Origin of the sequence: Bacillus cereus group sp. BfR-BA-01350 (genome assembly GCF_022663775.1) — a bacterium.
GTDB classification, from domain to species: domain Bacteria; phylum Bacillota; class Bacilli; order Bacillales; family Bacillaceae_G; genus Bacillus_A; species Bacillus_A paranthracis.
In genome coordinates this window covers 172,780-230,450 of record NZ_JAKUGD010000007.1, presented here as the reverse complement: position 1 = coordinate 230,450, position 57,671 = coordinate 172,780, and the positions used below count along the sequence as shown (strand labels likewise).

Here is a 57,671-nt window from a genome sequence, read left to right as displayed (position 1 = left end):
CCTCTAGTTTCTTTCTTACACGTTTCACATTCACGGTTAATGTATTATCATCAACAAAGGCTACTTCATCCCACAGAGCTTCTAACAGTTCTTCACGCGTTACATATTGATTTGCTTGTTTCATTAAACACTCTAATAAGTAAAATTCATTTTTTGTCAATTCTGTTTGTTGCCCTTGCCACTCAACAACGTGCTGAGATGGGAATAACAACAGTCCATTTACACCTAAACAATCGCTTTCTGCCGCAGAAGCATACTCACCATACCCACGACGAAGTGCACTTTTCACCTTAGCCATTACAATGTCTAAATGGAATGGCTTCGTAATGTAATCATCTCCGCCATTTTCAATTGCCATTACTTGATCCATTTCCCCCGTTCTTGCAGAAACAAAAATAATTGGTGCATTCGAGACAGTGCGGATTTGACGACACCAATAGAAACCATCAAAATACGGTAAATTAATATCAAGTAACACAAGATGTGGATTTACATTTACAAACTCATCTTTTATATGTCGTAAATCACTCGCTCGAAATGACTGATAGCCATATCTTTCTAAATGCTCTTCTAATATTCCCGCGATTTTTTCATCGTCTTCTACAATTAATATTTTATACATGTTCACTTTCTCCCCATAAAAAGTTCTTATAAAACCACTTCTTTTTCTATTATAAATTGAAAATTTAATTAGTGGGGATTTTTTCCTGTATAAATCAGACTTTTGCGATATAAAAAAAGACTGCCATATTTCGGCAGTCTTAGTCGATAAATTCAAATTCATATTCAAGAATTTTTACAATATCTCCGTCTTTTGCACCACGTGCACGAAGCGCTTCATCAATACCCATTCCGCGCATTTGGCGAGCGAAACGACGTACAGATTCATCACGTGAGAAGTCTGTCATCTTGAATGTTTTCTCGATATCGTAACCAGAGATAACAAACGTACCATCACTTTCACGTGTAATATCAAATTTAACACCTTCAGTCTCAAATTTGTACATTACACTTGTGTCAGACTCATCCACAACTTCATGTATTGGGAATTCAGGTGTTGTTTCTATTAAGTTCGCTACTTCAAACAGTAAGTCACGAACACCTTGTTTCGTTACAGCTGAGATTGGGAAGATTTTTACTTCGTCTCCCACTTTTTCTTTAAATGCTTGTAAGTTTTCTTCTGCATCTGGCATATCCATTTTGTTTGCAACAACAACTTGTGGACGCTCCGTTAAGCGAAGATTGTATTCTTTTAATTCATTATTAATCGTTACGTAATCTTCATATGGATCACGGCCTTCTAAACCAGACATATCAATAACATGCACGATTACACGCGTACGCTCAATATGACGCAGGAATTGATGACCAAGTCCGACGCCAGCATGTGCGCCTTCAATTAGTCCAGGAAGGTCAGCCATAACGAAGCTGCGGTTATCACCAGTTTCAACAACACCAAGGTTTGGAACGATTGTTGTGAAGTGATACTCTGCAATTTTCGGACGTGCTGATGATACGACAGATAATAATGTAGATTTACCCACACTTGGGAATCCAACAAGTCCAACGTCTGCCAGTACTTTCAGTTCTAGAATGACATCACGCTCTTGACCTGGTTCCCCGTTCTCAGCGATTTCTGGCGCTGGGTTCGTAGCTGTTGCGAAACGTGAGTTACCACGACCACCGCGGCCACCTTTTGCAATTACAGCCGTTTGTCCATGCGTTACTAAATCCGCAAGAATTTGACCAGTTTTTTCATCTTTTACTACTGTTCCTGGCGGAACCTTTACAAGTAAATCTTCAGATTTACGTCCGTGCTGACCTTTACTCATTCCGTGCTGACCGCGATCAGCTTTGAAATGACGTTGGTAGCGGAAGTCCATTAATGTACGTAAGCCTTCCTCAACAATAAAAACAACATCTGCACCTTTACCACCATCGCCACCTGCTGGGCCACCTTTTGGTACATACTTCTCACGACGATACGCAACCATTCCGTTACCACCGTCGCCGCCTTTTACATATATCTTGACCTGATCTACAAACATTATTTCACCACACTTTTTTCAATTGGTTGTAATATAACTGAGACTTCCTCGTCTCGTACTGTATAAGAAATGGAATACCATTTATTGTTTTGGTTCGCAAGCCAATTCTGTAGTTCTTCTACACTCGTTAGCTTACCACGAAAATCAAAAAAGAAACGAGCATTCTCCGCGTCACATTCAATTGTGATACAAACATAATTTTCAACATATACGTCTAAACTATGCTGAAGCATTGAGAAAAATTGATTCGTCCATGTACATACAGTCTCATCTAAGTGAGATAAGTTATGTAAATTCCCTAATACTTCATACTCCAATAAGCACGGCTGCTGTTTCCAATTATATGTTAAAATCCACTCTGAAAATAAAGGCATGGATAGCCCCATCAGATTGGATTCTTGTCTCGCTTCTTGGACAAAACGATCGATGAGACTATGAATTTCTTCCACTTTTCCAAGGGAAAGGTTTCCTTTCACCATCTGCATACGATTGAGCCAATCATGTCTTGAATGGCGCAATGCATCTATAATTGTCCATTTTTTATTCATTTAGATACTCCTTAATATAGAAAAACTCTAACCTGCACTCAGGTTAGAGTTTTCCGTGAGTTCTTATGCTTCTTGAGCAACAGGATATACGCTCACTTGTTTGCGGTCACGGCCAAGACGCTCAAAGCGTACTACGCCGTCAACTTTCGCGTATAAAGTGTCATCGCCACCACGACCAACGTTAACACCTGGATAAATTTTTGTACCGCGTTGACGGTAAAGAATTGAACCACCTGAAACCGTTTGACCATCTGCGCGTTTAGCACCAAGACGTTTTGACTGAGAGTCACGACCGTTCTTTGTACTACCTACACCTTTCTTAGATGCGAAAAACTGAAGATCTAATCTTAACATACGTTACACCTCCTGCACTTTTTCTATTAAACGGATATACTTTCCGTAATCAAGTTCGATCGTCTTAAGCGAAACAACCAATCCTTCTAAAAGCGTTTGTGCTTTTTCTGCTGCATGAACGTCTAAATCATTAGGCAATTCATACGTTAAGAATCCGCCATCACTTCCGAGTTCAATAGTTGCCTGCACATTACAAAGTTCTTCCACTGCATTTATAGAACCAAACACAACCGCTGTAGTTCCGGCACAGACAAGATCTTGTCCATGCGGCGCATAATCGGCATGTCCAGTCATTTTAAATGATTGGATACTTCCTAATTTCGTGCGACTTATCGTAATTTTAATCATGTTAACCTGGATTAAGCGTTGATAGCTTCAACAACTAGCTTAGTGTAAGGTTGACGATGACCTTGTTTCTTACGATTGTTCTTTTTCGCTTTGTATTTGAAAACGATAATTTTCTTAGCGCGACCTTGTTTTTCAACTTTCGCAGTAACTGTTGCACCTTCTACAACTGGGCTACCAACTTTAACGTTTTCGCCACCAACGAAAAGAACTTTGTCAAAAGTAACAGTTTCACCAGCTTCAACATCTAATTTTTCAATGTAGATTGCTTGACCAGCTTCAACTTTAATTTGTTTTCCACCTGTTTCGATAATTGCGTACATACTTGCACCTCCTCTTAATTACTAAGACTCGCCAAAAACGAGGTAGACATACATGCCTTTAGGGAACCTGTCTTGTGCGGTTGTAGCATATAGCCGTTTAGGTGCTATAAACTATAACATAAAGATGTTATCATGAATCATAGACGGTTGTCAATGAAAGTTCTACTAACTATTTTTTCCGTTCTACAATTTCTTTTTTACTTCCAAAACGGATAATTGCATACTTTTCGATCATATCATCTTTGAAATAAATTTCAAATGGAATATTTTTTTGTAATTCTTTTTGCAAAAATTGTTTTTGCAGTTCTTTAGGTGCAGAGATTAATACTGCCTCATCTTCTATATTGCCATATGTAATTAGCTCTCTCTCTAGCTCATACGCAATTGTTTCATATGACATGACATAACCTGTCGCTTTGCACGGTGCACACTCTTCTAGTAATACGTCGCGTAAAGAATGTTTCTTACGTTTACGTGTCATCTCTAAAATCCCTAACTCTGTAAACCCGAGTACCCTTGTATATGTACGATCATTTTGCATAGCAGCCACGAGACATTCTCTTACCTTTTCTTTATCTTCTCTTCTTTTCATATTAATAAAATCAATTAATATCATACCACCGATATCACGGAGTCTTAATTGACGCGCTATCTCTTCAGCTGCTACTTCATTTGTACGAAGGACTGTATCTTGTAAATTCTGTTTTCCAGTAAACTTACCCGTATTCACATCAATTACAGTCATCGTCTCCATTTGTTCCACAATTAAATAAGCACCATTTGGGAGCCAAACAATTTTTTGAAGTGCTTTCTCAATCTCACGCTCTATGCCAAAATGGTTAAACAGGGAAGATTTTTCGTTATAAAAAGATACTTTCTCTTTACCGACCTTTTCTTCTAATTCTTTTACTATACTCCTTGTATCTACAACTACTTTTTCAATCGTTTCAATTGGATTTTCTTGAAATACACGTTCTAAAAAAGTTGCCGGTCGATGAAGTAGTAACGGTGCCTTTCCTTGGCCCTCTTTTCTTTTTAACTCTTCATATAACTGCTGTAATCTTTGCATTTCAGCTTGTATTTCTTCAATTTCTCCTTTTTCAGAAGCAGAGCGAAAAATATAACCTCCTGTCCCTTCTACTTCAATTTGGAGTAGTTGTTGCCTTCTTTTATTGTTTTTTATTTTCCGAGAAACCGCACGCATTTCATCATAGGGCATATAAACGACATATTTCCCGGTAAATTCTATATTTGCTGTCAATTTCGGCCCTTTCGTATCAATTGCCTCTTTTACAACTTGTACTAGTACCGCTTGTCCTTCATGTATTCGATAAGAAGATGGTACATCATCGTACGAAAGATACGCATGTTTTTCTAAACCGATATTTACAAAAGCTGCGTTCATTCCAGCAATCGTTCTTACGATACGTCCAACATAAATATGCCCAACAATCTCTTGTTCTTCATTTCGTTTCCATAAAAACTCAACAATTTTCTTCTTCTCTTCAATTGCAACGCGTTTTTCCGATCCAGTATAGTTTATATATAACGTTTTCAAAATTCTTTCCTCACTTTATAATCTTCTTTGCTTTTACAATAATAAAAGGTTAGTGCTAACGTCAACACTAACCGATTAATTCTTCAACAGATGAAGTTGTTCGTTTTTCAGTAAAATACGCATAAAGCAATTCATTTTCATCCAATGTGTAATGTTCTTTATATTTCCCATGGACGATAATAGAGTGCTTATATCCTCTACGAAATTTTGTGAAGATTGTATATAAACGATCTTCTGTTTTCACTTCAATTGGTGCAATCTTTTCAATTCCTCTTTTGTTCCCATAATAACGTTCTAATAAAAAACGCATAAAGGCATATCGTCTTTGTTTCCATTCTTGATATAACGACACCGCTAAAAATATAAGCAGTACCCACATCATAATATTATTACTATTCCAAAGTAACTGCCACACTAGTATGACACTAAAAAAAACACATGATAATTTCATCATCTTTTCATGTGCTTGTAAATAAGGAAAACGATATGATAAGACGTTAAACAATACTTTTCCACCATCAAGCGGCCAAATAGGTAGTAAATTAAATGCTAAAATAATTATATTATTCCACATAAAGAAATAATATAATTCCGCATGAAGCCAACCAGCTTCAAACAACATATAGCCTATCGCCATCATCCAAATATGTTGAATAGGTCCTGCAATTACGACAACAAGCTCCTCTTTCAATGACTTATTCCCATGCTCCTCAAGCTCAGCTACACCACCAAACGGTAAAAGTTGAATTTTTTTGATGCGCCAATTATAGTGTGCTGCTGCAAAAGCATGCCCGAGTTCATGGATAAGAACGATACAAAATAACAATAGTAACTCTTTAAAACGTGCCGTAAAAATACCAATGACAATAATAACCCAAAACAACGGATGCACTGAAATTTTCGTTAAAACCTCTCTATATTTAATCAAATGAAATCACCTGAATCGGGTCAATAAATTTTTCATCCTTTTTTATTGCGAAATAAAACTTACCATTTTTGTCGTTTGTATCATTACTCACCGTTCCAATTTTTTGTTTCTTTGAAACGTAATCATATAATTTCACTGACATATCATTTAAATTTGCATACCATGACTCCGTGCCATCTGCATGCTGAATTTGAACTGTATTACCAAGTTCCTCTTTCTTTCCTGCAAAAACAACTAGCCCCTCATTCACTGACTCAACAGTTGCATTTGTAGCTGTTTGAACAAATACACCTTGGCCATTTTTTTGAAACCCTTGCATCACCTTTCCGGAAGCAGGAATTGCATAATCTTTTTGCTGAATGGTCCCTTCTTTTTTCTCATTAGGCGAATAGAACACGAGAGGTTTTCCAAACTGTTTTTCGTACCATTTCGCTACAGTAGCAAATTGAAATTCTTCTTTCATCACTTTTTCTGTAACAGCTTTCGCACCGTCAAAAGAAGAAGGTGCATTCTTATATAAAATAGCGACAGAAAGAACTAATATTGCTGATAACAATACTTTGAAGAAAAATACTTCTTTTCGAAATAAAGGATGAATTTCCTTTTCTCCATCTTCAATAAATACTGTTTCACTATCAAAATTCTCTCCAGCAAAATACTGCTCTTCCTCCATCCTTTCTTGCTCTGCCTTCCTTTTCGCAATCCGTTTTTTAATTTCTTCTACACGTCTATTCTTCATACTGTCTCCCTTCTTTCGTTCAGCTAATTTACATAGAAACAGTTGTATACAGTTTGTACATATGTATGAGCTAGGAAAGAAAGATATTCGTGTGAAGAAAAAGAAAGCACTCCGCAAATATGCGAAGTGCTTTTAACGGATTCCAAAGAAGTTTTTCATCTTTGTAAATACCGATACCTTTTCTTGTTCAAATGCTTGTAATGGGACATTCTCACCCAACAAACGTCTTGCAATATTACGATAAGCTAACGCTGCTTTTCCGCTCGGTTGCAACGCTACAGGCTCACCTGTATTTGTAGCACGAATAACTTCATCATCATCTTCGACAACACCAAGAAGCTCGATTGACAATGTACGTACGATTTCATCAACATCTAACATATCCTGTTCATGAAGCATATGACTACGCACACGATTAATAACAAGTTTCGGTGGTTCAATATCCTCTTTTTCTAAAAGCCCGATAATACGATCCGCATCGCGCATTGAGGATACTTCTGGCGTCGTAACAACAATTGCTTTATCCGCACCAGCTACCGCGTTTTTAAATCCCTGCTCAATCCCCGCAGGACAATCAATTAATATGTAATCATAATCTTGACGTAATACTTGTATTAATTCATCCATTTGTTCAGGTGTTACCGCTGATTTATCACTCGTTTGTGCTGCAGGTAATAAATAAAGATCATCAAAACGTTTATCTTTAATAAGAGCCTGAGGTAAACGGCAACGCCCTTCAACGACATCAACAAGATCAAATACAATACGATTTTCCAGCCCCATTACTACGTCTAAGTTTCGAAGACCGATATCTGTGTCAATTAAGCACACTTTCTTTCCAGATAACGCTAGGGCTGTCCCAATGTTCGCAGACGTTGTAGTTTTACCTACACCGCCTTTTCCAGATGTAATTACTATTGCCTCTCCCACAGCTATACAATTCCCCTTTCTAACTTTGTTAAATTAGGTCTAAGATGAGTGAGAAGTTGCAGTCGATCGACAACAATGTGATTGTTCTCATTAATATATGCACATTCTGCCGCCTCCGCTCCGTCTTCTTTCTCTTCCGGAGCCCGCATTGCCACATCACTAATTCGAAGTTGCATCGGGTTCATAACAGATGCAGCGATTACAGCATCTGAATCCCCATAATACCCCGCATGTGCAATTCCTCTTAATGATCCTACGACAAAAATATTCCCCCCAGCGATAACCGTTCCGCCTGGATTAACATCACCAATTAACAATAAATTTCCTTTTACATGTAAAACTTGTCCAGAGCGAACAATTTTGGAAATAGGGACGATTTCTGTTTCTTCTTTCCAAGCTATTGCTTCCTCTTTCGTTATAACATCACTTTCAATCGAATCCACAACGAGATTCTTTTTATTACGAATTAACGTACGAATCTCTTCTTGTTGGACTTCTGTTAAATAACGGTTTCCTACTTTCACATGCACTTCAATTAAAGAGCGTCCATCACCATCATAGTAATGTGTAGAAAGCTTTTCATCCAATTCCTTCAATAATTCAGAGAATGAACAACAATCATCTAAATGAAGGGTTATTCCGTCTTTTGTCCCTTTTATTGTTACATTTTGTTGCTTTTTTTCTTCCACTAAAGTTCACCCCACCGATTCAATTCGACATAAAATTAGAAAATCCTTTTTTCTTTTTCTTCCATCGCTTTTGAAAGACGCACTAAATATCGTCTCAGTGGGAAACAAACTATCAATAAGAAAATTGCATTTAGCAATAAAGTAGACAGGAGACGATCTGTGAAAAAGACATACGCCGACATATGAGTACGTCCTAACAAAGTTAAAAATCCATACACATAATACTCTAATGCTACTATGCTAGCTAGTACGATAGAAGTAACAATAAATAAATTCAATTGTAGTACCTTCATCACACTATAAACTAAATAAACTAAAATCGGATACGCAAAAATATATATACCAACAAGTTCCGTGTATACGGTATCAAATAAGAAACCAAATAATAGTCCGTAATAAATCCCTTGGACCGGACTATAGTACACAGTAATAAAACATAACACAATGATAAAGAAATGAGGTGATGCTATACTGTCTTTCCAAAAAACCTCTGTTGGAACAATAGTAGCAAACATATTTTCAAATAAAAAAGCAAAAAGGAGCAAAAGAGGAAGAGCTGCTCTTTTTAAAATCTTCATCATCTCTTCTCCCCCTCCTATTCTAATGGCGCTGAAGGCGTTTCACGTTTCGCAACTACAACATGCTCTACGTCATTTAAATCAGCGGCTGGCTTTACATAAGCTGTTTTTGTTAAACCGTATGGATCCTGCTGAACTTCAACGATTTTTCCAATTACAAGACCTTTCGGGAAAATATCACCGAGCCCAGATGTTACAACTAGTTGATCCTTATCTACCGGTGCATCAGAACCAATCTTTGTGAAAAGAAGTAAGTGCTTTTCTTTATCGTAACCTTCAATCAATCCAAAGATTTTCTCATTCCCTTGTACGATAGCAGAAACACGATTTGTTCGGCTCATAGAACTTAACAATTCTACTGATGATGTAAACTGAGATACACTTTTCACTCGTCCCACTAAACCTTGTGGAGTTAATACAGCCATATCTTTTTTTATTCCTTGCTGTGCCCCTTTATCAAGTCCAACTAAATCGTACCATTTATCTGGATTACGAGAAACAACAGTCGCTGGAATTTCAGTATAACCGCTATTTAACTTATCTTTACCCGTTAACTCTTGTAACTTCTTGTTATCATCTTCTAATTGTTTTACTTTCCCTGATAGACCTGCATAATTGTCTAATTTTGCTTTTAATTCTTTATTCTCTTCATACGTGCGCTTTACATCCTCTACATTTTCGAAGAATCCAGCTACGTATTTCGCTGGCTTTTGGAATACACGTTCTACAACACCGACAGTGTCTTTAACAAACTGCTCTGGCCATGTTAAACTGTTCCGTTCTTTCAATGAGATTCCAATCAATGCCACGAGAAGAATAATACTAACTAACAAAACAATTAATCTTTTGTTTAAGAAAAACTGTGGCACGTTCACACCCTCTTAATTTCATTGATTTTTATTTTGCAATATTATCGAGCAGCAGTTTTGAAAAGATCGATATTATCTAATGCTTTACCCGTTCCAATTGCTACGCAATCTAATGGATCTTCTGCAACAAGAACTGGCATATTTGTTTCTTCACTAATTACTTTATCTAAATTACGTAGTAATGCTCCGCCACCTGTTAATACGATACCACGGTCCATAATGTCTGCCGCTAATTCTGGTGGAGTTTTCTCTAACGTATTTTTAACAGATTCTACAATTGCATCTACTGTATCTTTTAATGCATCTGCAATTTCTTCTGGTTGAATTAGCACTGTTTTTGGTAAACCACTTACTAAATCACGACCGCGAATTTCCATAGGCTCGATACCTTCTGGCTCGCCTGCAGAACCGATTTCTAATTTTAATGCTTCAGCTGTTCTTTCACCGATCATTAAGTTGTAGCTTTTCTTAATGTACTGAATGATTGAATCGTCCATATCATCACCAGCAACACGAACTGATTGACTTGTTACAATACCACCTAAAGAAATGATTGCAACTTCTGTTGTACCGCCACCAATATCAACAACCATACTACCAGTTGGCTCCCAAACAGGTAAGTTCGCACCAATTGCTGCTGCAAATGGCTCTTCGATAGGATAAGCATCACGAGCACCAGCTTGACGAGTCGCATCGATTACTGCACGTCTTTCTACAGCTGTAATACCAGATGGTACACATACCATTACGTATGGTTTACGTGAGAAGAATCCATTTGATTTTTGAGCTTGTTGAATGTAATATTTCATCATTGTTGCTGTCGTTTCGTAATCAGCAATTACACCGTCTTTCATCGGGCGAAGTGCCACAACGTTTCCTGGTGTACGACCAATCATTTGTTTTGCATCGCTACCTACAGCAACGATTTGTTTCGTATCAGTTTGTAACGCTACTACTGAAGGTTCACGTAACACTACACCTTTTCCTTTTACATATACAAGCGTGTTCGCAGTTCCTAAGTCTATTCCAAGATCGCGAGTAAAGCCACCAAATCCAAACATATTATTTATCTTCCTTTCTTGTTTTCACGGACTCATTTTTTCTTACTTTATATTATAAAAACAGTACGTTTTTTATATCTTTATCCTTTTTGTAGATAATTTTCTACAAAAAACTCATAAATCACATTATAAAACAAAATAAGTAAAAAGCATAGTCTTAAATATGACCTTTTTCCTTTAAACTCACGAATTTATGGTCACCTATTATAATATGGTCAAGCACTTCAATTCCGATAATTCGGCCGCATTCTACTAAGCGTTTTGTTACTTCAATATCTTCTCGGCTCGGCGCTGGGTCTCCTGAGGGATGGTTATGAAGACATATGATAGAGGCTGCTGCACGGCGAAACGCTTCTTTAAAAACTTCTCTTGGATGTACAATTGAAGTATTTAAACTTCCGATAAAAATCGTTTGCCTATGTATGACTTGATTCTTTGTGTTCAAATATAAACATACAAAATGCTCCTGCTGCAAGAAGCGCATTTCTTCCATCATGTATGTGGCGCAATCTTCCGGGCTTCGAATGCTGTATCTATTTTGATATTCTAAACGTACCATTCTTCTACCGAGTTCAAAAGCAGCGATGAGCTGTGATGCCTTCGCAACTCCAACACCATGTATACTCACTAACTCTTCTAGCGTTGCGTCTTTCAACATACGTAAACCATCAAAATGATGCAAAATTTTATCCGATAACTTTAAAACGGTTTCTTCTTTAGAACCTGTTCTCAGTAACACTGCAAGAAGCTCCCGATTAGATAAACTTCCAGCTCCCTCTAACAATAAACGCTCCCGTGGCTGTTCTTCTTTGACAACATCACGAATACCGTTCATTTCTCCACCCCTTTATTTGTTCTCTCAAAGAAAATCCCATGCAATTTTACGCATGGGTTACATCAATATTAAATTGTTTTAATTCCCGAACAAGACGTGAAATTGGTAATCCAACTACACTATAGTAGTCCCCTTGAATATGTTGAACAAAAATAGATCCTTTACCTTGAATCCCATAACTTCCTGCTTTATCCAAAGGCTCTTTTGATGCAATGTATGTGTCAATTTCCTCTTCTGTTAATTCCCAAAACGTAACTTCTGTACGCTCGTAAAAAGTGACTGTTTTGTCCTTTGCTATAATTGCAACACCTGTATACACTTCATGTGTTTTTCCTGATAATAATTGCAACATTTCTTTCGCCTCAGCCTCATTAGATGGCTTTCCAAGAATACGCGATTCATATGTAACAATTGTGTCTGCACCTAACACAATATGATCACTGTTATTTTCTGCTACCGCAGATGCTTTTTGCAGGGCAAGGGACATAACAATATCAGAAGGCGATGAATACGCACCAATCGTTTCTTCTACTTCACTTACAATAATTTCAAATGGTACACCCGCTAACTCAAGCAATTCCTTCCTGCGAGGTGATCCTGAAGCTAAAATAATTTTTTTCATATTTTCTCCTTCCTTTCTCACATGAAGCAGAATCATTTATATCAATCGTATCAAAGGAATAGTTTGTCCACAAATAAAAGAAATATTATTTTCTCTAAACAAAATAATACTTCCTTACTAAAACACGATTATATTCCTGTCATAGAGAAAGCACTTTACTCTAAATTCAAAAGAAAAGAAAGAAGCCTCTACACTTCTTCCTTCGTCATTTCATTATCCTATTATTTCACCTTTTGTGAAACAATTTTTTCGTATGAAAGTATACCATCAATGATAACTTGATTTAATTTCGCTAAAGATTCCTTATCATCTTTTCCGTCCTTCACTGTTTGCACAGCTACCGACGTATACATATACAATTTCTTCGCTTCTTCCTGCTTCATACTTTTCCCTTCTTTTTCAATCGCTTTCCACTCTTTTTCGATCGCACCTATATCTTTTGTATTACTTTTTTCACTAGCTTGTACGCTAGAAGCATATTTTGCTAAATGAGTATATAATGGCTGTACTTTTGTTAAAAACGCCCCGACTTCTTTATCATCTTTAAGTAACGCTTTATCTGTTATATCCCAGTCCTTTTTCAATACGGAGACATTATCTTTTTTATACTGCGTCATTAATTGGTTTATGCCTTGTTCATCGCTAGCAATACCAACAACTAATGCATACTTATCACCGCTCGGTTTTAAGGCTGCTACACCTCCATTACCTTTCCACTCTTCAAGAGCGGCCTGTCCCTTTTCTTCAGAAGAATAGATTCCTCCTTGAACAAAAAATAATTTCATTGGATCTAATGACGTTCCTGTCTGTGCTTTTGTTTTTTCCTCTTTTGGTGCTTGTGTTTGTTCTGCCGTTCCACCCACCTTTGATTCTTCCTTTCGCATCTGCTTCGAAGCTGTTACTTCGCTTCCTCCTGTCGCACCTTGTCCTTTCAGTAACTGTAGCATCCCCATCCCAAACGCCGTACCAATAATAATTGCAGTTGCAACGATTGCAATTAACGTATTGCTCCACTTCTTTCGATTTTTTTCCGTAGACGCTACTTTCGATTTTTGAAACGGAACAACATTTTTTGGCCTTTCACTTTCTACTACCATCCAGTCAAATTCATCTTTCTTCTTCTCCTCATACTTCGCTTCTGTTCCATTCACTTTCACTGAGATCGTTCGTGATTGCTTGTCCATACACTCACACCTCACCTCTTATCGTTGTCCGCATCATATCATATTCATTTCACAAAAAAACGAGATATTTGTCAGAGGAATTCGCCAAATAACCCTATATATTTATCTTATATGTATGCATTTGACTTCATTTGTAGAACAAAAAAACTAGATAGCAAAGACTATCTAGTTTTTTTCGCGAATATATTTTCGAACTTCCGAAATGAAATAAAGAGAACCTGTTATGATAAAAACATCATTTTCTCCAAGCATTTCAACCTTCGTATCAATTGCCTCTTTCCAATTTTCAAAAACTAATTTTGACTCTTTCTTTGCATACGATGCAAGCTCGCCTGCTGAAATAGCACGATCAAAGGCGAATGTTGTAAAAATAATTTCATCGGCGATGGTTTCTAATTGATCTACCATATTGTGCAATTGTTTGTCACCAAGGGCAGTAAATAAAACTATTACATTTTTATCTTTGTAATGTGATTCTACCGTTTTCACAAGACTTTCAATACCCTCTGGGTTATGAGCACCATCTATAATAATATCCGGATTACTTTGCAGTTTTTCAAAGCGCCCCACCCAATACGCTTCCTGTAATCCCCTTCTTATTTCTTCTTCCTCAATTAAAAATGATAAGTATGTTTTTACATACATGACTGCCATAAGTGCAAGCGCTGCGTTTCCTACTTGATGGCTGCCTTTCATTGAAATTCGCACATCTTCAAAAGAGGCGAAAGGGCAAGTGAAATCGAAATGTTCTCCATCTTCGCTAGACTGTTTATGTAACGATGTAAAATGGTTGCCCATCTCGTATACATTTGCATGATTTTCCTTTGCAACTTTTTGAATGACTTGCAGTGCTTCCTCATCTTGCACACCAGTAATAACCGGAACACCAGACTTAATAATTCCCGCCTTTTCATATGCAATTTCCCCTAGTGTATTACCTAAAATATGCATATGATCGTGACCGATATTCGTAATAATCGTGAGAACTGGGTGAATCACATTCGTAGAATCAAAGCGCCCTCCAAGCCCTGTTTCAAATAAAACAACATCACAGAAATTAACTTTACCGAAGTAACAAATTGCCATAACAGTAATAATTTCAAACTCAGTCGCTTCCCCTAAATCCGTCTCATCTAGTTTTTCAACGACTGGCTTTACCATCTTTACAAGTTCAGTAATCTCTTCATCTGCAATTGGTGTTCCATTCACACTAATACGCTCGTTAAATGTTTCAATATAAGGGGAGGTAAATGTTCCTACCTTATATTTTGCATTTTCTAACATGTAGCGCATATATGTTAACGTTGAACCTTTTCCATTTGTACCAGCAAGATGAACACATTTTATGTGACGTTCTGGATTTCCGAGTTCTTCTAGCATCCATCTCATTCTTTCTAATCCTGGTTTAATACCAAACTTCAATCGGCTATGAATCCACCCTATCGCTTCTTCGTATGTATGTATCACGTATGCTTTCCCCTTTCAAAAAACAACCTTCATAACCCTATTATACGCAAAGAAAAGAGACTCACCAATATAGTGAGTCTCTAAAAAGCATTTTATTTCTCAAGATCTGCTAGACGTTGGCGAACTGCTTCGCGTTTTTCTAGGTAATCTTGCTCTTTCGCACGCTCTCCTTCAATAACTGCTGCAGGAGCTTTCGCTACGAAACCTTGGTTTGAAAGTTTCTTCTGTACACGTTCTACTTCTTTGTCGAACTTCTCAAGCTCTTTCTCAAGACGTGCTCTCTCTTCATCAAGATTGATAAGATCAGCTAACGGTAAGAATAACTCTGCACCCGTTACGATTGCAGTCATTGCTTTTTCTGGCGCTTGTAAATCCGTTTGAATTGTTAATTCACTTGGGTTACAGAAACGCTCAATGTAAGAACTGTTTTTCGTAAGTTGAGCAAGTACAGCCTCATCTTTTGCTTTAATTTGCATTTGAACTTTTTTGCTCATTGGCGTATTAACTTCTGCACGAATGTTACGAACAGAGCGAATGATATCAACTAGAAGGTGCATTTCTGCTGCAGCTTCTGTATCTTGTAAATCTTCGCGAACTGTTGGCCACGCTGCTACTGTAATAGATTCGCCTTCGTGCGGTAAATGTTGCCAAATCTTCTCTGTTACGAATGGCATGAATGGGTGTAACAGACGCATTGTTTGATCTAATACGTAAGCTAAAATAGAACGAGTTGTTTTCTTAGCTGCTTCATCTTCACCGTATAGAGGAAGTTTCGCCATTTCGATGTACCAGTCACAGAAATCATCCCAGATGAAGTTGTATAATGAGCGACCAGCTTCACCGAACTCATATTTATCCATGTTACGTGTTACGCTTTCGATTGTTTCATTTAAGCGAGTTAAAATCCACTTATCTGCAACTGATTTTTCACCAGTTAAATCGATTTCTTCATACTTCATGTCATCCATATTCATTAATACGAAACGTGATGCATTCCAAATTTTATTAATGAAGTTCCAAGTAGATTCTACTTTTTCCATGCTGAAACGTAAGTCTTGACCTGGTGCACTTCCCGTTGATAAGAAGAAACGCATTGCATCTGCACCGTACTTCTCGATAACTTCCATTGGGTCAATACCGTTACCAAGAGATTTACTCATTTTACGTCCTTGCTCATCACGAACTAAACCGTGAATTAATACATCTTTAAATGGACGCTCGCCTGTAAACTCTAAACCTTGGAAAATCATACGAGATACCCAGAAGAAGATGATGTCATAACCAGTTACTAGTGCATCTGTTGAATAGTAACGCTTGAAGTCTGCTGCATCTTCATTTGGCCAACCAAGTGTTGAGAATGGCCATAGTGCTGAACTGAACCATGTATCAAGTACGTCGTTATCTTGATTCCAGTTTTCAATATCTGCTGGTGCTTCTGTACCTACGTATACTTCACCAGTTTCTTTATGATACCAAGCTGGAATGCGGTGTCCCCACCATAATTGGCGAGAAATACACCAGTCGTGAATGTTTTCCATCCAGCGTAAATATGTGTTTTCGAAACGCTCTGGTACGAACGTTACTTTCTCTTCTTCTTTTTGTTGAAGCTCAATTGCTTTTTCTGCAAGTGGAGCCATTTTTACGAACCATTGTGTTGATAAGTAAGGTTCCACAACTGCACCACTACGTTCACTATGACCTACTGAATGCATATGAGGCTCGATTTCTACTAATACGCCCGCTTCTTGTAAATCTTTTACTAACGCTTTACGGCACTCGAAACGATCCATGCCGTTATACTTACCAGCTTTTTCGTTCATTGATCCATCTTCGTTCATTACTAAGATACGTGGTAAATCATGACGGTTACCTACTTCAAAGTCATTCGGGTCATGAGCTGGTGTAATTTTTACAACGCCTGTTCCGAAATCTTTTTCTACGTACTCATCAGCAATAATCGGAATCTCACGGCCTACGATTGGAAGTGTAACTGTTTTTCCGATTAAATGCTTGTAACGATCGTCTTCTGGATGAACCGCTACCGCTGTATCACCAAGCATCGTTTCTGGACGAGTTGTTGCAAGACGAATGTGACCAGATCCATCTGTTAACGGATAGTTCATATGGTAGAATGCACCTTGAACTTCTTTATGAATTACTTCAATATCAGAAAGAGCTGTGCGTGTTGCCGGGTCCCAGTTGATAATATATTCACCGCGGTAAATTAAGCCTTTTTCGTATAATTGAACGAATACTTTATTAACCGCATCAGATAAACCTTCGTCTAATGTGAAACGTTCGCGAGAATAGTCTAGTCCTAAACCAACTTTCCCCCATTGTTGACGAATGTGAGAAGCGTATTCTTCTTTCCATTCCCAAGCTTTTTCAAGGAATTTCTCACGGCCAAGATCGTAACGTGAAATACCTTCTTCACGAAGTTTTCCTTCTACTTTCGCTTGTGTTGCGATACCCGCATGGTCCATTCCTGGAAGCCACAATACATCGTAACCTTGCATTCGCTTCGTACGAGTTAAAATATCTTGAAGTGTTGTATCCCATGCATGACCTAAGTGTAACTTACCAGTTACGTTCGGAGGTGGAATTACAATTGTATACGGTTGTTTCTTCTCGTCTCCTGTTGCTTCAAAATATTTGCCTTCTAGCCACCACTGATAAAGGCCTTCTTCAACGGACATATGATCATATTTAGTTGGTAAATTCTTTTCCGTGTTTGACATTATTTTCCCTCCTTAAAATAAAAAATGCCCCTCATCCAAAAAAGGACGAGGGACATCGCGGTACCACCTTTATTTACAAACAAATTCAGGAATTTGCTTATACTCTTAACTTGATAACGGACAAATCCGTCTTTTCCTAATGAGAACTATTCCGTTCAGAAAAGATGCTCCAGGGCTACCTTCTAACATAACTATCTAGAGAATCTCCCAGCTAATGATTCTCCTCTCTGAAGACGTTTCTTGTTATACTCTTCCCCTTCAAGGCATTTATATGATTGTTAATTATTATATACAATAGTGTAAAAAACGAAACCTTATTCGTCAAGATAAATTTAATACTACAGCTTTTTGAGTAAAAAAAAGAAGATAAGTAGCACCCTCTACTTATCTTTTTATCCGTTCCCTTGCTGGGCAGCTTGTAATTGCGAAAGGAAATATTCTATATTACTAACGAGCCAATGCGCTTGTTGCAAACTCTTTACTCCGAGAAGTTCATTTTGCTCATTACGACGCTCTCTTCTTTTCTTATAAGACTGGATTTGCCGAATAAATTGCGATGGATACGTCATATACGCAAACATGAGTAGTTGCTCTTCTTTCGTAAAAGGGAAGTTTTTTTGATACATTTGATACCATTCAAACCGATCGCTTCGCGCAATTGGATATGTGTTTAACGACCGAGAATAAAACCCTACAATATCTTGCACAGGTGTTGCAAACTTCGATTTTTCTAAACTAATAAAATAGCCGTTCCGTTCATAATCAAATAAAAAATGATTCAATGATACGTTACCATGTACAAAAGTAATGCGTGTTGTCTCTTTTTCTTTCATCGCATCGTTCCACTCATTTAATTGCTTCGTTGCAAACTCACGCGCCCTCATTACATGATGATAATACGTACAATATTGCAGTTCAAACGGAGACATATACCACTTCGATTCCGATTCTACAAGAAACTCTTCTAGCATCTCGCCATCATTTTCCCAGCGCTCGGATATATTTGTATAATGTTTTTCTAAATCCTCTTCTGTATACGTTTCTTCTTTTACCGTTTTTTGATGCAACATTCCAAGAGTCTGAAACATTTTATGGTATTGATCATTATCCTCACCGTTTCCTTCCGCACGCTCTAACCAAGGCATTAAATAATAATTATACGTACCGTCACTTAAAATATAATTTCCGTCCGTCGCATGGTATATAGGTACATAATTTGAAAAACCTTTCTCCTTCAAATATTGAATATGGTGCAGAAAATTATTCCGCTCTAACTTCCTGCCTTCTATTTTCTTGAGCGCATATGGACCTTGATTCGTATAAATTTTCGTTACGCTTCCGTGCTCTTCCATATGCTGCGTATCCAATCTATATTGCCTTACAATGGGTTCATAGCGATTTCGTAATTCCATATCCATACGAATAACCCTTTCTATTCAAAACATAGCCTTTAGAAAAATAAGTGAGTGAAAACACTCACTTATTTCGCTTTTGCTCTTGAAACAGGAATATAAATAATTTGTCCTGTAGTTAAATGTATATCTTCTGTTTGATTGACGCGGTATAAGTTTTGTACAGATGTTTCATACCGTTCTGCAACCGATTCAATCGTATCTCCTTCTTGCACGAAATACATTCTTAACTTTGTAAATTCTTCTTCCGGTTCTTTCGTAAATAATTTCGTTAAATAAAGTGCATTTTCATCTCGCTGTGAATACGTTTCCTCTTCTTGTTCTTCTTGTTTTTTCGCGTGTTCTTTCTTGAAATCTTTTCGTCCGAACAATTCAAATTGTGGCGTTGTTTCTATATCCTCTTCACGCTCTACAAATTCATGTTCTTCTATTTCCTCTTCCTCTACTTCCTGCTCTTTTCTTTCTTCTAGTTGGAACGGTTCAAATGCGTAATCTTCCCACTCATCTGATTCCTTATAAGCTGGTTCTTCTACGTGCGGCGTTGGTCTATTTTCCTCCTCTTGCGCTGAATCAACTTCCAACTCAGCATACGCCGTTTCTTCCTCTTCCTCCTCGATGCGTTCTTCATCACATAATCCTGTAATAGATATATCCGCTAATAATTGTAAGCAACCATTTTCCTTTAATTCATAATCAAATTCCTCGATGGATACATATAGTTCTTCAATTACTTTCACACGGTTTCTTGGGATTGATATTTCAAGCGGGAAGGAATGAACAAGTTCATTAACCCCATCTTCTCTCGTTTCTACATAATCAATGGACTTCGCTGGCGATAGATCTCTTAATGAATAAGCTGAATCATCTTGCCTTGCAACATACTCTCCCGTTAAATCTAATTGCCCTCTCACAATTACCTCATGATCAAGCTCTTCTATCTCAACGTCTGGATCTAACGAAATTGACAAAAGTTCTTCGACTTCCTGTCCTTTTTGGAACCAAACAGATTCTTTTAATGAAAAACGTAATGAATGATCTGTTGCCACTTCTTTTCCCCCTCCCAAACTATATGTCATTACAGATTTATGTACGGAAAGCTGACTTTATGAATAAAAAAAATCGCTCCCCTTACGGAGAGCGATTTTTTTATTCAATTAAGCTTTTAATTTTGACATTGCAATTTCAGCCGCTGCAATCGTCGCTTCAATATCTGCATCACTATGTGCTGTCGATAAGAATAAACCTTCAAATTGGGATGGCGGTAAAAATACACCTTGTTCTACCATTTCACGATAGTAAGCCGCAAAGAACTCTAAGTTTGAAGATTTTGCTGCATCGTAATTAATAACTGGTTCATCTGTAAAGAAGATACCAATCATAGAACCCGCACGATTGATATGATGTGGAATGCCATGTTTTTCAGCCGCTTTACGTAAGCCAGCTTCTAACATTTCAGCTTTACGCTCAAATTCTACATACGATTCTGGCGTTAACTGTACTAACGTTTCATAACCTGCTGCCATTGCTAGTGGGTTACCTGATAAAGTACCTGCTTGATAAATCGGTCCGCTCGGTGCAACTTGGCGCATAATTTCTGCTTTACCACCGTATGCTCCTACCGGTAATCCACCACCGATTACTTTACCTAAACAAGTTAAATCAGGTGTTACACCGTAATAACCTTGTCCACAATTATAAGCAACACGGAATCCTGTCATTACTTCATCAAAAATAAGCAATGCGCCATTTTGCTCTGTTACTTCACGAAGACCTTCTAAAAATCCTGGTTGCGGAGGAACAACACCCATGTTCCCTGCCACTGGTTCTACAATGACACAAGCAATATCATCACCGAATTGTTCGAAAGCGTATTTCACACTTTCTAAATCGTTATACGCTACTGTAATCGTATTTTTCGCTACACCTTCTGGTACACCAGGGCTATCTGGTAAACCTAGCGTTGCTACACCAGAACCCGCTTTAATTAATAACGAGTCACCATGACCGTGATAACAACCGATAAATTTCAAAATTTTGTTACGCCCTGTATAACCACGAGCTAAACGTAGCGCACTCATTGTTGCTTCTGTTCCAGAGTTAACCATACGCACAATTTCAATTGATGGAACACGCTCAATAACAAGTTTCGCTAATTTATTTTCAATTTCCGTTGGGGCACCGAAGCTTGTACCTCTTTCCGCAACAGCTTTTAAAGCCTCAACAACACGATCATTTGCATGACCATGAATTAAAGGACCCCATGATAATACGTAATCGATGTATTCATTTCCATCGATATCATATACTTTAGAGCCTTTTCCACGCTCCATAAACAACGGATTCATACCGACAGACTTAAAGGCACGAACTGGGCTATTTACGCCTCCAGGCATTAAATCTTGGGCCTCTTCAAACGCTGCAATCGACTTATCAAATTTTTTCATTATTTAGCGCCTCCTTCTTGTAACCATCTTGCTGCATCTTTCGCATGATACGTAATAATTAAATCTGCTCCTGCACGTTTCATACTAATTAATTTTTCAAGTACAACTTCTTTTTCATTAATCCAGCCATTTTGCGCTGCCGCTTTAATCATTGAATATTCACCGCTTACGTTATAAGCAACGACTGGTAAATTAAAGTTATTTTTCACATCACGAACGATATCTAAGTAAGAAAGAGCTGGCTTTACAATTAAGAAATCTGCCCCTTCCATTACATCTGATTCTGCTTCACGGAATGCTTCCATGCGGTTCGCTGGGTCCATTTGATATGTTTTACGATCACCAAATTGCGGTGCACCGTGCGCCGCATCACGGAATGGCCCGTAAAATGCTGATGAATATTTAACAGCGTACGACATAACTGGTACATGTCCAAAACCATTTTCATCTAATGCGTGGCGAATTGCTGTTACGAATCCGTCCATCATGTTTGATGGCGCAATAATGTCCGCTCCTGCTTTCGCTTGGCTTACAGCTGTTTTTGCAAGAACTGCAAGAGACTCATCATTTAAAATAATACCATCTTCAATTACACCGCAATGACCATGGCTTGTGAATTGACATAAACATGTATCCGCAACTACTACTAGATCAGGGAATTCACCTTTAATTTGCTGAATCGCACGTTGCACAATTCCATGATCACAATATGCTGATGATCCAACTTCATCTTTTTCAGCAGGTAAACCAAATACAATAACAGAACGAATACCTAAATCAACAACTTCTTGCATTTCAGCTTGCAATAAATCTAAAGATATTTGATATACGCCTGGCATAGAAGGCACTTCATTACGAACATTCTCTCCTTCTAATACAAAAATAGGGTAAATAAAATCTTCCGTATGTAAAAACGTTTCACGCACAAGCGCACGCATGCCCCCGCTTTGTCTTAAGCGACGATGACGATTAAATTGTAAAGAGTTCATAGATTTCTATCCCCATTCTTTTATTTTATAGATTCACAAACACATTGTAGTAATGCTTCTACAGTGTACTCTTTCGGCATAATAATATGCGGAAAATAAAGGCTCGCCTCTTTTTCCGTAATAGGCCCTATACAAGCAATTGTACATTTTTTTGTCCATTCTCTCCAGTTTGTATCCTCAAGTAAGCGAACAAAACTAGTAACAGTGGAAGGGCTCGTAAATGTAATAATGTCTACTTTCCCTACTTCTAACGCTTTTATAAGCTCTTGCTTTTTCTCTACATTTTCTTTCGTACCATATACGATAAGCTCATCTAGAGAAACACCCATTTCACGAAGCGCAACTGGAATTACGTCTCTTGCTAAATTCCCTTTCGGAAATAAAATACGTTCGTTTCCACTTAATCTTTTTACAAACTCTTCTGCAAATACTTCTGCAACAAATGAAGTTGGAACAAAATCCACTCGATAGCCCCGCTTTTCTAACTCTAACTTTGTTTTCACACCTACTGCAGCAATTTTAGTCGTTACAGGTAGCTTCTGTCTCAAACGATCTAGAAAAAAAGCTACCCCATTTTTACTCGTAAAAATAACCCAGTCATACGAATGTAACTGCCCTGCTATATGTTGAATTTGCCTATGAGACATACCTTCCATACGCAAAAGCGGAATTTCCAATGGAATTCCGCTCTTTTCTTTCACCGCTACACTCATTTGTTTTGCTTGATGCTGGGCACGCGTAACCAATACCGTTTTGCCAGCGAGAGCGTTCATATTTATCGTTGCCCCTTATTTGCAGCAAGAATGAGTTCTTTTGCGCCTTGTTTAATTAAACGGTCCGCAGCCTCTAATCCTACTTTCTCTGGATCAGTTCCTACTACTGTCTCTTTCAATAAAACAGAACCGTCCATAGACCCGACAAGAGCTGTTAATTCGATTGCATCGTTTTCCGTAAGAGTTGCATATCCAGCGATCGGAACTTGGCATCCCCCTTCAAGTTTATGAAGAAATACGCGTTCTGCTGCCACTGTTTTTTCTGTTACTCCATCATTCATATGAGCTAACAACTGCAGTAAATCTTTATCATCCTCACGACACTCAATCGCTAATGCACCTTGTCCTACAGCAGGTACACATAACGTCTCATCTAAATGTTCTGTAATAACTTCATTATCCCAGCCCATTCTTTGTAATCCCGCTGTCGCTAAAATAATTGCATCGTAATCTTCTTCTTTTAATTTGCGTAAACGTGTATCGATATTTCCGCGAATCCACTTCACTTGTAAGTCTGGTCTCGCAGCGAGTAGCTGTGCACTACGTCTTAAACTACTCGTACCTAAAATAGCGCCTTCTGCTAACTCTTTAAACGACGCTCCGTTTTTTGAGATAAAAGCATCACGAGGGTCAACACGCTTTGGTGTACAACCAATCATTAATCCTTCTGGAAGTACGGCCGGCATATCTTTCATACTATGTACAGCCATATCAATTTCTTTCGTAAGTAGCGCATGTTCAATCTCTTTCACAAACAAACCTTTTCCGCCTACTTTTGAAAGAGTAACATCTAAAATAACATCACCTTTTGTGACGATTTCTTTCACTTCAAATTCATATGGTAAACCTAGCGCTTTTAACTGATCAATAAACCAGTTTGTTTGCGTTAATGCTAATTTACTCTTTCGTGACCCTACAATAATTTTGCGCATAATTTTCTCTCCTCATTATAAATACCAAAAGTGGAAGTTGGATAAACTGCTTAATAGAAAAATGTTAATTAGCATTACGAGAAATGCTCCGATGTTCCACTGCACGATTTTCTTCCCTTGCAACACATCTGCCGCTCGTAAATATAGGCCAGCACAATATACAAATAGAACGACAAAAGACCCGATTACTTTCGTATCATACCAATGAAAATTGTCCAATTTTGTATATCCCCATATGCATCCTAATAAAATAGCTAGTAAGAAAAATGGAACAGAAAATAAATTTAATCCGTAAGACATCGATTCTAGCTTCGGTAAATTCCCTAACCTTCTTAATCTCGCATTCCATTTTTTCTTTTTTAATAGGCGATATTGTAATAAATACATAATAGAAAAAATGAACGATACAGTAAAAGTTGCATAAGAAATAATAGCCATACCGACATGTACATATACAAGCTCCGAAACTAATTGCTCTGCAAGTACCGGCGACATCTTTCCAAGCGGTGTAAAAATAGAAAAAGCGCTTACGCCAAATGCAACAACATTTGTAAAAAAGACTAAAAAATCGATTCTCATAAATCGATTAATGACTAACGACATCGTAATCAATAACCAAACATAAAAATAAATGCCTGATAATAAGGTTAAAAGGGGGTTCGTTTCTGAATCTGTAGCTCTAAGCAACATAAAAATAGAATGCAGAACCCATACAATCGAAAGTAACCAAAAAGCAAATCGGTTCGCCTTTCGGTTACTTTGGAAATAATCTATAAAATATAAACTAATGCTACAAGCATATAAAATAATTGCAATATGATAAATAATACTGTTATTTAAAAAACTCATCCGATCATCCTTCCAAATTATAAAGATGGAACGGATGGTGTCCACGCTCTTTTATGTTCTACTTCTTCCGCACGACTCTCTACGTCTTCCATTTCTAAATCAAAAATCTTTGCAAATAACGCTAATTTTTCGTCTGCTCCCTCTTCAGCAGCTATTTCTTTCGCTACTAAAATTGGGTCTTTTAATAATTGATTAATAATACTTTTCGTATGCTTACTAATTACTTTTCTCTCACGATCACTAAGAGTTGGTATTTTTCGTTCCAAACTTTCCATCGTTTCACTTTGAATAGCAAGTGCCTTATCACGAAGAGCTGATATTAACGGAACGACACCAAGTGTACTTAACCACGTTTTAAATACAACAATTTCCTCTTCAATCATAAATTGAATTTTCTCTGCTTCTTTCAAACGCTCAGCACGGTTCGCTTCTACTACTCCTTGCAAATCATCAATGTCATACAAGAAAGAACCTTCTAGCTCATCAATTGCTGGATCAATATCACGCGGCACTGCAATATCAACCATAAATAATGGACGACCAGAGCGCATTTTCTCTACCTTTGTCATCATCTCTTTCGTAATGACATAATCCGATGCACCAGTTGAACTAATTAAAATATCAGCTTCTAATAATGCACATTGTAATTCACTTAAAGGTTTTGCGTGTCCCATATATTTCTCAGCCATTATTTCTGCTTTTGAAAGCGTTCTATTCATGACTGTTACTTTACGAGCACCACTTCCATATAAGTTTTGTAGTGCAAGTTCACCCATTTTACCAGCACCGAGAATAAGCACGTGACAATCTGTTAACTCGCCGAATATTTTCTTTCCTAGCTCAACAGCAGCATAACTAACAGACATCGCACTTTCACCAATTGTCGTTTCTGAGTGAGCACGTTTCGCTAATGTAATGACTTGCTTAAACAATTCATTAAAAATTGTCCCTGTTGCTTTTACTTGCTGCGCTTCTAAAAAGCTATCTTTTATTTGACCTAAAATTTGCGTCTCTCCAACTACCATAGAATCTAAACCGCACGTTACGCGGAATAAATGATCGATTGCACCATCTTGTTCAAATATAGTTAAATATGGTGCGACTTCTTCTATTTCAAGCTGAAACCAATCAGCTAAAAACTTCTTAATATAATACCGTCCCGTGTGTAATTGATCGACAACAGCATAAATCTCAGTGCGATTACAAGTTGATACAATGACATTCTCTAACACGCTCTTTTGATTTTGTAATGTCGTCATTGCTTGCTCTAGCTCTGCTGCCTGAAATGTGAGTTTCTCACGAAATTCTACAGGGGCTGTTCGATAATTTACACTAACAACAAGAATATGCACGCAGCATGTCCCCCTTCACCCGTTTTATCACTTTATCTACTATCATAATACAACTTTCCTCTTATGAATCTGACAATCGTGTGAACAACCGATTATTTTTTTATTTATTCTCCATATGTAAGAAAGGAGATTCAGTAAAACGAATAAAAACTTTCTACTTTATAATGATTATAAATTAATAACTCTATTTGTACGTTACCAAAAAAAGCCCTCATAATCAAGTGATGGAAACTATTCCATATGAATTATAACATCATCTTTCCTATCTTCTTTCATCATGAAGGAAAATATGTATGATTGTTCCAAATTGTAGCACAAACTTTCTCAATACAATGTATTTGACATTGTATTTATTTTTCGTTATATTGATTTTACAAAATTAAATTGTGCACAACTTAATTAGAAAGGAGTCATTCATGACAGAAGATTCTTTGCATCTAGATAATCAACTTTGTTTTTCTATTTATGCTTGTTCTAGAGAGGTTACACGCTTTTACCGACCATATTTAGAAGAAATGGGCATTACGTATCCACAGTACATTACTTTACTCGTACTATGGGAGCAAGATGGACTAACAGTAAAAGAAATTGGAGAACGTCTATTTTTAGATTCCGGTACGTTAACACCTATGTTAAAACGAATGGAATCATTAAACCTTGTAAAACGCGTTCGTTCCAAAGAAGATGAGCGAAAAGTATGTATTGAATTAACAGAAAAAGGAAAAGATTTACAAGATAAGGCTTGTTCATTGCCGACAACGATGGCAACAAATTTAGGAATTACAGAACAAGAATATCGTTCTTTATTAATTCAATTAAATAAACTAATTAAAACAATGAAAACAATTAATGATAGAAAAGGGGAATAAACATGGATAAATTATATACTGCTTCAGTAACTGCTACAGGTGGAAGAAATGGAAAAGTAGTATCAGATGATGGCATATTAAATCTTGATGTAAAAATGCCGAAAGCACTAGGTGGTGCAGGCGGAGAGGCAACAAATCCAGAACAACTATTTGCAGCTGGTTATGCTGCTTGTTTTGATAGTGCGTTACAACTTGTCATTCGTACGAAACGTGTGAAAGTAGAAAGTACAGAAGTAACTGCTCACGTTTCTATCGGAAAAGATACAGACGGTGGTTTCGGCCTATCCGCTGTGCTTGATGTACATGTTGCCGGAGTCTCACATAGCGAAGCACAAGAACTTGTAGAAGCCGCTCACGGCGTATGTCCTTATTCGAAAGCAACACGAGGAAATATTGAGGTTACATTAAACGTACGCTAAAAAAATTAGTAAAACAAAAAACGCGCGACATTCGTCACGCGTTTTTTGTTTTTGTAAATTTATGAATTGCTTTCCATGCTTCTTCTTTCCCAAGTCCTGTTTCAGAAGAGAATAGAACGACTTCATCGCCACTTTCAATATCAAGCGTTTCTTTTACAACTTTTAAATGCTTTTGCCATTTCCCTTTCGGAATTTTATCGGCTTTCGTTGCAATAATAATGGTTGGAATGTCATAATGCTTTAAGAAATCATACATCATTACATCATCATTTGTTGGTTTGTGACGTAAATCAACTACTAGTACAGCTGCATCTAATTGCTCACGTGTTGTAAAATACGTTTCAATCATTTTACCCCAAGCTGCGCGCTCCGTTTTAGATACTTTCGCATATCCGTAACCTGGAACGTCCACAAAGTGCATCATCTCATTAATTAAGAAGAAGTTTAATGTTTGTGTTTTTCCTGGTTTAGAAGAAATACGTACTAACTTTTTACGATTTAAAATTTTATTAATAAAGGAAGACTTCCCGACATTTGAACGACCTGCTAATGCGATTTCTGGTAAGTCACCGTCTGGATATTGTTCTGGTTTAACAGCACTAATTACAATGTCTGCTTTTGTTACTTTCATTGTTTCACTCCTACTAATGCGTGCTCCAATACTTCATCTAAATGAGATGCAAGCACAAACGTAAGGTTTTCTTTTACGCTCTCTGGAATATCATCTAAATCTTTCTCATTTTCCGCCGGTAAAATAATTTTTGTTAAACCTGCGCGGTGAGCACTTAATGTTTTTTCTTTTAAACCACCAATCGGTAATACACGACCACGAAGTGTAATTTCACCTGTCATCCCCACTTCTTTACTTACAGGAATACCTGTTAGCGCAGAAATAAGTGCCGTTGCCATCGTAATACCTGCTGACGGTCCATCTTTTGGAACTGCTCCTTCTGGAACATGAATATGAATATCATTTTTTTCATGGAAATCAGGATCAATCTGAAGCTCTTCTGCACGAGAACGAATATAACTAAACGCCGCTTGTGCGGATTCTTTCATAACATCCCCAAGTTTCCCTGTTAAAATTAATTTCCCTTTACCTGGCGCTACGGACACTTCAATCGCCAGTGTATCGCCGCCTGCTGCCGTATACGCTAAACCTGTCGCCATACCAACTTGGTCTGTTTTTTCAGCTTGCCCATAACGGAATATGTGCTTACCAAGTAAATCAACAACGTTTTTCTCTGTTACTACAATACGCTTACGTTCTGCTGTAACGATAATTTTTGCTGCTTTACGACAAACCTTTGCAATTTGGCGCTCTAGTGTACGAACACCAGCCTCACGTGTATAATAGCGAATCATTTCAAGAAGCGCTTCATCACGTACTTGTAAATTACCTTTTCGTAAGCCATGCTCTTGTAATTGTTTCGGTAATAAATGTTCACGAGCAATATGAACTTTTTCAAGTTCTGTATAGCCAGCAATCGAAATAATTTCCATACGGTCAAGTAACGGACCTGGAATACTGGAAAGTGTATTCGCAGTTGCTACAAACATAACTTTCGATAGATTATATGGTTCTTCAATATAATGATCACTGAAGTTATGGTTTTGTTCTGGATCTAACACTTCAAGTAATGCTGCTGAAGGATCTCCACGGAAATCGTTAGACATTTTATCAATCTCATCTAATAAGAAAACTGGATTAACTGATTTCGCCTTTTTCATACCTTGAATAATACGTCCTGGCATTGCTCCAACATACGTACGACGGTGACCACGAATTTCAGATTCATCACGCACACCCCCAAGGGATACACGGACAAAATTACGATTTAATGATGTTGCAATAGAACGCGCTAACGAAGTTTTTCCGACCCCAGGTGGTCCTACTAAACAAAGGATAGGCCCTTTTAATGAATTCGTTAACTTCTGTACCGCTAAATATTCCAGTACGCGCTCTTTCACTTTCTCAAGACCGTAATGATCTTTGTTTAAAATCTCTTCAGAATGAGCAAGATCAATCATATCCTCTGTTGCTTCTGTCCACGGAAGCGCTAATAACCAATCGATATAATTTCGAATAACACCGCTCTCCGCAGAACTTGCTGGTAACTTTTCATAACGATCTAATTCTTTCAGCGCAGCCTTCATTGTTTCTTCAGGCATTCCTGACTGTTCAATTTTCTCACGAAGTTCTTCAACTTCCCCGCCCTTACCTTCTTTATCGCCAAGTTCAGTTTGAATCGCCTTCATTTGCTCACGTAAGAAATATTCTTTTTGCGTGCGCTCCATTGAACGTTTCACTTTTTGTCCAATTTTCTTTTCTAAACTAAGTAATTCTTGTTCATCTTGAATAATTGAAATAAGTGTATGTAATCGTTCTTTCACAGATATGATCTCTAAAATCTCTTGTTTCTGCTTCGTTTTAATTGGCAAGTGAGAAGCAATTAAATCAGCTAATCTTCCTGGCTCTTCTACATCAGCTACCGTTGCAAATGTTTCATTTGAAACTTTTTTCGAAACTTTAATATATTGTTCAAAATGCTCCAGTAATGTACGCATAAGGGCTTTCTCTTCTAAATCAGCTTCCACTTCTTCCGTTATCGTTTTAATAGAAACTTGCACTACATTTTCTTCTTCGATAAACTCTACTACTTCTGCTCTATGTAAACCTTCTACAAGGACACGAAGCGTACCGTTCGGCAATTTTAACATTTGCTTCACTTTCGCCACTGTACCTACACTATATATGTCATCTTCTTTCGGATCATCGATATTCATTTCTTTTTGCATTGCTAAAAAGATGATATTTTCATCCATTGCCGCCTGCTCTAGTGCTTGTATCGATTTATCACGTCCTACATCAAGATGCAGAACCATCGTTGGATATACGAGAACGCCTCTTAATGGTAGGAGGGGCACGATTCTTTCATTCGTATTCATACTAGACATAGCACCTCCATAATAAATTAAACTCCTGTTCAACTATTTTATATTACAATACATCTAGATGCAATTGCAGAGATTCTCCGCAACTGTAAATCCCTCGTTTTTTCTCCCTTATAAAAGAAAAAAGACTCCGCTTAAGCATACAAACTTAAACGAAGTCTGGCAAATACTATTATCGTTCATTCTCACATTGATTGTGCATCTGTTTCGTCTATCGTAGTATGTACATCAAGCTCTCGATGTATATTTTCCTGTATAAACGTTAGCTCAAATACTTCCTTCAACTTCCGAACAGGAATAATTTCAATTCCTTTTATTGTATACAAAAATGGTTGCATGTTTTCAGCAGGAATGATAACTTTCTTAGCTCCTGCCTTTTTCGCAGCTTTTATTTTTGCGTACACACCACCGATAGGTTTCACTTCCCCGTGTATACTTATCTCTCCAGTCATCGCTACTTCATTATTCACATACGTATGATGCACTGCTGAATACACACCTGTTGCCATAGCAATTCCCGCCGAAGGCCCATCAATCGGGATACCACCTGGAAAATTAATATGTATATCGTACCCTTCTGGCAATACATCTAGAGATCGAAGTACTGTTAATACATTATCTACAGAACCTTTCGCCATACTTTTACGACGAATGGATTTCGTTTGACTACCAATACTTTCCTCTTCAACAATTCCGGTAACATTTACCGATCCTTTATCTTTCGCCTTGATTGCTGTTACTTCAATTTCTAATAACGCGCCTGTATTTGGTCCGTATACAGCAAGTCCATTTACAAGACCGATTCTTGGAATAGGGTAAATGCGTTTTTCATACTTCGGTGTGAGCTGACTAGAGTGAACAACCCACTCTATATCTTCATCTTTAATGAAAGGACGTTCTTCATTTATTGCCATTCCAGCAGAAATTTGTACAAGATTAATCGCTTCTCGCCCATTTCTCGCATACATCCCAATCATTTCAATACCATTTTCACCGATTTGCATTTCCACTTTGTCAGCCGCATTCTTCGCTACTTTTTGAATTTCTTCTGTATCTAACTCACGGAAGAACACTTCTAAACAGCGCGACCGAATAGCAGGAGGTATCTCATCTGGCGAACGTGTCGTCGCCCCAACTAAGCGAAAATCGGCTGGTAAACCTTTTTGAAAAATATCATGTATATACGTTGGAATCATCGTATTTTCTTCACTATAGTATGCACTTTCCAAAAACACTTTTCGATCTTCTAGCACCTTTAACATTTTGTTCATTTGAATCGGATGTAATTCACCTATCTCATCAATAAACAAAATACCACCGTGAGCATCTGTTACCGCACCTTTTTTCGGTTGCGGAATACCTGCTTGCCCCATCGCACCAGCACCTTGATAAATTGGATCATGCACCGAACCGATTAAAGGGTCTGCAATACCACGTTCATCAAACCGAGCTGTCGTCGCATCCAGTTCAATAAATGTTGCATTTGTGCGAAATGGAGATTTTGGATTTCGTTTTGCTTCTTCTAATACGAGACGCGCTGCCGCTGTCTTTCCGACACCTGGCGGACCATATATAATTACATGTTGCGGGTTTGGACCACAAAGAGCCGCTTTTAACGACTTAATCCCGTCCTCTTGCCCTACAATATCTAAAAAGGATGTAGGACGCACCTTTTCCGCAAGCGGCTCTGTTAAAGAAATCTCGCGCATTTTACGAAGCTGTTCTAATTCTTTTTTCGATTCTCGATCAATTGAAACTTTTTGTGTTCGCTGATTTCGAAGTAAATGCCAAAAATACAATCCGACAATTACACCAAAAACAAGTTGAACAAGTAAAAATATATTTGTCCAGCTCATCATTTATTTCCTCCCGCAATGTTTTATCTCTTAGTATTTCCGCGGAGGAACATAGCTAAACATAAAGAAAAACAGCAATTATAAAAATTGCTGTTTCTCCTTCGCATTATGCAGATGTTTTTGTATCAAGTACAGTACCGTCTTGTAACACCAATTTTGGTGCTGCATTATCAGCTACTGTTTCTTTTGTAAGAATACACTTCTCGATATCTTTGCGAGATGGTAGCTCGAACATTACCTCAAGCATTAAGCCTTCAATAATAGAACGAAGTCCACGAGCACCTGTTTTACGTTCAATTGCTTTTTTCGCAATCTCAATTAGTGCGCCTTCTTCAAACTCTAACTCAACATCGTCAAGCTCCAATAGTTTTTGGAATTGCTTAACAAGTGCATTTTTCGGTTTCGTTAAAATATCAACAAGAGCATCTTCATCAAGCGGCTCTAGGTTCGCAATAACTGGAAGACGACCGATAAACTCTGGAATTAAACCAAATCTTAAAAGGTCCTCTGGTAATACGTGAGATAAAACATGCTTCTCATTTACATCAGCATTTTTCTTCTCAGAACCAAATCCAATTACTTTTTCACCAAGACGACGTTTAATAATTGGCTCGATGCCATCAAACGCTCCACCACAGATGAATAAGATATTCGTTGTATCAATTTGAATAAACTCTTGATGCGGATGCTTACGGCCACCTTGAGGTGGAACGCTTGCTACAGTACCTTCTAAAATTTTCAGAAGTGCCTGCTGCACACCTTCACCAGATACATCACGTGTAATTGATGGATTTTCGGACTTACGTGCCACTTTATCAATCTCATCAATATAAATGATTCCTTTTTCCGCTTTCTCTACATCATAATCAGCTGCTTGGATTAATTTAAGTAAGATGTTTTCTACATCTTCCCCAACGTACCCAGCTTCAGTTAAAGATGTTGCGTCCGCGATTGCAAATGGAACATTTAAAATACGCGCTAACGTTTGTGCCAGTAATGTTTTACCACTACCTGTTGGCCCGATAAGTGCGATATTACTCTTCGCTAATTCTACATCATCAATTTTGCTGTTAGAATTAATGCGTTTGTAATGGTTATATACCGCTACCGCTAGTGCTTTTTTCGCGTTATCTTGTCCGATGACATACTCATCTAAAATTTCACGAATTTCTACCGGTTTCGGTACATCTTTGAATTCTACTTCTTCGTCTTTCGCAAGCTCCTCTTGTACAATTTCAGTACAAAGTTCGATACACTCGTCACAAATGTAAACACCTGGACCTGCAACTAACTTTCGGACTTGCGTTTGTGTTTTACCACAGAAAGAACATTTTAATTGCCCTTTTTCATCATTAAATTTAAACATATTTTCACACCCCTTACAAAGTGCTAACCTCTTGCCTTCGTATGTACACGATAAATGTATCGTATGTAAATACATATTATGTCACTACGTGGCGAGAAATACAAATAATATGACTAGTTATGTACAAATAAAAAGTTTTTAAAACTTTTGAAATATGTATATTCGACTTATTAAGGAAGTTTTCCTTCTTCATCGAAAAGTTTTATAAATATATTTCTATATTTATAAAACAAGGCACGATTAAAATCGCGCCTTGTTATTTTATTATGCAGCGTTTTCTACTAAGAAGTCTACAGCTTTACGAACTTTAAGATCTTCAGCTAAAGCGTCTACGCTTCCAAGAGCTTGCTTGATAGCGTCTACTGGCATACCGTACATTTCAGCCATTTTTTCAACTTCTGCAGTTACTTCTTCTTCAGTAACTTCGATGTTTTCAGCTTCAATGATAGCTTCAAGAACAAGGTTGATTCTTACGCGTTTTTGAGCGTCTTCTTTCATTTGCTCTTTTAACTTGTCAGCATCAGTACCTGTGAATTGGTAGTAAAGCTCAAGGTTCATACCTTGTTGGCTTAAACGTTGCTCGAATTCACGAACCATACGATCTAACTCAGTGTCGATCATAGCTTCTGGAATGTCGATTTCAGCGTTAGCAGCAGCTAATTCTACTACTTCGTCACGTACTTTGTGCTCAGCTTCGTGCTTTTTGCCTTCTTCTAAGTTTGTGCGAAGTTTTGCTTTTAATTCATCAAGAGTTGCAACCGCTTCGTCAGCTTCTTTAGCGAACTCGTCGTTTAACTCAGGAAGTTCTTTTGTTTTGATTTCATGAACTGTTACTTTGAATGTTGCTGGTTTGCCAGCTAATTCAGCAGCATGGTACTCTTCTGGGAATGATACTTCAACGTCTTTAGACTCACCAGATTTAAGACCAATTAATTGCTCTTCGAAACCTGGGATGAATGTACCAGAACCGATTGCTAGAGAGTAGTTTTCGCCTTTTCCGCCTTCAAATGCTTCGCCATCAACGAAACCTTCGAAGTCGATTACAGCTGTATCACCGTTTTCAACAGTTCCTTCTTCTTTAACAACTAGCTCAGCTTGACGCTCTTGTAAAGATTTTAATTCGTTCTCTACATCTTCGTCAGTTACAGTTGTTTCAACTTTTTCTACTGCTAAACCTTTGTACTCACCTAATTTAACTTCAGGTTTCACTGTAACTTTTGCAGTGAAGATAAGGTTAGCATTTTTTTCGAACTTCTCAATGTCGATTTCAGGATGAGCAACTGGGAAGATACCAGCTTCATCGATTGCTTCACCGTATGCTTTTGGTAAGATGATATCTAAAGCATCTTGGTATAAAGATTCAACACCAAAGCGTTGTTCGAATAACGGACGAGGCATTTTCCCTTTACGGAAACCTGGTACGTTGATTGTTTTTACTACTTTTTTGAACGCAGCGTCGATAGAGTTGTTTACTTCTTTAGCATCAACTTCGATTGTTAAAACGCCTACGTTACCTTCTAATTTTTCCCATTTTGCAGCCATTTATTCTTTCCCTCCAACTATAATAATGTATGCACATACCTCTATAGATTAAGATCTTCATTATCTCTTTTTTGAAATAACAAAAGTACAAATAATCCTCTAGCAAAAGCTTTCAGATATAATGTTCCAATCTACTAATTGCCTAAAAGACAACTACGGTATATTTTGTTCGAGAATAATATGAAACATATTAAGTAAGAGAATTACACTTCTCTTCTCTTACAAACAGGCAGATTTCTGCCTTTTGCAACCCTTACATTATAACATAGAATATGCTCGTTTCAAGAACCGAACGATTCTTTTTCGTAATTATACGGGCAAATATCCTTCTCTTTCGACACGTAATAACCATTGATAGGCAATATGAAACTCTTCTAATTCAATATTATACGCTGTCATAAGCTCTTCTTCATCAATAGTCAACCCGAAACGCTTTCTACCAATTCTCTCTAAAACAGCAGCCCAAATCTCCACTTTATCCATTAATAGAGCGAATGGGAAAATGCTAATTTGTAATTCTTTCCAATATGTAACCATCGCATCAAATATATCAGGATAATTTTGCTCTAATCGACTTGATAATCTATGTATAATGTTATCGGATTGCTCCTCATTATGACCTGTAAATGCCGGAATTACCTTGATCGTATTCCCAAACTTTTCTACCTCTATCTCTTCTTCTATTTGATTTTCTATCATTTTATATAAAATAGAAGTTTTCAAATAAGGGTGCTGTTTTTCGTCTATTAAAAATTCCTTTAAAATAGGTAATGCAAGATCCAAGTCTTTTAACGAAAGTTGCTGAATCGCTCTTAGCTTTTGCCCAAAGTTTTCTCCAAATATTTCATTAGTAAATTCATCTAACTCAAAATTCGAATCAACTCGTGATGTATCTACTTCATTTAACATACCTTCTGCAAATAAAGCGAGCTGTGCTAATTTGTCCTTTTGCTCAGGCATTACATCTTTCGTTTGCAAAACTTTTTCAACAGTTTCAATAACGCCTTCATAATCATTTGTTTGAACTAAAATTGTCACATACGTTTCAAGAATATCACCAAATAAGACCGCTCCTGTTTCCAGTAACTGTTCACATTTCTCTTTCGCTTCTTCCATATGTTTTAATTCTAACAAACAAATAACCGAAGCTAGTTCCGTTTGTTCCGTTTCTGCATTATACTGACGTAATATTTCAAAGCAGCGCAATGCATCTTCGAATTTCCGCTCTTTCAGCGCTAAAAAACCTTCATCAATATAGCGCTCTGATAGTTGCGGAAACAATACGACCGTATTTTCTTTTTTATCCATACGTCCGCCTCTTTTTCTAGATTTTAATTATCTTTAAAGTAAATATATCAAATGAGTAATGAGAACACAACATCCCGAAACCCTTTGTTTGAAATATAGAAATATTTACTTTTTACATTTCAATACAAGTGAATTCCTACTCAAAATTAAAAATATGCAAATAAAAACCCTCAGCAATTCAAGCAGAGGATTCATCATTAATGGAAAGCTTTTATAATAGTGGGGTATATAACAAGGGTAATAATTTGGAGAACAATAATTGCCATAACAATCATGCTAAAGTAGAAGATTGGTTTACTTCGCTTCATTAAAAACATAATGATGAGCATTGTACAAGCAAACAAACTTAAGAAGAACAAACTCGTTGTCGAACTAAGTATACCACTTGGGACAAAGAACAATAACACAACACTACAAGTACCTATAATTCCAAATAACCATTCCATTCATTCACTCATTCCCTTTCCCTCTCATGGTAGTTTCCTCTACGCGATTAAATGTTTTACAACATCAACTACATACGTTAATTTCTCATACGCTACAAATCCAAAAGCAACTGTTAAACCCGTTACGATTAATCCCTTCATTATTTCTTCCTCCTCGTTTTATCGTTGTTACCTTCATTATAGAGGATTAACAATTTGTTACCATCGAACTACCTTACAGTTACCTTACAGAATTGTAAGATTTCAAAAATTAATTTAAAATCATGTTAATATATTTTTGTACAATTAAGAATTTTTACAAGGGGGATTATATATGTTCAAAAAAGTAGCTGCTGATGTTTTAGGGTTAAGTGATGTAGGTTCTGTCATTACACCGAAAGATTATGACAAGGTCGATGCTGATGATTACGTAATGCATGAAGATGGAGAGAAAATTTATTTTCTAATTAAATCGAAATCAGATGAATATTGCTTCACAAACAAAGGATTACTTCACCTAGATGGTACAAGTGCGACAAGCAAAAAACGTACACTACGCCGCTTTAGCTATAGTAAATATCAAATTAAAAACGTAGCGCTTGAAACTGCGGGAACGATTGATTTAGATGTAGAAATTAAATTTCAAATGGGAGATGAACATTATTCAATTGATGTTCATAAAAAACATATCGAGGAATTAAAAGATTTATATAAAGCTTTACTTAAAATCGAAGAAATTTCATACGACAACGATATTACATTGCAGTATGCACATAAAAGTTTAGATATGGCATCTAACGCTTTTAGCCGTATTTCAAATGCACAAGTAAATTTAGCAGAGCAATTTAAAGAAATGAACGAAATCGCCTTTAACTGGCTCGTTGATACGAAGAAACAATATAATGTGAAAGATTATGGTTTTGTATTTGAGAAGTTTATTAATAACTAAACAGAAAACCTTGTTATCAAAAGATAACAAGGTTTTTTCAGCGTCCCAGGAGAATTTCGAGCTCCCACTCCGCCCATTTCCGTACTATTTTATATATTTTGATCGCAGTCTTAATATATCTTCCTCTTCTCGAATACCTGCCGATCCTTTCCTCACATTTTTTACGATAGTCCAATCCGGGTTGGTTTCATCACCGATGTTCTGTACTGTAAAGTTGCCATCACCATATTTTCGGTGACCTTCTGCCAATTTCTCCGTTAAATCGTTCTCATTTGATCTCGCCATCTTTGCGCCATCTCCCTTTTTTATACAACCTTCTTAAACTGTCTAACCAATCACAGGTCTAGTCAATTGGAGATTCTCGTTTTCCGCTTCTATTCATTGTAACACACTAACAGGGATAAGTTTCGATAACGGTTGCTCAATCGTACTAGAATGGTAAAGAGTTTTATAACATTCTAAGTAAAAAATTAAGTTAATACGGATATAGATTTGAGTTCCATTATAAGCCTATTGATTTTTAAAATTAAATATGAGGAACAGGGCGCATAAATGGCGCTCTTTTCTTCATGCACTTTAATAAGTTACACATAATAATTACCATATATTACGTTATTTTTTTACACCTTTTGCACATATATCAATTTGTAGACAAACAAAAAACCTTGTTATCAAAAGATAACAAGGTTTTGTTAGCGTCCCAGGAGAGATTCGAACTCCCGACCGACGGCTTAGCTTACCACCATAGCTTTCGCTACCAGCAATTACTGTTTGTAGTCTGGACTATATCTTCACCATTTCAGGTGCGACACGTGTAGTCTCTACGGAACCTCACGATGATTTTCATCATACTTCAGAGTCTTTACCATTAAGTTTCACTTAATCATTCAAAACTCCTTAATCTTTTTCAAGATCGTAAGTTTCCTCGGTATTACCATCAGCCGAACTGTTAAGGCTTCACCGATATAGTGTCGTCCACTTTATAGGTTCTTGTTTCCCTATAAAGGCTCCTATTTTTCTTGAAGGCCGTTGCTCTATCCTGCTGAGCTACTGGGACATGGAGCGGGTGAAGAGAATCGAACTCTCGACCAGAGCTTGGAAGGCTCTTGTTTTACCACTAAACTACACCCGCATATGTTATTTTATTTTCATTCGTTAGCGCCGTTGCCCTATCGACAATATTTATTATATGTATAACCATACATAAAGTCAACACCTTTTTTAAAAGAGGATAATTTTTCTTATCCTCTTTTAAAAACTGCTTGTTCAACTAGCTGTCCGTCTAGTGTTTCAAAACGAACTTCCATTTGATTTTCATCCATTTCTAATAAAGCAAATGTCTTTTCTACACGCTGACGCGGTAATAAAATACTGCCTGGATTAATAAATAAAACGCCGTCGATTAATTCCGCACCTAATACGTGAGAGTGTCCGAAGCATGCAACTTGCGCCCCTACCTCTTCAGCATGGTACGCTAATGTTTGTAACGTCATTTTCACGTTATGACGATGTCCGTGCACAACTATGAAACGAACACCATCTACATCAGTTACAATTTCGTCTTGAAAGTTAGCATAATCACAATTCCCTTTTACAACATGGAAACCTTGCAATTCTTCATGAGCAGGCGTTAGCTCTGAATCACCACAATGAATCATGATATCTACTTTCCCTTCATATTTCTCTTTTAACTGCTGTAATTCCTTCACAGAGCTATGACTATCGCTTACGATTAAAGCTTTCATCAATCTCTCTCCCTTATTCTCCTAAAAACCATTCAGGGATTTTTTCTTCTAGTTTACGTAGAGCACGTCCGCGGTGACTAATAGCATTTTTTTCATCTGAACTTAGTTCCGCCATCGCTTTTTTATATTCTTCCACATAAAAGATTGGATCATATCCAAAGCCGTTTTCCCCGCGGCGTTGTTCTAAAATAAATCCTTCACATGTCCCGTTTACAATGACAGGCTTTTTATCCCCTTCAGGGAAAGCCACTGCTAATGCACAGTAGAAACGAGCTTTACGCTTTTCAAACGCTACTTCATTTAATTCTTGTAAAACTTTATCAATATTCGCTTGATCATCTTTCGGCTCTCCAGCAAAACGAGCTGAATACACGCCTGGTTTTCCGTTTAAAGCATCTACAATAAGACCTGAATCATCCGCAATTACGATTGCATTCAACTGTCTACTCAAACTATCCGCTTTTAAAATCGCATTTTCTTCAAATGTTTCACCAGTTTCTTCGACTTCTTCAATATGAGGGAAATCGTGTAATGATTTTACCTCTAAATCAAATTGCTCAAATAACTCAGCAAATTCACGTACTTTCCCCATATTTTTTGTCGCTACAACAACTTGTTTCATATTTTCCACCTCTACTCTATATGAGATACGATGTCACCTAATGCTTCTTTTTGCATATCAATCAGTTGGAAAATGCCTTGTTCCGCAGCATCAAGTAATTCATTTAACTGCGCTCTGCTAAACGTCGCTTCTTCTCCAGTTCCTTGCACTTCAACAAACTGGCCTTTTCCAGTCATAATCACGTTCATATCAACGTCTGCTTTAGAATCTTCTGCGTAGTTTAAATCTAAAACAACGCCTTGCTCTTCAACAATTCCTACTGACGTTGCTGCTAAATAATCTTTTACTGGAATTTTAGATACTTTTTCTGCTTGTAATAATTTCTCAAAAGCTAATACCATCGCTACATATGCACCTGTAATAGAAGCAGTTCGCGTTCCACCATCCGCTTGAATAACATCACAATCAATCCAAACCGTTCTCTCGCCAAGCGCTTCTAAGTCAACTACCGCACGTAACGCTCGTCCAATTAAGCGCTGGATTTCCATTGTACGTCCTGTTACTTTTCCTTTACTTGACTCTCTAATTGTACGTTGTTCTGTCGCACGTGGAATCATCGCATATTCAGCTGTTACCCATCCCTTTCCTTCTCCACGCATAAATGGCGGGACGCGCTCTTCAATTGTCGCTGAGCAAATTACCTTTGTATCCCCAACCTCAATTAATACTGATCCTTCTGGATGTTTTAAATAATTAGTATGAATATGTATATGGCGTAACTCTGTTTTCTCTCTACCATCTACTCGCATAAAAATAACCTCCTCATAACTACTTGTTAGTATAGCCAAATTTAAATGTATGATATGTATACAATAAAAGAAGAGGAACCCAAAAAGCAATTCCTCTTTCTTACTTAAGTATATCAAATTATTAGCGATTAAAAACTACCTGTATTCACGTTTTCTGGACGATCTACAGGTTTTATTAACTTTCCGCCCTTTTCATCTATAAGATTTGCTTTGCCATTTACTTCAATAGAAACACTTTTCACGCCTTTCTTTTCTGTTAAAGATAAAACTAACGACTTCAATACGTAATTTGAAATCATATTTTTATCTGGGTTTATAAATATATTCTCATTAAAGTTTAATGTAAGATTTCCGTCTTGTAATTTCGGATTCGTAATCAGCTTAACTCCTGGATTAAAATCATTTAAGAGCGATTGATGAATCGGTCCTTTTACAAGTTCATCTACAATGGCTGCATAATCATTTTCTTTCCCTTCTACAACGCGACGTGTTACTGGTACGTAGTATTGCTGTTTATTATTATTTTGTGCCATAAAATAAAGTGTTACTGGTTTTGTATTTGTTACATCCGCTACTTGCTCATCATCGAAGTTAATACCGTTCGCACGGCTCACCCCTTCACCGAGCGGTGTACCACCAACAGGCATCTTCGCTAATTTTTCACCATTTATTTGGAACTGCACTTGTTTTATTTCTTTAAATTGCGTCAACGTCCATGCAATAGATTCAACGATTTGACGTTCTTCCTCTTTTGCATAGTTTTTCATTTCTTTAGAAAAATCAATGACTGCCGTCCCATCTTTTTTCAAGTTTAGGGTCATCGATGTATTCGCCGGAATGACTGCACGGAACCCATTCGGTAACAAATTCGTTACCGGTCCATCTTTCACAAGGTACTCTAACGTTTGCTGAACAACCTCATTTGCTTTCGGAGTAGGTATAGCTAACGTTTGCGGTACAACATAGCCATTTTTATCAACAAGGTATAGTTCTCTATTCACCGTTTGTCCTTGCTTATCTTTCTTAGATACTTCTTTCTTTCCACCCTCTGTATACGTAACTTGTTTTGGCGGATCAATTTGCTCCGTTGCTTTCTCTTGATTTATAAAGCCACACCCTGTTAGTAAAACAGCGCTCACAGTAGCACCAACAACCCATTTAAAAGTGGATTTAGGCATGCCATTCCCCCCTAAAATCTAAGTTTGTACTATTATGTATACGAGCTGTTTCTCTTTTTAGAACAAGCTGTGCTCCCTATAAACAAAAAACTCCTGATTTCTCAGGAGCTCACTTATATGGATTCTATTATTATTCTTTTTCTAAATAAATATGTTTCACATTTTCAATCGGTTGACCGAACCATTTTGATGCAATTTCTTTAAATAGACCTATTTTCCCTGTTGTTAAGAAGAGATGATCACTTTGTTCCTCTCCCTCATTCAACATTTTACTATGGTATAAAATGGTACTTACTTCACGCGCCGTTTCATCACCAGAACTAATGAGTTGCACTTTATCTCCCATTACTTGTTTAATAACAGGACCTAAAATTGGATAATGTGTACAGCCTAAAATAAGCGTATCAATATCAGTGCTTTTCAGCGGTTGCAACGTTTCTCTTACAACTTCATACGCCATTTCACTTTCGAAATTACCGCTCTCTACAAGCTCAACAAAAGGTGGACACGCTAAACTTTCTACCATAACACGATTATTAATAGACTTTAACGCTTCTTCGTATGCACCACTTTTCACCGTTCCAATCGTTCCAATAATCCCAACATGGTATGTGTTTGTCACTTTTAAAGCTGTACGTGATCCTGGGTGAATAACTCCTACCACTGGAATTGGTAATTGTTTCTGCATCTCTTCTAATACAACCGCAGTTGCTGTATTACATGCAATAACTAACATTTTGATATTTAAATCTAGTAAATGCTCCGTCATTTCCCACGTGAATTGGCGCACTTCTTCTCGAGAACGTGGACCATAAGGGCAACGTGCTGTATCCCCTAAATATATAATGCGCTCTTTCGGCAACTGACGAATTAATTCCTTCGCTACTGTTAAGCCACCAACTCCTGAATCGATAACACCGATTGCTCTATTCAACTTCATCACCCGTTTTCTCATTCATCATCTTATTTTATCATTATATTTTACACACTTTAAGTTCGCGCACTTAAACTGCTTCTGTATGAAAATTTTCATTTGTACCTGTATAGACTAGGACCTTTTTTATTTTGCTCCTTTTTTTCATAATTTGCAAGACAGAAAAATAACCGACCTTCTATAGGAAAGTCGGTTTCTTCTATATAAAGCACATATTTAATTCTCCATCTTTTTTTGGAAAGAAGACATTCCTATTAATAAGAAGAAATGGGCAGAAATTAACATAACGATTAAAATAAAATTCAAACGATAACTATTTGTGGATTCCATAATTTTGCTCGCTACAGCTGGTCCAAATGCCATACCGAAAAAGTTAATCAAATTATATAAACCAAGACCGACTCCAACTTTAGCTACATGTAATGTTTTCGGTATAAATGTGTTCAATGATACTTGAATGGCAGAATAACTCATAAACGTTAAAATAATCGCCAATACAATAACGACTATACTTCCATTCGGAATAAACCCTAAAATTAAAAAACCAACAATCATAATGACAGACGCCACATTAATCATATTCACATTTCCAAACGAAGGGATAATCTTTCCAGTAATAAAACTAGACACAATACCGAAAAGTGATGCAACAAATAATACAATTCCGATAACAAATGGCGACAATCCGTGTACTCTTCCTAACAGTAATGGCAATAATAATAAATTAGCACATAGCGCCACATTAATTATAAATCCAACTGTTATTAAACGAAGAAATGCTTTGTTCGAAAATAACTCAATATCGATAAATGGATGCTCCGCTTTCTTCATACGAACCGTGAATAAAAATAAGGAAATTATCGATAACACAAACAGCCAACTATTCATATTGACACCTAACAAAACAGTCGTAATCAATACAAATAGTAACGCCGCTCCAATGTAATCAAAATGAAACTCTTCTTCCGTATGACGCGCTTCTTCTGGCATAAATTTTATAAGCAAGAAAATCCCCAATACTGAAATAACCATAAATAAAAATAAATATGGCCACCCTAGTGTATTTGTAATAGCCCCACCAACTAAAGGACCAATACCAACCGCTAATGCAATAGAAGAACTAATCATCGCTAAAGCACCAGGCTTCTTAGCAGGAACGACTAATTTTGCTACCGCAATCATGCTAAGCGCAATAAACGCCGCGCCCCCACTCGCCTGCACTAATCTTGCAAAAATGACAATCGCATATGATTGATTTACAAATCCAATAATGGACCCAGCTACAAATATGATGATTGAAATAATCAATAGTTTTTTTACACTATAACGATCAGCAAGCTTCCCATATATCATCGAACCAATACCGACAAATAAGGAATAACCTACTACAACCCAACTTACTTTCGATTGACTAATGGAGAAATCATGAGCCATATCCTCTAACGCAACATTAAATAAAACCGCATTCATCGGTCCTAATAAAACGATAAAACATAATGTGAAAACAAACCATTTTGAATGGTTACTTATATCTTTCCCCATGTGTAACACCTCTCCTGATTGTAGTAACTGTTAATGAAAATAAAGTTGTTAGCGCTTCTATCGCCGCTAAACAACTTCATCAAATGTATACATTTATCGCGCGACAAATTGAATTCGAAACGAAACATGTACGTTGTTCGATATTCATGGAACTATCATAGTTTCGGCATTCCAGTTTGTCAACGAAAAATATACAAAGTAAACTAATTTAGTGTTTTTAGTTTACTTTGTTTAAAAATTGTTATACACTAATTTCGAATCCGATATAAGGAGGGCTGACATGGTTATTCAAATTCACAATTTCTAACTTAATAAAATAATAAACTTTTATATAGAAGAAACATTACAGGAGGATTATGATGAAGAAAAAAATGTTAGTTGTATTAACGAGCGTAGAAAAATATCCAAATTTAAATCGAGCTACTGGCCTTTGGCTTGGCGAAGCTGTCCATTTCGTTAAAAAAGTTGAAGAAGCTGGTTACGAAGTAGATTATGTTAGCCCACAAGGTGGTTATACACCGATTGATCCGCATAGTTTAGCAATGGCGGAGAGCATCGATTGGGAATGGTATCAAAAGAAAGAATTTATGAATCGTCTCGGTTCTACAATGAAACCGAGTGAGGTGAATCCAGAAGACTATGCTGTTATTTATTACGCAGGTGGTCACGGTGTGATTTGGGACTTCTCAGAAAATAAAGAACTACAAATGATTAGCCGTAACATTTATGAAAATGGCGGAATCGTTTCCTCTGTTTGTCACGGAGCTGCTGGTTTATTTCATATCACATTAAATAATGGGGAACGTTTAATTAGTGGTAAAAAAGTAACAGGATTCTCAAATGAAGAAGAAAAACTAGCTGAATTAGATCAATTTGTTCCATTTTTAACAGAAGATGAACTCATTAAAAATGGAGGACTTTACGAAAAAGCTGCAGAGCCTTGGGAAGCTTTCGCTGTAGAAGATAATCGTGTTATCACTGGTCAAAACCCAGCTTCAGGTGGTGCAGTAGCTGAATTAGTATTACAACACGCAAAAAATAACATGTAATAAAAAAGCAGGTTTTCCATTACTATAGGAAAACCTGCTTTTTTACGAAATCATTTGCAAAATAGCAATAACTTCTTTTTCAATTTCCGAATCATCAATTGCTTCTATATACTCTGGTTTAAAAAGTTGATACTTCTTTAGTTGATAAAAATCAAGTATCGCTTTCTTTAACGTAATATCGTACTGAATACAAAAAGAATGATCTATAATACGTCTTAACATCACATCATCTTGCACCATAAATAATTGTGCGTTCATTTTATTAAAGTAGCCTTGTTCCATACCAGCTTCAAAAAAGATTTGCAAATTATGATTACGATTTTGTTGTGCAGCGACTAACTGATCAGATAAGTGCGGATATGCCTCTTTCAAATCTTGTAAAAAGACATCTGAAATATACGTCACACATTTTAAAGAGTGAATAAACGTCTTTTGGAAACGTTCTGCAAAAGACATACTTTCATCTTGATTATACGCATCTCCTTCAAGAAGGTAGTTCATAAAATCTTCTACTACAGCTTCAATAATCTCATCTTTTGAAGAAAAACGTTTATATAAAGTAGCTTTACTAATATCCATATACTTCGCAATTTCATCTATTTTCAATTGACTAAAACTCGTTTTTCTAATAACAGGCTTTATTTTATTAATATAAGTGTTTGCACACGCAACTTTTCTCATTAAAAGAGCCTCCCCTTTTGTCCATACAAAATAGTATAGCAAATTCACGATTAATTATAAATGAAGTCACTATACTCAATACATCTTTTTAGTTTAAGGGGTCATTTATACTATAGAAAAATGCCCGCTACCTTTATTAGTAACGAGCACTTTTTCTATACTTTATTTACAGCTCTTCTTATCGCTTTCCCTATTTCCATGCTAGACTGTGGATTTTGCCCTGTAATTAAACGCCCATCTACTACAACATGCGGCGTGAAATTTGGAGCCACATAAAACAAAGCTCCTTCTTCTTTCAATTTACTTTCTAGTAAAAACGGCACTCGCTTTTCTAAATGCACAGCTTTTTCCTCATCATTTGTATAACCTGTTATACGCTTACCGGCAACAAAAAACGAGCCATCTTTATTTTTCACACCGACTAAAGAACTTACTCCGTGACAAACAGCCGCCACAATCCGGTTATTGTTGTACATATTCTCAATTAAACTTGCAACATATGGATTACCTGGAAAATCTACAATCGCTCCGTGCCCACCACCAAATAAAACCGCATCATAATCCGAAAAATGAACCGTTGAGATCGGATTCGTATTTTGCAATAAAGAAGCGACATGCTTAAATTCACGAGGTATCCCGTTCGGAATAGACACTCTATCAATCGGTACTTTACCGCCCTTTATCGACACAATATCAACATCGAACTTAGCCTTTTTAAATACATTATAAGGAGCTGCGAGCTCTTCCAACCACAAACCAGTCGGGTGTCCATTCATATCATGAGCGCTTGTTGAAACTAACAATATCCTTTTCAACATATCCCCTCCTTACTACCTATTTATATATGGAGTGTTCTTAAATATTGCGTATGAAACAAACAAAAAAATAGCCGACTCTCTTATAAAAGTCGGCTTTCTTTTTATAACTCGAGCTCTCCCATACGAAGAAGCTCAACAACTGCTTGTGAACGTCCTTTAACCCCTAGCTTTTGCATTGCGTTTGAGATGTGGTTGCGAACTGTCTTTTCACTGATAAAAAGTTCACCTGCAATTTCTTTCGTTGTTTTATCTTGAACCAGTAATTCAAATACTTCTCTCTCTCTCTTTGTGAGTAAAGGTTTAGATTGATACGCTTTTTCCTTCAACTGGTATAACCCTCCTTGCTTAAGCCAGAGCTGTGTATGTGTAAGTTGGGTGTTTATTTAGTCAAGATATTGTATGAACGAAATGTGCGGGTGGTGAATGAAAATGGGCTTTATTTCACATGTTATTTTAGACTTTTATACAGTGCGTACACTCTTTTTATCCACTTACTTTTCAATACGCCATATTTGTTCTAGTAATACGCTGACAACAGTACCTACAAACAAACCATTTCCGAATATATATTGTATAACAGACGGCAATGATTGGAGTGCTCCAGACGGTAAAAACATAACGCCGCTACCAAATAATACTGCAACGCCTAAAATTGTTACATTCCTTTCATTAAGCTCCACTTGTTTTATATTATTGAACCCAATTCCAATTAACTGTACGAAAGAAGCCATTAAAACCGCAGATGCAACAGCGGATGGTAAAGATGCTAAATAACGAATAATACTTGGAAACAGCGACATTACGACTAGTAACATACATGCTAGTAAGAACGAACGTATATATTTTTGTTTCGTTAAACGTATAAATCCTGCCGTTGCCGGTAACGGTACGACACCTACAGTTGAAAATATGGAAGAAATGATGTGTGAAATGCCTCCAACCCACGTTCCATCCTTCAACTGTTTCTGTTCAATAGTCGCTTTTTGAATGGTAGCTTGATTAATCGCTATAATAGCTGCCACTGTATTTGAAACTAAAATACATACCATAACGAAACTTGATACTGCCATACCTGTATTCCATTTTGGAAGTCCCCAAGCAAATATTTGCGGAAGTTGCACAAAATGAGTTACTTGAGATGGAATCGTCACTTTTCCTGCAATTAGAAAAAGAATCCACCCACTAATTAATCCTATTAAAACCGCATAACTTTTGACAAAACCTTTCCCAAAATTAGATAGTATAATAACGAAAAGAAATATACTAAACGCAATTATCGCTGTAAATCCATCAATTTGAGAAGCAGTAGCAGTAATTCCTAACATCCCTTTTAGGAATACACCGCTTAATTGTAAACATAATAAAAGTAAAAACGTCCCTGTCACAAGCGGTGTAAATAAAAATAAAATACGTCCGATAAAACCAGTTACGCCTAATCCTATTAAAATAACACCAGAAATAATCATTCCCAATTCTAAAATTTGCAACGTACTATGTAATTGATCTTGCCCGACCGTTGCGTAAGCAAGTACGGTAAATACGCCAACCCAAGATCCAGCTGGTCCATCCGCAATTGGAAGTCTATGTCCAAGCCACCCTTGTAAAAAAGATGATATACCAACTACAAAAAATGTACGCTGCATTAAATAAAATATTTCTTCCGTCGTAAGATGAAATAATCCGCCAACGACAATTGGTAATGCGATTGAATTCGCTAATAAAAATATAAACCATTGCAAAGTTCCCATAATATGATTTTGATTATGTTGATTGTCCAAATTTTTCATCCCTTCTAGCTTCCTTATAAAAAATATATTGTAAGCATAAAAAAGAAGGGTTCTACACACACAATTAGAACCCTTCCAAAACATTTAAACGATTCCTTTACACAAGATTATTTAATTCCACCTCATTTAAACTTCCAACAACAATATTTCCTTGATGCACGACTAAACGCTTCTCTGTTTGACGCGCTACCGCTTCAGCAGTACATGTTGCATTCGTCAAAACAAAACTCGCTTCATCTCCTACATTCGGCCAAACTCGCTTCCCATCATCGTTTAACGTTTCTTTTCCTCCCGTAATAAAGCGAAGTGCTTTTCCTAAAGACCTTTCATCACTCCATCCAAAACGTTCCGCTAATCGATTTGCCTTTTGCAGCATATCACCCGTTCCAAACGGTGACCAATGATCTGTAATACTATCGTTTCCTAATGAAACTTTCACACCTTTTTTATCTAATAACGGAATTGGAATTACTTGTTTCCCAATTGGAACCGTTGAAGTAATATCAATGTTTAAAGCAGCTAGTCTTTCTGCCACTTCTTCAGCTTCTTTATCCGTAACACCACCAAGTCCAAGCGCATGACTAACCGTTACGCGCCCTTGCCATCCCGCTTCCTCTGTTAAACTTGCCAATCTTTTCATCGTAAACGTTCCAAGATTGTTCGCATCATGCAGATGAATATCAACGTCCGCATTAAATTCTACCGCGATATCCATAATGGTATGTAATGATTTTTCAATATCATTATCCACTGTAGCTGGATCCACTCCACCAACTAGTTGCGCACCCATACGCATCGCATCTTTCACGAGTTGCACAGAATTACTGCGCAATAATCCATGTTGCGGAAACGCAACGATTCTACTAGAAACCTGATCTTTATATGTTTCCAACGCCGCTAACGTCGCCTCCAAATTACCAAGTCCAATAATCGGATCAACATTACAATGCGTTCTTATATTCGTCGCACCGTTTCGAAGCAATAACGCTAGCATATTTTCCGCTCTATCTTGAGCAGTTGCTAGTTGCTTTGGCAAAATCTTTTCTTCTTCTTTAAAACGTGTAAAGATACTTTCTGCTGGCATACAAGCTTTCCACGGGCCACTATAATAGGTTTTATCAATATGAATATGCATCTCTTCAAAAGCCGGTAAAATTAATAAGCGATTGGCATCAAGAATGAGTAACCCTTCCTCTTGAACAGTCCCTGCTATGATGTTTTTAATTCGTCCCTCTTCAATAAGTAAACTACATAACTCTGTTTCTGTTTTTGAAATTCTCCCCTCTTCATATGTATACCCCGATTCAAGCGTTACATTAGTCAACCAATATGCTGTCATCTCTATTTCCCCACCCTTTATTAAAAGTTACGTCTTACTATAATTTTAATATCAACTGAAAATTAAGACAATTAATATGACTGTCCCCTAAAAAAATGTAATACAACCTCATAGTCTCCTCATAGATTTCCATATAGAATAAAAGTATAGAGTTTGCTATAAAAAGGAGTGGATTGGAAGATGTCAAAAAGGTTATGTAAATCCGAAACTGATAAAATGCTATTTGGTATATGCGGTGGTTTAGGAGAATATTTTGATATTAGCTCTACTCTCATTCGCATACTTTGGGTCATTGCTGTTTTATGTTTTGGGACGGGATTTTTAGTTTATTTTATTTGTCTATTACTTATGCCACGCTCTTACTAATAACCTTCTTTCATACATTTGAGCATAGCGTATACAAAATCCCCTATAAATTTTTCTATAGGGGATTTTGTCATGAAGAATATTTCATCGTTAAATGTAATACTGCCACTTCCTCTTCTTCATTCTTATAACTATGTTTCTTATTCGCTTCAAATTGAATGGAGTCAAACTCATTTAATTTGTATACGTCGCCTTCTACTTGAATCGATACTTTTCCTTTCATTACTGTTACAAGCTCAATAGCACCTTCATGATGAGCTTCTGGTTCATATATACTATTCGCCCTTAAACAAGCACGGTGCATTTCCATCCCCGTTTCTTTCGTATAACGGAACATCGTTTCTAGATGCCACGCTTGTCCTACGTCTACTGCAAATCCTTCTCCGCAGCGCGCAACCGCTACAGGTTCTCCAACAACCATCAATCTCGATAAAGGAATCGATAATCCTTTCGTTATTTTCCAAATGACGGCTAACGTCGGATTCGTTTCACCCCTTTCAATCTTTCCTAACGTTAATTTACTAACTCCTGTTTTTTGAGCTAATTCTTCTAAACTTAATTTTTGTTCATTTCGAATTTGTCTTAATAGCTGACCTACTTGCTGAATGACTTCTTTCGTTTGCATATCTTCATGTTCTTTCATCTATAAAACCACCTTAAAGTATAAAATAGTTTACTTTTAAAACATTAAAGTATATTATACTATACATAATCATTTAATTCCAAAAGGAGTGTTATACTTCATGCGCGCAATATTATTAGGACTTTTATCATCGGCCTTTTTTTCTGCAACCTTTATTATTAATAGAGCGATGAATGTATCTGGAACGAGCTGGGCTTGGACAGCTTCCTTCCGTTTTTTATTTGCTCTCCCTATTTTATTCCTTATCGTTTTATTTCGCAAAAACTTAAGGGAGTTATGGGAAGAATTAAAGAAACATCCATTGGCTTGGATCGGGTGGGGTTCTGTTGCTGGTATTGGTTTCTATTCTTTATTAAGTTTTGCAGCTGTCTTTTCTCCAGCTTGGCTCGTTGCTGGAACTTGGCAAGTTACGATATTAGCAGGTTTACTACTATCACCACTATTTTTCGTTAAAATAGAAACGAAATCAGGTACAAAACTTGTACGCGGAAAAATTCCACTTCGTAGTTTATATGTCGCCTTATTTATTTTACTTGGTGTAATTTGTATGCAAGCAACCGCAGCAGGTCACATTACAATAACTCAGTTCATTTCAGGTTTTTTACCTGTCGTGTTAGCTGCTTTCTTATATCCGTTCGGTAACCGAAAAATGATGGAACTTGTTGGCGGGCGTCTTGATACATTCCAACGTGTATTAGGAATGGCAATAGGTAGTCTTCCTATAACAATTGTACTTGGTATATACGGATTTTCTACTACTGGTATTCCAACATCAAGCCAAATGCTACAAGGATTTTTGTTAGCATTATGTTCTGGCGTTATAGCGACAATGACATTTTTCTTCGCTACTGACTTAGCCAAAGATAATCTCGCTCTACTTGGAGCTGTTGAAGCAACGCAAGCTGGAACGATGGTCTTTACCGTGCTTGGCGAAATTGTTTTCTTAAATGGTTCATTTCCTGGCGGGCTTTCCCTACTTGGAATGATTATTATTATGTTAGGAATGGTTGCAAATAGCATTTTAAACCGTTCTGTTCCAGTCGTTAAACAGAAAAAAACAGCATAAAAAAAGAGTATGGTTCTGTGACAAAGAACTATACTCTTTTTATTGTCCCCCTATTGCGCCTTATCAGAATAGTATTTCATTAACGGTTTATACTAAAACCTATGTTATAATACGGTTCATGCGCAACAATAGGAGGTAAATTATGTTAAAAAAAGCAATCGCTGAATTTATTGGTACATTTGTACTAGTATTATTCGGAACTGGAGTAGCTGTCATTGGCGGCGGAATTGAAGGAATTGGAACATTAGGAATCGCTATGGCTTTCGGTCTATCTATTGTGGCTATGGCATATAGCATCGGAACAATTTCTGGATGTCACATTAACCCAGCAGTATCAGTAGCTATGTTCATCAATAAAAGAATGAACGCTATGGAACTTTGTTATTATGTATTAGCTCAAATTTTAGGTGGTTTATTAGGAACTGCAACGTTAGTAACAATTTTAAAATCTGCTAAAACACCTTTAGATAATTTAGGACAAAATGGTTTTGGAACTCTTGGTTTATCTGGAGCATTTCTAGTTGAATTTATTTTAACTTTCGTATTCATTTTAGTGATCGTTGCTGTAACAGGTAAAAAAGGAAGTTCTTCTCTAGCAGGATTAGTAATTGGTTTCACATTAGTTTTAGTTCACTTATTAGGTATTCCGTTAACTGGAACTTCTGTTAACCCAGCTCGTAGTATCGCCCCAGCTTTATTCGCTGGCGGAGAAGCCCTTTCTCAACTATGGGTATTCATCGTTGCACCAATTCTTGGTGGTATCGTAGCAGCTATCGTAGGTAAATTCATTTTAAATACTGAAAAATAGAATTTTCAATATTTCTGAATAAAAAAAGGCGAGCCCTCATTATGAGGATGCTCGCTTTTTTACTCTTTCATTTTAGACTTTAAATTTGTAACTAGTTGATCTACCGTTACATTTGCAAGTACATTTTCCATCGCTTCTTGTGCTTGCATTAAAATAATTTCTAATACTGATTGAATATTAGCTCCTACTGGACATTCAATGTTGGGATTTTCATGGAAGGAAAATAGCTGTCCTTCTTCTACAACTTCCACTGCTTTATATACATCAAGTAATGTAATTTCTTCTAAATCACGAGCAAGTGTCGTACCACCTTTACCAGCTTGTACATCAACAAGTCCTGCTCTCTTCAACATTCCTGTAATGCGACGAATCACAACTGGATTTGTATTCACACTACCGGCAATCCATTCAGAGGTACAGCGAGAGTTTCGATCTATCGCAAGTAATGTCAGCATATGAACACCTACTGTAAAACGACTACTAATTCCCATCTGCACACCCTCCTTTTTATTCATTCTATTAAAAGACGACTCTTATTATTATATACTATTTTTAATTTATACATAAAGAAAAAGCATGATTTCATTAGGAAATCATGCTTTTCTCTCATTATTGACGCTTTATAAATTTCGCTAAGTCTTTAAATTTCACTTTGTCTGAGTAATTCATTACACCATTTACGTAAATGCGGCTTGTTAGCATATTGACGATAACAATAGTCACCAATAAAATGACTAACGTCACAATAATTTCTACAGTGCCCGCTTCACCAGATACAAGTCTTGAAAAAGTAACCATAGGTGTAAAGAATGGAATATATGAACTAACTATAGCTAATGTACTATTTGGATCAAATAATGATTTAAGACTAATAAAAAATGCCGCCATACCTAACATTGTAATTGGGAACGAAAGAGATTGCACATCCTCAATTTTTGATACAACAGCACCAACCGCTGCATATAGCATTGCGTATAGTAAGTAACCCGTAACAAAATACACAAAGAACATACTAATTACTACAGCATCCAATTTAGAAAAATCTAGTGTGAGTCCTATTAAAGATGCATTATCTAAATCCACCCACCCTAATAAATTTGGTACAAGAAAACCGAAAGAAGCAATAACAAGTAATAGTAAAGCACTAGAAACAATTGCTAAAATTTTGGCATGTAGCATTGTTAATGGTTTTACTTTCGGAAGCATTAACTCCATAACACGGGATGATTTTTCAGATGCCACAGTTGTTCCAATTGCAGCACCAAAGATAACAATAAACATATATAAAGCAAACGAGAAAACATAACCAATTCCAAAGGAAGATGCATGATCCTTTACTGCCTCTTGCTTTAACGGAATTTCCATCTGTAACTGTTTGGCTACTTCTGCAGATACATTATTTTTTTCGATCATTACCGCTGTATATTGTTCTTTTAAATAACTCGCCATAAGTGTAGCAGTTGATTGACTTGGAAAACCACTATACATATACGTCACTTCTGGAATACCATTCTTTTCTGTAATACGGAATAAACCGTCTAAATCCCCATCTTCTACTTGCTTACGTAACTCATTAAACTTATCCTTATTTTCTACCGTTACTTTAGCAGACGGGAGTAACTTTGTTACATCACTTTCTTGCACTTTATACGTATCGCTTTCTGTTACTACAGCAAATTTATCTTTTCCTTTATCGTTATCAGCTGTGAAATGATTAAAAGCAAAAAGCCCAAACACAACTAAAAATAAAATCGCACTCGTAATTAATGATTTTTTAGATAAAAATGCTTCTCTAAAATAAAATGAAAATACGTGAGAAAATTTACGCATCGTTATTTCGCCCTCTCTACAAAGATTTCGTTTAACGTCGGCTCTAACATCTTAAATTGTCGTAAGGTAACGCCTTGTTCTTGTAATTGTTGTAAAATGTTTAGAGCTTCTGCATCATCTTGTAATCGCACATAAAGAAGGCCTTGTTGTTTTTCATACGATACATGTATAGCTTCTAGTCCCTTCTCATTCACTTCTGTATCTTCAATCGTTAAATTACGGAAACCATATTGTTTTTTAATATCACTTAATTGGCCTTTTACGACTGCTTCGCCTTTTTTCAAAATACATACATGTTGGCAAAAAGCCTCTACTTGTTCCATACGATGACTAGATAAAATAATTGTCTTTCCGCTCTGTACTTGTTCTTCAATAATGCTAGCTAACATTCCAGCATTCACTGGATCCAGTCCGCTAAATGGCTCATCTAAAATGAGAAGTTCTGGATTATGAAGAAGAGCAGCAATTAATTGAATTTTTTGCTGGTTCCCTTTTGAAAGCTCTCCTGCTGTTTTAAATTTATATTCTGGTATTGCTAATCGATCTAACCAGTGATCAATAGCAAGATCTACTTCTTTTTTCGTCATTCCTTCTAATCTACCAAAATATCGCAACTGGTCTATTACTCTACTTTTTGTATATAAACCTCTTTCTTCTGGTAAGTATCCTATCGTTACCCCACTAGTCCCAAATGGTTTTCCATCCCATGTAATAGAGCCTTCATTAGGCGTTAATAGTCCGAGAAGCATTTTGATTGTCGTTGTTTTTCCTGCACCGTTTCGTCCAAGCAATCCTAACACTTCACCTTTTGGTAATGAAATTTGCAAGCTGTTAACAGCTTTTGATTCCCCAAATTGTTTCGTTAAGTTTTGAATTTGTAAACTCAAAGTATAAAGCCTCCCCTTTAGTATCATTCATACTCTCTTTCAAAGACTATGTTTATTCAGGATAAAATATAGCACTACACTCCATCCTCTTATTATGTAGCATCTCTCTAATCCATCATTTGTTTCATTTAGTTAAAATTGTAAATAAAATTACGTGATTTGTCAATTATAATTGTCATTTCGACAATTATAATTGACAAAATAATTCCCATCATTTTTTCTCATCTTTCTAATATAGGACATACTACTATATATACAAAAGACAATATGCAAATGTTCATACAAAAAATATTATTTTTCGATATATAATATTAACTGGTTTTCTAACATCAAGGAGGGTACATATGAAGATGAAAAGGGGCATTACCACTTTATTATCTGTAGCGGTTCTATCTACATCGCTTGTAGCATGTTCAGGAATAACAGAGAAAACAGTGGCGAAAGAAGAGAAAGTAAAATTAACAGACCAGCAATTAATGGCTGATTTATGGTATCAAACAGCCGGTGAAATGAAAGCACTGTACTACCAAGGATACAATATCGGTCAATTGAAGCTTGATGCAGTTCTTGCAAAAGGGACAGAAAAAAAACCTGCAATCGTACTTGATTTAGATGAAACTGTTTTAGACAACAGTCCTCATCAAGCAATGAGCGTAAAAACAGGCAAAGGCTATCCATATAAATGGGATGATTGGATTAATAAAGCTGAAGCTGAAGCCCTCCCAGGTGCAATTGATTTCTTAAAATATACAGAGTCTAAAGGTGTAGATATTTACTACATCTCAAATCGTAAAACGAACCAACTAGATGCAACAATTAAAAATCTTGAGCGTGTAGGTGCTCCTCAAGCAACAAAAGAACATATATTACTACAAGACCCGAAAGAAAAAGGAAAAGAAAAACGACGTGAACTCGTTTCTCAAACACATGATATCGTCTTATTCTTCGGTGATAACTTATCTGACTTCACTGGTTTTGATGGAAAGTCTGTAAAGGATCGCAATCAAGCAGTAGCAGATTCAAAAGCACAATTTGGTGAGAAATTTATTATTTTCCCTAATCCGATGTATGGCGATTGGGAAGGCGCTTTATATGATTATGATTTCAAAAAATCAGATGCAGAAAAAGATAAAATCCGCCATGACAACTTAAAATCATTTGATGCAAAATAAAAGAGGATGGCATGTGCCCTCCTCTTTTATTGCATATTTCTCGTTAAAGGTAAAATAAACACTTCTACACGTCTATTTTTCGCTTTTCCTTCTTGCGTATCATTTGGAGCAATTGACCGGTATTCTCCGTAACCAACTGCACTAAATTTTCCTGGTTGTAATTCTTTATTTTGCAGTAATACTTGCATAAAATTAACTG

Annotated in this window: 59 protein-coding genes, 1 tRNA gene and 2 other annotated features (2 of these 62 only partly in view); of the genes, 8 read left to right on the top strand and 52 right to left on the bottom strand. The window is 36.8% G+C overall.

Annotated features, from left to right (window positions below; all coding sequences use genetic code 11):
• The 27 genes from MR147_RS17295 to hemA all read right to left on the bottom strand — a co-directional run.
• Positions 1 to 622 carry the 5' portion of a response regulator transcription factor gene (locus MR147_RS17295; protein ID WP_000276721.1) on the bottom strand. 86 nt of this gene lie to the left of the window's left edge, so only the first 622 of its 708 coding nucleotides appear in the window; it begins with the start codon at positions 620 to 622; the stop codon falls past the left edge of the window.
• 139 nt (positions 623 to 761) lie between these two features.
• Positions 762 to 2,048, bottom strand: coding sequence for a GTPase ObgE (gene obgE, locus MR147_RS17290; RefSeq protein WP_000496111.1), 1,287 nt, complete (start codon positions 2,046 to 2,048; stop codon positions 762 to 764).
• Positions 2,048 to 2,596, bottom strand: coding sequence for a sporulation initiation phosphotransferase B (locus tag MR147_RS17285; protein ID WP_001037006.1), 549 nt, complete (start codon positions 2,594 to 2,596; stop codon positions 2,048 to 2,050). The genes obgE and MR147_RS17285 overlap by 1 nt, the downstream gene beginning before the upstream one ends.
• 63 nt (positions 2,597 to 2,659) lie before the next feature.
• Entirely contained in the window at positions 2,660 to 2,950 is a 291-nt protein-coding gene (gene rpmA / locus MR147_RS17280; protein WP_000944957.1) for a 50S ribosomal protein L27, read from the bottom strand.
• 3 nt (positions 2,951 to 2,953) lie between these two features.
• Positions 2,954 to 3,298, bottom strand: coding sequence for a ribosomal-processing cysteine protease Prp (locus MR147_RS17275; RefSeq protein ID WP_001973720.1), 345 nt, complete (start codon positions 3,296 to 3,298; stop codon positions 2,954 to 2,956).
• Positions 3,299 to 3,309: 11 nt separating this feature from the next.
• Positions 3,310 to 3,618, bottom strand: coding sequence for a 50S ribosomal protein L21 (rplU, locus tag MR147_RS17270; protein WP_000270907.1), 309 nt, complete (start codon positions 3,616 to 3,618; stop codon positions 3,310 to 3,312).
• A 14-nt stretch (positions 3,619 to 3,632) separates the two neighbouring features.
• Positions 3,633 to 3,710 (bottom strand) — a sequence feature (ribosomal protein L21 leader region).
• 77 nt (positions 3,711 to 3,787) lie between these two features.
• Entirely contained in the window at positions 3,788 to 5,176 is a 1,389-nt protein-coding gene (locus tag MR147_RS17265) for an Rne/Rng family ribonuclease (protein WP_074607678.1), read from the bottom strand.
• A 67-nt stretch (positions 5,177 to 5,243) separates the two neighbouring features.
• Complete coding sequence (spoIVFB, locus tag MR147_RS17260) at positions 5,244 to 6,104, bottom strand: stage IV sporulation intramembrane metalloprotease SpoIVFB (RefSeq protein ID WP_074607677.1); 861 nt, start codon at positions 6,102 to 6,104, stop codon at positions 5,244 to 5,246.
• The gene (gene spoIVFA / locus MR147_RS17255) at positions 6,097 to 6,843 is read right to left on the bottom strand and encodes a stage IV sporulation protein SpoIVFA (RefSeq protein ID WP_000797462.1); all 747 of its coding nucleotides are present in this window, start codon (positions 6,841 to 6,843) and stop codon (positions 6,097 to 6,099) included. The genes spoIVFB and spoIVFA overlap by 8 nt, the downstream gene beginning before the upstream one ends.
• A gap of 132 nt (positions 6,844 to 6,975) precedes the next feature.
• On the bottom strand, positions 6,976 to 7,773 hold the full coding sequence (gene minD, locus MR147_RS17250) for a septum site-determining protein MinD (RefSeq protein ID WP_000503310.1): 798 nt from the start codon (positions 7,771 to 7,773) through the stop codon (positions 6,976 to 6,978).
• Between the two features lie 2 nt (positions 7,774 to 7,775).
• Complete coding sequence (gene minC, locus MR147_RS17245; RefSeq protein ID WP_000391517.1) at positions 7,776 to 8,462, bottom strand: septum site-determining protein MinC; 687 nt, start codon at positions 8,460 to 8,462, stop codon at positions 7,776 to 7,778.
• A gap of 35 nt (positions 8,463 to 8,497) precedes the next feature.
• Entirely contained in the window at positions 8,498 to 9,043 is a 546-nt protein-coding gene (gene mreD / locus MR147_RS17240; RefSeq protein WP_000975746.1) for a rod shape-determining protein MreD, read from the bottom strand.
• A 14-nt stretch (positions 9,044 to 9,057) separates the two neighbouring features.
• On the bottom strand, positions 9,058 to 9,909 hold the full coding sequence (gene mreC, locus MR147_RS17235; RefSeq protein ID WP_001135483.1) for a rod shape-determining protein MreC: 852 nt from the start codon (positions 9,907 to 9,909) through the stop codon (positions 9,058 to 9,060).
• A gap of 41 nt (positions 9,910 to 9,950) precedes the next feature.
• Positions 9,951 to 10,970: a cell shape-determining protein MreB gene (mreB, locus tag MR147_RS17230; RefSeq protein ID WP_000466737.1), complete on the bottom strand. Its 1,020-nt coding sequence runs from the start codon at positions 10,968 to 10,970 to the stop codon at positions 9,951 to 9,953.
• Positions 10,971 to 11,127: 157 nt separating this feature from the next.
• Complete coding sequence (radC, locus tag MR147_RS17225; RefSeq protein ID WP_074607675.1) at positions 11,128 to 11,805, bottom strand: DNA repair protein RadC; 678 nt, start codon at positions 11,803 to 11,805, stop codon at positions 11,128 to 11,130.
• Between the two features lie 46 nt (positions 11,806 to 11,851).
• Positions 11,852 to 12,427 carry a Maf family protein gene (locus MR147_RS17220; protein ID WP_074607673.1) on the bottom strand — a complete coding sequence of 192 codons (576 nt, stop codon included), beginning with the start codon at positions 12,425 to 12,427 and terminating at the stop codon, positions 11,852 to 11,854.
• 221 nt (positions 12,428 to 12,648) lie between these two features.
• Positions 12,649 to 13,611, bottom strand: a complete 963-nt coding sequence (locus MR147_RS17215) for a stage II sporulation protein B (protein WP_074607671.1) — start codon at positions 13,609 to 13,611, stop codon at positions 12,649 to 12,651.
• A 165-nt stretch (positions 13,612 to 13,776) separates the two neighbouring features.
• Positions 13,777 to 15,078 carry a bifunctional folylpolyglutamate synthase/dihydrofolate synthase gene (locus MR147_RS17210; protein ID WP_074607669.1) on the bottom strand — a complete coding sequence of 434 codons (1,302 nt, stop codon included), beginning with the start codon at positions 15,076 to 15,078 and terminating at the stop codon, positions 13,777 to 13,779.
• Between the two features lie 92 nt (positions 15,079 to 15,170).
• Positions 15,171 to 17,816 (bottom strand): valine--tRNA ligase, encoded by a 2,646-nt coding sequence (locus MR147_RS17205; protein WP_242304583.1) that lies wholly within the window; start codon positions 17,814 to 17,816, stop codon positions 15,171 to 15,173.
• 38 nt (positions 17,817 to 17,854) lie between these two features.
• Positions 17,855 to 18,087: a binding site (T-box leader), on the bottom strand.
• Positions 18,088 to 18,208: 121 nt separating this feature from the next.
• A complete protein-coding gene (ysxE, locus tag MR147_RS17200; RefSeq protein WP_242304582.1) occupies positions 18,209 to 19,234 on the bottom strand; it encodes a spore coat protein YsxE in 1,026 nt (341 codons plus the stop codon).
• 62 nt (positions 19,235 to 19,296) lie between these two features.
• Positions 19,297 to 20,274, bottom strand: a complete 978-nt coding sequence (spoVID, locus tag MR147_RS17195; RefSeq protein WP_074607665.1) for a stage VI sporulation protein D — start codon at positions 20,272 to 20,274, stop codon at positions 19,297 to 19,299.
• Positions 20,275 to 20,382: 108 nt separating this feature from the next.
• Complete coding sequence (hemL, locus tag MR147_RS17190) at positions 20,383 to 21,672, bottom strand: glutamate-1-semialdehyde 2,1-aminomutase (protein WP_000712928.1); 1,290 nt, start codon at positions 21,670 to 21,672, stop codon at positions 20,383 to 20,385.
• A complete protein-coding gene (hemB, locus tag MR147_RS17185; RefSeq protein ID WP_001087058.1) occupies positions 21,672 to 22,661 on the bottom strand; it encodes a porphobilinogen synthase in 990 nt (329 codons plus the stop codon). Before hemB ends, hemL begins: the two co-directional genes overlap by 1 nt.
• 20 nt (positions 22,662 to 22,681) lie before the next feature.
• The gene (hemD, locus tag MR147_RS17180; protein WP_242304580.1) at positions 22,682 to 23,434 is read right to left on the bottom strand and encodes a uroporphyrinogen-III synthase; all 753 of its coding nucleotides are present in this window, start codon (positions 23,432 to 23,434) and stop codon (positions 22,682 to 22,684) included.
• Positions 23,435 to 23,436: 2 nt separating this feature from the next.
• Positions 23,437 to 24,366 (bottom strand): hydroxymethylbilane synthase, encoded by a 930-nt coding sequence (hemC, locus tag MR147_RS17175; protein WP_074607662.1) that lies wholly within the window; start codon positions 24,364 to 24,366, stop codon positions 23,437 to 23,439.
• Positions 24,367 to 24,381: 15 nt separating this feature from the next.
• A complete protein-coding gene (locus tag MR147_RS17170; RefSeq protein WP_000008996.1) occupies positions 24,382 to 25,215 on the bottom strand; it encodes a cytochrome C assembly family protein in 834 nt (277 codons plus the stop codon).
• A gap of 17 nt (positions 25,216 to 25,232) precedes the next feature.
• Complete coding sequence (hemA, locus tag MR147_RS17165) at positions 25,233 to 26,567, bottom strand: glutamyl-tRNA reductase (RefSeq protein ID WP_074607660.1); 1,335 nt, start codon at positions 26,565 to 26,567, stop codon at positions 25,233 to 25,235.
• Positions 26,568 to 26,983: 416 nt separating this feature from the next.
• Between hemA and MR147_RS17160 the strand changes: the two genes are divergently transcribed.
• Together MR147_RS17160 and MR147_RS17155 are read left to right on the top strand one after the other, a co-directional pair.
• Positions 26,984 to 27,436 carry a MarR family winged helix-turn-helix transcriptional regulator gene (locus tag MR147_RS17160; RefSeq protein WP_242304579.1) on the top strand — a complete coding sequence of 151 codons (453 nt, stop codon included), beginning with the start codon at positions 26,984 to 26,986 and terminating at the stop codon, positions 27,434 to 27,436.
• Between the two features lie 2 nt (positions 27,437 to 27,438).
• Positions 27,439 to 27,855, top strand: a complete 417-nt coding sequence (locus MR147_RS17155) for an organic hydroperoxide resistance protein (protein WP_000359781.1) — start codon at positions 27,439 to 27,441, stop codon at positions 27,853 to 27,855.
• Between the two features lie 34 nt (positions 27,856 to 27,889).
• Here the strand turns inward: MR147_RS17155 and ysxC are convergent, their stop codons facing one another.
• The 7 genes from ysxC to MR147_RS17120 all read right to left on the bottom strand — a co-directional run bounded on the left by ysxC (position 27,890) and on the right by MR147_RS17120 (position 37,328).
• Complete coding sequence (gene ysxC / locus MR147_RS17150) at positions 27,890 to 28,486, bottom strand: ribosome biogenesis GTP-binding protein YsxC (RefSeq protein ID WP_000869113.1); 597 nt, start codon at positions 28,484 to 28,486, stop codon at positions 27,890 to 27,892.
• On the bottom strand, positions 28,483 to 30,813 hold the full coding sequence (gene lon / locus MR147_RS17145; RefSeq protein ID WP_242304578.1) for an endopeptidase La: 2,331 nt from the start codon (positions 30,811 to 30,813) through the stop codon (positions 28,483 to 28,485). Before lon ends, ysxC begins: the two co-directional genes overlap by 4 nt.
• 182 nt (positions 30,814 to 30,995) lie before the next feature.
• Positions 30,996 to 32,666 carry an ATP-dependent protease LonB gene (lonB, locus tag MR147_RS17140; RefSeq protein ID WP_029141203.1) on the bottom strand — a complete coding sequence of 557 codons (1,671 nt, stop codon included), beginning with the start codon at positions 32,664 to 32,666 and terminating at the stop codon, positions 30,996 to 30,998.
• A gap of 106 nt (positions 32,667 to 32,772) precedes the next feature.
• Positions 32,773 to 34,032, bottom strand: a complete 1,260-nt coding sequence (gene clpX, locus MR147_RS17135; RefSeq protein ID WP_000472282.1) for an ATP-dependent protease ATP-binding subunit ClpX — start codon at positions 34,030 to 34,032, stop codon at positions 32,773 to 32,775.
• Positions 34,033 to 34,296: 264 nt separating this feature from the next.
• The gene (gene tig / locus MR147_RS17130) at positions 34,297 to 35,574 is read right to left on the bottom strand and encodes a trigger factor (RefSeq protein ID WP_000729258.1); all 1,278 of its coding nucleotides are present in this window, start codon (positions 35,572 to 35,574) and stop codon (positions 34,297 to 34,299) included.
• A 309-nt stretch (positions 35,575 to 35,883) separates the two neighbouring features.
• Entirely contained in the window at positions 35,884 to 36,882 is a 999-nt protein-coding gene (locus tag MR147_RS17125; RefSeq protein WP_242304577.1) for a hypothetical protein, read from the bottom strand.
• A gap of 197 nt (positions 36,883 to 37,079) precedes the next feature.
• Positions 37,080 to 37,328 (bottom strand): hypothetical protein, encoded by a 249-nt coding sequence (locus MR147_RS17120; protein ID WP_001983650.1) that lies wholly within the window; start codon positions 37,326 to 37,328, stop codon positions 37,080 to 37,082.
• A gap of 313 nt (positions 37,329 to 37,641) precedes the next feature.
• Between MR147_RS17120 and MR147_RS17115 the strand changes: the two genes are divergently transcribed.
• Positions 37,642 to 38,256, top strand: a complete 615-nt coding sequence (locus tag MR147_RS17115) for a PH domain-containing protein (RefSeq protein WP_000475206.1) — start codon at positions 37,642 to 37,644, stop codon at positions 38,254 to 38,256.
• 84 nt (positions 38,257 to 38,340) lie between these two features.
• On the opposite strand, the gene MR147_RS17110 is transcribed toward MR147_RS17115, so the two are convergent.
• The 8 genes from MR147_RS17110 to MR147_RS17075 all read right to left on the bottom strand — a co-directional run bounded on the left by MR147_RS17110 (position 38,341) and on the right by MR147_RS17075 (position 45,026).
• On the bottom strand, positions 38,341 to 38,541 hold the full coding sequence (locus MR147_RS17110; protein WP_000124456.1) for a hypothetical protein: 201 nt from the start codon (positions 38,539 to 38,541) through the stop codon (positions 38,341 to 38,343).
• Between the two features lie 773 nt (positions 38,542 to 39,314).
• Positions 39,315 to 39,388 (bottom strand) — tRNA-Gly (locus tag MR147_RS17105).
• A 109-nt stretch (positions 39,389 to 39,497) separates the two neighbouring features.
• Positions 39,498 to 40,001, bottom strand: a complete 504-nt coding sequence (locus MR147_RS17100; protein WP_000645498.1) for a metallophosphoesterase — start codon at positions 39,999 to 40,001, stop codon at positions 39,498 to 39,500.
• A 13-nt stretch (positions 40,002 to 40,014) separates the two neighbouring features.
• On the bottom strand, positions 40,015 to 40,623 hold the full coding sequence (locus tag MR147_RS17095) for an XTP/dITP diphosphatase (protein ID WP_071728517.1): 609 nt from the start codon (positions 40,621 to 40,623) through the stop codon (positions 40,015 to 40,017).
• Between the two features lie 11 nt (positions 40,624 to 40,634).
• Entirely contained in the window at positions 40,635 to 41,372 is a 738-nt protein-coding gene (gene rph, locus MR147_RS17090) for a ribonuclease PH (RefSeq protein WP_001261765.1), read from the bottom strand.
• Positions 41,373 to 41,500: 128 nt separating this feature from the next.
• Complete coding sequence (gene gerM / locus MR147_RS17085) at positions 41,501 to 42,550, bottom strand: spore germination protein GerM (RefSeq protein ID WP_242304576.1); 1,050 nt, start codon at positions 42,548 to 42,550, stop codon at positions 41,501 to 41,503.
• 130 nt (positions 42,551 to 42,680) lie between these two features.
• Positions 42,681 to 43,490: a glutamate racemase gene (gene racE / locus MR147_RS17080; RefSeq protein ID WP_074607639.1), complete on the bottom strand. Its 810-nt coding sequence runs from the start codon at positions 43,488 to 43,490 to the stop codon at positions 42,681 to 42,683.
• Positions 43,491 to 43,700: 210 nt separating this feature from the next.
• Positions 43,701 to 45,026 (bottom strand): MFS transporter, encoded by a 1,326-nt coding sequence (locus MR147_RS17075; protein WP_242304575.1) that lies wholly within the window; start codon positions 45,024 to 45,026, stop codon positions 43,701 to 43,703.
• A 359-nt stretch (positions 45,027 to 45,385) separates the two neighbouring features.
• On the opposite strand from MR147_RS17075, the gene MR147_RS17070 reads away from it, so the two are divergent.
• Positions 45,386 to 46,075: a type 1 glutamine amidotransferase domain-containing protein gene (locus tag MR147_RS17070; protein WP_242304574.1), complete on the top strand. Its 690-nt coding sequence runs from the start codon at positions 45,386 to 45,388 to the stop codon at positions 46,073 to 46,075.
• A 42-nt stretch (positions 46,076 to 46,117) separates the two neighbouring features.
• Here MR147_RS17070 and MR147_RS17065 read toward each other — a convergent pair whose 3' ends face one another.
• The 5 genes from MR147_RS17065 to MR147_RS17045 all read right to left on the bottom strand — a co-directional run bounded on the left by MR147_RS17065 (position 46,118) and on the right by MR147_RS17045 (position 50,700).
• Positions 46,118 to 46,756: a TetR/AcrR family transcriptional regulator gene (locus MR147_RS17065; RefSeq protein WP_001233029.1), complete on the bottom strand. Its 639-nt coding sequence runs from the start codon at positions 46,754 to 46,756 to the stop codon at positions 46,118 to 46,120.
• A 155-nt stretch (positions 46,757 to 46,911) separates the two neighbouring features.
• Positions 46,912 to 47,574, bottom strand: coding sequence for a type 1 glutamine amidotransferase domain-containing protein (locus tag MR147_RS17060; protein ID WP_074607634.1), 663 nt, complete (start codon positions 47,572 to 47,574; stop codon positions 46,912 to 46,914).
• A 101-nt stretch (positions 47,575 to 47,675) separates the two neighbouring features.
• Positions 47,676 to 47,900, bottom strand: a complete 225-nt coding sequence (gene gerE, locus MR147_RS17055) for a spore germination transcription factor GerE (protein ID WP_000659484.1) — start codon at positions 47,898 to 47,900, stop codon at positions 47,676 to 47,678.
• A gap of 165 nt (positions 47,901 to 48,065) precedes the next feature.
• Positions 48,066 to 49,361: a purine/pyrimidine permease gene (locus MR147_RS17050; protein ID WP_242304573.1), complete on the bottom strand. Its 1,296-nt coding sequence runs from the start codon at positions 49,359 to 49,361 to the stop codon at positions 48,066 to 48,068.
• A gap of 97 nt (positions 49,362 to 49,458) precedes the next feature.
• Positions 49,459 to 50,700 carry an amidohydrolase family protein gene (locus tag MR147_RS17045; protein WP_242304571.1) on the bottom strand — a complete coding sequence of 414 codons (1,242 nt, stop codon included), beginning with the start codon at positions 50,698 to 50,700 and terminating at the stop codon, positions 49,459 to 49,461.
• A 180-nt stretch (positions 50,701 to 50,880) separates the two neighbouring features.
• On the opposite strand from MR147_RS17045, the gene MR147_RS17040 reads away from it, so the two are divergent.
• Positions 50,881 to 51,066 carry a PspC domain-containing protein gene (locus MR147_RS17040; protein ID WP_000044337.1) on the top strand — a complete coding sequence of 62 codons (186 nt, stop codon included), beginning with the start codon at positions 50,881 to 50,883 and terminating at the stop codon, positions 51,064 to 51,066.
• Between the two features lie 70 nt (positions 51,067 to 51,136).
• Here MR147_RS17040 and MR147_RS17035 read toward each other — a convergent pair whose 3' ends face one another.
• Complete coding sequence (locus MR147_RS17035) at positions 51,137 to 51,709, bottom strand: helix-turn-helix domain-containing protein (protein WP_242304570.1); 573 nt, start codon at positions 51,707 to 51,709, stop codon at positions 51,137 to 51,139.
• A gap of 100 nt (positions 51,710 to 51,809) precedes the next feature.
• Here MR147_RS17035 and MR147_RS17030 point away from each other — a divergent pair, with 100 nt between their 5' ends.
• Together MR147_RS17030 and MR147_RS17025 are read left to right on the top strand one after the other, a co-directional pair.
• Complete coding sequence (locus MR147_RS17030) at positions 51,810 to 52,775, top strand: DMT family transporter (protein ID WP_087932396.1); 966 nt, start codon at positions 51,810 to 51,812, stop codon at positions 52,773 to 52,775.
• 142 nt (positions 52,776 to 52,917) lie between these two features.
• Positions 52,918 to 53,583 carry an MIP/aquaporin family protein gene (locus tag MR147_RS17025; protein WP_074607624.1) on the top strand — a complete coding sequence of 222 codons (666 nt, stop codon included), beginning with the start codon at positions 52,918 to 52,920 and terminating at the stop codon, positions 53,581 to 53,583.
• 59 nt (positions 53,584 to 53,642) lie between these two features.
• On the opposite strand, the gene MR147_RS17020 is transcribed toward MR147_RS17025, so the two are convergent.
• The 3 genes from MR147_RS17020 to MR147_RS17010 all read right to left on the bottom strand — a co-directional run bounded on the left by MR147_RS17020 (position 53,643) and on the right by MR147_RS17010 (position 56,300).
• Positions 53,643 to 54,074, bottom strand: coding sequence for an Rrf2 family transcriptional regulator (locus tag MR147_RS17020; RefSeq protein ID WP_000512998.1), 432 nt, complete (start codon positions 54,072 to 54,074; stop codon positions 53,643 to 53,645).
• Positions 54,075 to 54,192: 118 nt separating this feature from the next.
• Positions 54,193 to 55,413, bottom strand: a complete 1,221-nt coding sequence (locus MR147_RS17015; RefSeq protein WP_001225004.1) for an ABC transporter permease — start codon at positions 55,411 to 55,413, stop codon at positions 54,193 to 54,195.
• 2 nt (positions 55,414 to 55,415) lie between these two features.
• Complete coding sequence (locus tag MR147_RS17010; RefSeq protein ID WP_242304569.1) at positions 55,416 to 56,300, bottom strand: ABC transporter ATP-binding protein; 885 nt, start codon at positions 56,298 to 56,300, stop codon at positions 55,416 to 55,418.
• Positions 56,301 to 56,644: 344 nt separating this feature from the next.
• Here MR147_RS17010 and MR147_RS17005 point away from each other — a divergent pair, with 344 nt between their 5' ends.
• Positions 56,645 to 57,472 (top strand): 5'-nucleotidase, lipoprotein e(P4) family, encoded by an 828-nt coding sequence (locus MR147_RS17005; protein WP_000782747.1) that lies wholly within the window; start codon positions 56,645 to 56,647, stop codon positions 57,470 to 57,472.
• Positions 57,473 to 57,498: 26 nt separating this feature from the next.
• Here MR147_RS17005 and motB read toward each other — a convergent pair whose 3' ends face one another.
• Positions 57,499 to 57,671, bottom strand: partial view of a flagellar motor protein MotB gene (gene motB, locus MR147_RS17000; RefSeq protein WP_001256753.1) — the end only. It continues 613 nt past the right edge of the window; 173 of the gene's 786 nt are visible here — the last part of the coding sequence; the start codon falls outside the window, past its right edge; the stop codon is at positions 57,499 to 57,501.

What these genes read in the sequence shown, in the direction of transcription:
- MR147_RS17155 (WP_000359781.1), top strand. Translation starts at nt 27,439, where the DNA reads ATGGATAAATTATATACTGCTTCAGTAACTGCTACAGGTGGAAGAAAT.
- obgE (WP_000496111.1), bottom strand. Translation starts at nt 2,048, where the DNA reads ATGTTTGTAGATCAGGTCAAGATATATGTAAAAGGCGGCGACGGTGGT.
- hemL (WP_000712928.1), bottom strand. Translation starts at nt 21,672, where the DNA reads ATGAAAAAATTTGATAAGTCGATTGCAGCGTTTGAAGAGGCCCAAGAT.
- MR147_RS17070 (WP_242304574.1), top strand. Translation starts at nt 45,386, where the DNA reads ATGAAGAAAAAAATGTTAGTTGTATTAACGAGCGTAGAAAAATATCCA.
- MR147_RS17065 (WP_001233029.1), bottom strand. Translation starts at nt 46,756, where the DNA reads ATGAGAAAAGTTGCGTGTGCAAACACTTATATTAATAAAATAAAGCCT.
- racE (WP_074607639.1), bottom strand. Translation starts at nt 43,490, where the DNA reads ATGAAGTTGAATAGAGCAATCGGTGTTATCGATTCAGGAGTTGGTGGC.
- MR147_RS17075 (WP_242304575.1), bottom strand. Translation starts at nt 45,026, where the DNA reads ATGGGGAAAGATATAAGTAACCATTCAAAATGGTTTGTTTTCACATTA.
- MR147_RS17015 (WP_001225004.1), bottom strand. Translation starts at nt 55,413, where the DNA reads ATGCGTAAATTTTCTCACGTATTTTCATTTTATTTTAGAGAAGCATTT.
- rplU (WP_000270907.1), bottom strand. Translation starts at nt 3,618, where the DNA reads ATGTACGCAATTATCGAAACAGGTGGAAAACAAATTAAAGTTGAAGCT.
- MR147_RS17025 (WP_074607624.1), top strand. Translation starts at nt 52,918, where the DNA reads ATGTTAAAAAAAGCAATCGCTGAATTTATTGGTACATTTGTACTAGTA.
- rpmA (WP_000944957.1), bottom strand. Translation starts at nt 2,950, where the DNA reads ATGTTAAGATTAGATCTTCAGTTTTTCGCATCTAAGAAAGGTGTAGGT.
- ysxC (WP_000869113.1), bottom strand. Translation starts at nt 28,486, where the DNA reads ATGAAAGTAACAAAAGCAGACATTGTAATTAGTGCTGTTAAACCAGAA.
- MR147_RS17005 (WP_000782747.1), top strand. Translation starts at nt 56,645, where the DNA reads ATGAAGATGAAAAGGGGCATTACCACTTTATTATCTGTAGCGGTTCTA.
- lonB (WP_029141203.1), bottom strand. Translation starts at nt 32,666, where the DNA reads ATGAGCTGGACAAATATATTTTTACTTGTTCAACTTGTTTTTGGTGTA.
- MR147_RS17050 (WP_242304573.1), bottom strand. Translation starts at nt 49,361, where the DNA reads ATGAAAAATTTGGACAATCAACATAATCAAAATCATATTATGGGAACT.
- gerM (WP_242304576.1), bottom strand. Translation starts at nt 42,550, where the DNA reads ATGCCTAAATCCACTTTTAAATGGGTTGTTGGTGCTACTGTGAGCGCT.
- MR147_RS17285 (WP_001037006.1), bottom strand. Translation starts at nt 2,596, where the DNA reads ATGAATAAAAAATGGACAATTATAGATGCATTGCGCCATTCAAGACAT.
- MR147_RS17045 (WP_242304571.1), bottom strand. Translation starts at nt 50,700, where the DNA reads ATGACAGCATATTGGTTGACTAATGTAACGCTTGAATCGGGGTATACA.
- hemD (WP_242304580.1), bottom strand. Translation starts at nt 23,434, where the DNA reads ATGAACGCTCTCGCTGGCAAAACGGTATTGGTTACGCGTGCCCAGCAT.
- MR147_RS17095 (WP_071728517.1), bottom strand. Translation starts at nt 40,623, where the DNA reads ATGAAACAAGTTGTTGTAGCGACAAAAAATATGGGGAAAGTACGTGAA.
- MR147_RS17110 (WP_000124456.1), bottom strand. Translation starts at nt 38,541, where the DNA reads ATGGCGAGATCAAATGAGAACGATTTAACGGAGAAATTGGCAGAAGGT.
- tig (WP_000729258.1), bottom strand. Translation starts at nt 35,574, where the DNA reads ATGGCTGCAAAATGGGAAAAATTAGAAGGTAACGTAGGCGTTTTAACA.
- MR147_RS17040 (WP_000044337.1), top strand. Translation starts at nt 50,881, where the DNA reads ATGTCAAAAAGGTTATGTAAATCCGAAACTGATAAAATGCTATTTGGT.
- radC (WP_074607675.1), bottom strand. Translation starts at nt 11,805, where the DNA reads ATGAACGGTATTCGTGATGTTGTCAAAGAAGAACAGCCACGGGAGCGT.
- mreD (WP_000975746.1), bottom strand. Translation starts at nt 9,043, where the DNA reads ATGATGAAGATTTTAAAAAGAGCAGCTCTTCCTCTTTTGCTCCTTTTT.
- lon (WP_242304578.1), bottom strand. Translation starts at nt 30,813, where the DNA reads ATGTCTAGTATGAATACGAATGAAAGAATCGTGCCCCTCCTACCATTA.
- MR147_RS17205 (WP_242304583.1), bottom strand. Translation starts at nt 17,816, where the DNA reads ATGTCAAACACGGAAAAGAATTTACCAACTAAATATGATCATATGTCC.
- MR147_RS17120 (WP_001983650.1), bottom strand. Translation starts at nt 37,328, where the DNA reads ATGGAATGGTTATTTGGAATTATAGGTACTTGTAGTGTTGTGTTATTG.
- MR147_RS17020 (WP_000512998.1), bottom strand. Translation starts at nt 54,074, where the DNA reads ATGGGAATTAGTAGTCGTTTTACAGTAGGTGTTCATATGCTGACATTA.
- MR147_RS17170 (WP_000008996.1), bottom strand. Translation starts at nt 25,215, where the DNA reads ATGAGTTTTTTAAATAACAGTATTATTTATCATATTGCAATTATTTTA.
- MR147_RS17275 (WP_001973720.1), bottom strand. Translation starts at nt 3,298, where the DNA reads ATGATTAAAATTACGATAAGTCGCACGAAATTAGGAAGTATCCAATCA.
- MR147_RS17160 (WP_242304579.1), top strand. Translation starts at nt 26,984, where the DNA reads ATGACAGAAGATTCTTTGCATCTAGATAATCAACTTTGTTTTTCTATT.
- spoIVFA (WP_000797462.1), bottom strand. Translation starts at nt 6,843, where the DNA reads ATGAAGAATAGACGTGTAGAAGAAATTAAAAAACGGATTGCGAAAAGG.
- hemC (WP_074607662.1), bottom strand. Translation starts at nt 24,366, where the DNA reads ATGCGCAAAATTATTGTAGGGTCACGAAAGAGTAAATTAGCATTAACG.
- MR147_RS17220 (WP_074607673.1), bottom strand. Translation starts at nt 12,427, where the DNA reads ATGAAAAAAATTATTTTAGCTTCAGGATCACCTCGCAGGAAGGAATTG.
- MR147_RS17125 (WP_242304577.1), bottom strand. Translation starts at nt 36,882, where the DNA reads ATGGATAAAAAAGAAAATACGGTCGTATTGTTTCCGCAACTATCAGAG.
- MR147_RS17100 (WP_000645498.1), bottom strand. Translation starts at nt 40,001, where the DNA reads ATGAAAGCTTTAATCGTAAGCGATAGTCATAGCTCTGTGAAGGAATTA.
- ysxE (WP_242304582.1), bottom strand. Translation starts at nt 19,234, where the DNA reads ATGGATATGGAATTACGAAATCGCTATGAACCCATTGTAAGGCAATAT.
- rph (WP_001261765.1), bottom strand. Translation starts at nt 41,372, where the DNA reads ATGCGAGTAGATGGTAGAGAGAAAACAGAGTTACGCCATATACATATT.
- MR147_RS17115 (WP_000475206.1), top strand. Translation starts at nt 37,642, where the DNA reads ATGTTCAAAAAAGTAGCTGCTGATGTTTTAGGGTTAAGTGATGTAGGT.
- MR147_RS17035 (WP_242304570.1), bottom strand. Translation starts at nt 51,709, where the DNA reads ATGAAAGAACATGAAGATATGCAAACGAAAGAAGTCATTCAGCAAGTA.
- MR147_RS17215 (WP_074607671.1), bottom strand. Translation starts at nt 13,611, where the DNA reads ATGGACAAGCAATCACGAACGATCTCAGTGAAAGTGAATGGAACAGAA.
- MR147_RS17060 (WP_074607634.1), bottom strand. Translation starts at nt 47,574, where the DNA reads ATGTTGAAAAGGATATTGTTAGTTTCAACAAGCGCTCATGATATGAAT.
- mreB (WP_000466737.1), bottom strand. Translation starts at nt 10,970, where the DNA reads ATGTTTGGATTTGGTGGCTTTACTCGCGATCTTGGAATAGACTTAGGA.
- MR147_RS17030 (WP_087932396.1), top strand. Translation starts at nt 51,810, where the DNA reads ATGCGCGCAATATTATTAGGACTTTTATCATCGGCCTTTTTTTCTGCA.
- clpX (WP_000472282.1), bottom strand. Translation starts at nt 34,032, where the DNA reads ATGTTTAAATTTAATGATGAAAAAGGGCAATTAAAATGTTCTTTCTGT.
- hemB (WP_001087058.1), bottom strand. Translation starts at nt 22,661, where the DNA reads ATGAACTCTTTACAATTTAATCGTCATCGTCGCTTAAGACAAAGCGGG.